58 protein-coding genes (2 of these 58 cut by a window edge) are annotated in these 55683 nt (G+C 67.8%); 38 read left to right on the forward strand and 20 right to left on the reverse strand.

What is annotated here, in order from left to right; translation table 11 throughout:
* From ABQE93_RS14555 to ABQE93_RS14575, 5 genes are all read right to left on the reverse strand, one after another.
* On the reverse strand, window positions 1–262 hold the 5' portion of the coding sequence (locus ABQE93_RS14555) for a carboxymuconolactone decarboxylase family protein (RefSeq protein ID WP_448408375.1). It extends 326 nt beyond the left edge of the window; the window shows 262 of its 588 coding nt (coding positions 1–262); its start codon is at window positions 260–262; its stop codon lies off the left edge, out of view.
* Window positions 259–1014 carry an SDR family NAD(P)-dependent oxidoreductase gene (locus tag ABQE93_RS14560; protein ID WP_448408373.1) on the reverse strand — a complete coding sequence of 252 codons (756 nt, stop codon included), beginning with the start codon at window positions 1012–1014 and terminating at the stop codon, window positions 259–261. The genes ABQE93_RS14555 and ABQE93_RS14560 overlap by 4 nt, the downstream gene beginning before the upstream one ends.
* A gap of 11 nt (window positions 1015–1025) precedes the next feature.
* Window positions 1026–2213, reverse strand: coding sequence for a cytochrome P450 (locus ABQE93_RS14565; RefSeq protein ID WP_448408705.1), 1188 nt, complete (start codon window positions 2211–2213; stop codon window positions 1026–1028).
* Between the two features lie 71 nt (window positions 2214–2284).
* Window positions 2285–2749, reverse strand: a complete 465-nt coding sequence (locus tag ABQE93_RS14570; protein ID WP_448408372.1) for a hypothetical protein — start codon at window positions 2747–2749, stop codon at window positions 2285–2287.
* A complete protein-coding gene (locus ABQE93_RS14575) occupies window positions 2746–4119 on the reverse strand; it encodes an aromatic ring-hydroxylating oxygenase subunit alpha (RefSeq protein WP_448408370.1) in 1374 nt (457 codons plus the stop codon). Before ABQE93_RS14575 ends, ABQE93_RS14570 begins: the two co-directional genes overlap by 4 nt.
* A gap of 172 nt (window positions 4120–4291) precedes the next feature.
* Between ABQE93_RS14575 and ABQE93_RS14580 the strand changes: the two genes are divergently transcribed.
* Complete coding sequence (locus ABQE93_RS14580; RefSeq protein WP_448408369.1) at window positions 4292–4702, forward strand: hypothetical protein; 411 nt, start codon at window positions 4292–4294, stop codon at window positions 4700–4702.
* Window positions 4703–4740: 38 nt separating this feature from the next.
* Window positions 4741–5343 carry a TetR/AcrR family transcriptional regulator gene (locus tag ABQE93_RS14585; RefSeq protein WP_448408704.1) on the forward strand — a complete coding sequence of 201 codons (603 nt, stop codon included), beginning with the start codon at window positions 4741–4743 and terminating at the stop codon, window positions 5341–5343.
* Window positions 5344–5479: 136 nt separating this feature from the next.
* Here the strand turns inward: ABQE93_RS14585 and ABQE93_RS14590 are convergent, their stop codons facing one another.
* From ABQE93_RS14590 to ABQE93_RS14605, 4 genes are all read right to left on the reverse strand, one after another.
* Window positions 5480–5899: a nuclear transport factor 2 family protein gene (locus tag ABQE93_RS14590; RefSeq protein ID WP_448408367.1), complete on the reverse strand. Its 420-nt coding sequence runs from the start codon at window positions 5897–5899 to the stop codon at window positions 5480–5482.
* Window positions 5900–5960: 61 nt separating this feature from the next.
* Window positions 5961–7445 (reverse strand): aldehyde dehydrogenase family protein, encoded by a 1485-nt coding sequence (locus tag ABQE93_RS14595; protein ID WP_448408365.1) that lies wholly within the window; start codon window positions 7443–7445, stop codon window positions 5961–5963.
* A gap of 54 nt (window positions 7446–7499) precedes the next feature.
* Window positions 7500–8048, reverse strand: a complete 549-nt coding sequence (locus ABQE93_RS14600) for a TetR/AcrR family transcriptional regulator (RefSeq protein ID WP_448408364.1) — start codon at window positions 8046–8048, stop codon at window positions 7500–7502.
* 47 nt (window positions 8049–8095) lie between these two features.
* Entirely contained in the window at window positions 8096–9199 is a 1104-nt protein-coding gene (locus ABQE93_RS14605; protein WP_448408363.1) for a phosphotransferase, read from the reverse strand.
* A gap of 53 nt (window positions 9200–9252) precedes the next feature.
* Here ABQE93_RS14605 and ABQE93_RS14610 point away from each other — a divergent pair, with 53 nt between their 5' ends.
* Complete coding sequence (locus ABQE93_RS14610) at window positions 9253–10428, forward strand: CaiB/BaiF CoA transferase family protein (RefSeq protein WP_448408361.1); 1176 nt, start codon at window positions 9253–9255, stop codon at window positions 10426–10428.
* Here ABQE93_RS14610 and ABQE93_RS14615 read toward each other — a convergent pair.
* Window positions 10409–10945: a TetR/AcrR family transcriptional regulator gene (locus tag ABQE93_RS14615; protein WP_448408360.1), complete on the reverse strand. Its 537-nt coding sequence runs from the start codon at window positions 10943–10945 to the stop codon at window positions 10409–10411. The genes ABQE93_RS14610 and ABQE93_RS14615 overlap by 20 nt on opposite strands.
* 44 nt (window positions 10946–10989) lie before the next feature.
* Here ABQE93_RS14615 and ABQE93_RS14620 point away from each other — a divergent pair, with 44 nt between their 5' ends.
* From ABQE93_RS14620 to ABQE93_RS14630, 3 genes are read left to right on the forward strand one after another with little or no spacing between them, the layout of a single operon-like run.
* On the forward strand, window positions 10990–12243 hold the full coding sequence (locus ABQE93_RS14620) for a cytochrome P450 (RefSeq protein WP_448408358.1): 1254 nt from the start codon (window positions 10990–10992) through the stop codon (window positions 12241–12243).
* Window positions 12244–12251: 8 nt separating this feature from the next.
* Window positions 12252–12443: a ferredoxin gene (locus ABQE93_RS14625; RefSeq protein WP_448408356.1), complete on the forward strand. Its 192-nt coding sequence runs from the start codon at window positions 12252–12254 to the stop codon at window positions 12441–12443.
* 43 nt (window positions 12444–12486) lie between these two features.
* Window positions 12487–13272 (forward strand): MarP family serine protease, encoded by a 786-nt coding sequence (locus ABQE93_RS14630; RefSeq protein ID WP_448408354.1) that lies wholly within the window; start codon window positions 12487–12489, stop codon window positions 13270–13272.
* Here ABQE93_RS14630 and ABQE93_RS14635 read toward each other — a convergent pair.
* Together ABQE93_RS14635 and ABQE93_RS14640 are read right to left on the reverse strand one after the other, a co-directional pair.
* A complete protein-coding gene (locus ABQE93_RS14635; protein ID WP_448408353.1) occupies window positions 13269–14084 on the reverse strand; it encodes a thioesterase family protein in 816 nt (271 codons plus the stop codon). The two genes, ABQE93_RS14630 and ABQE93_RS14635, sit on opposite strands and share 4 nt — an antisense overlap.
* The gene (locus ABQE93_RS14640) at window positions 14081–14917 is read right to left on the reverse strand and encodes an SMP-30/gluconolactonase/LRE family protein (RefSeq protein ID WP_448408351.1); all 837 of its coding nucleotides are present in this window, start codon (window positions 14915–14917) and stop codon (window positions 14081–14083) included. The genes ABQE93_RS14635 and ABQE93_RS14640 overlap by 4 nt, the downstream gene beginning before the upstream one ends.
* A 49-nt stretch (window positions 14918–14966) precedes the next feature.
* Between ABQE93_RS14640 and ABQE93_RS14645 the strand changes: the two genes are divergently transcribed.
* The 7 genes from ABQE93_RS14645 to ABQE93_RS14675 are packed head-to-tail and all read left to right on the forward strand — an operon-like array spanning window position 14967 to window position 21734.
* Window positions 14967–15671 carry an NIPSNAP family protein gene (locus ABQE93_RS14645; protein ID WP_448408349.1) on the forward strand — a complete coding sequence of 235 codons (705 nt, stop codon included), beginning with the start codon at window positions 14967–14969 and terminating at the stop codon, window positions 15669–15671.
* Window positions 15668–16897, forward strand: coding sequence for a cytochrome P450 (locus tag ABQE93_RS14650; RefSeq protein WP_448408347.1), 1230 nt, complete (start codon window positions 15668–15670; stop codon window positions 16895–16897). The genes ABQE93_RS14645 and ABQE93_RS14650 overlap by 4 nt, the downstream gene beginning before the upstream one ends.
* A 1-nt stretch (window position 16898) precedes the next feature.
* Window positions 16899–17867, forward strand: coding sequence for a zinc-binding dehydrogenase (locus ABQE93_RS14655; protein ID WP_448408345.1), 969 nt, complete (start codon window positions 16899–16901; stop codon window positions 17865–17867).
* A complete protein-coding gene (locus ABQE93_RS14660) occupies window positions 17864–18607 on the forward strand; it encodes an HpcH/HpaI aldolase family protein (protein ID WP_448408343.1) in 744 nt (247 codons plus the stop codon). The genes ABQE93_RS14655 and ABQE93_RS14660 overlap by 4 nt, the downstream gene beginning before the upstream one ends.
* A gap of 2 nt (window positions 18608–18609) precedes the next feature.
* A complete protein-coding gene (locus ABQE93_RS14665; RefSeq protein ID WP_448408702.1) occupies window positions 18610–19311 on the forward strand; it encodes an SDR family NAD(P)-dependent oxidoreductase in 702 nt (233 codons plus the stop codon).
* Complete coding sequence (locus ABQE93_RS14670) at window positions 19293–20810, forward strand: flavin-containing monooxygenase (RefSeq protein ID WP_448408342.1); 1518 nt, start codon at window positions 19293–19295, stop codon at window positions 20808–20810. The genes ABQE93_RS14665 and ABQE93_RS14670 overlap by 19 nt, the downstream gene beginning before the upstream one ends.
* A gap of 6 nt (window positions 20811–20816) precedes the next feature.
* Complete coding sequence (locus ABQE93_RS14675; protein WP_448408341.1) at window positions 20817–21734, forward strand: alpha/beta hydrolase; 918 nt, start codon at window positions 20817–20819, stop codon at window positions 21732–21734.
* Between the two features lie 45 nt (window positions 21735–21779).
* Here the strand turns inward: ABQE93_RS14675 and ABQE93_RS14680 are convergent, their stop codons facing one another.
* Window positions 21780–22247 (reverse strand): SRPBCC family protein, encoded by a 468-nt coding sequence (locus ABQE93_RS14680; RefSeq protein WP_448408340.1) that lies wholly within the window; start codon window positions 22245–22247, stop codon window positions 21780–21782.
* A gap of 43 nt (window positions 22248–22290) precedes the next feature.
* Here ABQE93_RS14680 and ABQE93_RS14685 point away from each other — a divergent pair, with 43 nt between their 5' ends.
* Window positions 22291–23454 carry an acyl-CoA dehydrogenase family protein gene (locus ABQE93_RS14685; RefSeq protein ID WP_448408339.1) on the forward strand — a complete coding sequence of 388 codons (1164 nt, stop codon included), beginning with the start codon at window positions 22291–22293 and terminating at the stop codon, window positions 23452–23454.
* Here ABQE93_RS14685 and ABQE93_RS14690 read toward each other — a convergent pair.
* Window positions 23451–24383, reverse strand: coding sequence for an LLM class flavin-dependent oxidoreductase (locus tag ABQE93_RS14690; protein ID WP_448408701.1), 933 nt, complete (start codon window positions 24381–24383; stop codon window positions 23451–23453). The two genes, ABQE93_RS14685 and ABQE93_RS14690, sit on opposite strands and share 4 nt — an antisense overlap.
* A 98-nt stretch (window positions 24384–24481) precedes the next feature.
* Here ABQE93_RS14690 and ABQE93_RS14695 point away from each other — a divergent pair, with 98 nt between their 5' ends.
* Window positions 24482–25399: an LLM class F420-dependent oxidoreductase gene (locus tag ABQE93_RS14695; protein ID WP_448408338.1), complete on the forward strand. Its 918-nt coding sequence runs from the start codon at window positions 24482–24484 to the stop codon at window positions 25397–25399.
* Between the two features lie 13 nt (window positions 25400–25412).
* On the opposite strand, the gene ABQE93_RS14700 is transcribed toward ABQE93_RS14695, so the two are convergent.
* Window positions 25413–26108 (reverse strand): DUF427 domain-containing protein, encoded by a 696-nt coding sequence (locus tag ABQE93_RS14700; protein ID WP_448408336.1) that lies wholly within the window; start codon window positions 26106–26108, stop codon window positions 25413–25415.
* Between the two features lie 171 nt (window positions 26109–26279).
* Between ABQE93_RS14700 and ABQE93_RS14705 the strand changes: the two genes are divergently transcribed.
* Window positions 26280–26807, forward strand: a complete 528-nt coding sequence (locus tag ABQE93_RS14705; RefSeq protein ID WP_448408334.1) for a hypothetical protein — start codon at window positions 26280–26282, stop codon at window positions 26805–26807.
* On the opposite strand, the gene ABQE93_RS14710 is transcribed toward ABQE93_RS14705, so the two are convergent.
* On the reverse strand, window positions 26804–27067 hold the full coding sequence (locus tag ABQE93_RS14710) for a DUF2631 domain-containing protein (protein ID WP_448408333.1): 264 nt from the start codon (window positions 27065–27067) through the stop codon (window positions 26804–26806). The two genes, ABQE93_RS14705 and ABQE93_RS14710, sit on opposite strands and share 4 nt — an antisense overlap.
* Window positions 27068–27149: 82 nt before the next feature.
* Between ABQE93_RS14710 and ABQE93_RS14715 the strand changes: the two genes are divergently transcribed.
* From ABQE93_RS14715 to ABQE93_RS14760, 10 genes are all read left to right on the forward strand, one after another.
* On the forward strand, window positions 27150–27983 hold the full coding sequence (locus ABQE93_RS14715; RefSeq protein WP_448408332.1) for a mycofactocin-coupled SDR family oxidoreductase: 834 nt from the start codon (window positions 27150–27152) through the stop codon (window positions 27981–27983).
* An 8-nt stretch (window positions 27984–27991) separates the two neighbouring features.
* Window positions 27992–28864, forward strand: coding sequence for a TIGR03619 family F420-dependent LLM class oxidoreductase (locus tag ABQE93_RS14720; protein WP_448408330.1), 873 nt, complete (start codon window positions 27992–27994; stop codon window positions 28862–28864).
* 31 nt (window positions 28865–28895) lie between these two features.
* Window positions 28896–29297, forward strand: coding sequence for an ester cyclase (locus ABQE93_RS14725; RefSeq protein WP_448408328.1), 402 nt, complete (start codon window positions 28896–28898; stop codon window positions 29295–29297).
* 41 nt (window positions 29298–29338) lie between these two features.
* The gene (gene dxr / locus ABQE93_RS14730) at window positions 29339–30499 is read left to right on the forward strand and encodes a 1-deoxy-D-xylulose-5-phosphate reductoisomerase (protein ID WP_448408326.1); all 1161 of its coding nucleotides are present in this window, start codon (window positions 29339–29341) and stop codon (window positions 30497–30499) included.
* A complete protein-coding gene (locus ABQE93_RS14735; RefSeq protein WP_448408324.1) occupies window positions 30496–31725 on the forward strand; it encodes a M50 family metallopeptidase in 1230 nt (409 codons plus the stop codon). The genes dxr and ABQE93_RS14735 overlap by 4 nt, the downstream gene beginning before the upstream one ends.
* A gap of 11 nt (window positions 31726–31736) precedes the next feature.
* Complete coding sequence (ispG, locus tag ABQE93_RS14740) at window positions 31737–32936, forward strand: flavodoxin-dependent (E)-4-hydroxy-3-methylbut-2-enyl-diphosphate synthase (protein WP_448408322.1); 1200 nt, start codon at window positions 31737–31739, stop codon at window positions 32934–32936.
* A 55-nt stretch (window positions 32937–32991) separates the two neighbouring features.
* A complete protein-coding gene (locus tag ABQE93_RS14745) occupies window positions 32992–33846 on the forward strand; it encodes a GNAT family N-acetyltransferase (protein ID WP_448408320.1) in 855 nt (284 codons plus the stop codon).
* A 24-nt stretch (window positions 33847–33870) separates the two neighbouring features.
* Window positions 33871–34530: a GNAT family N-acetyltransferase gene (locus ABQE93_RS14750; RefSeq protein ID WP_448408318.1), complete on the forward strand. Its 660-nt coding sequence runs from the start codon at window positions 33871–33873 to the stop codon at window positions 34528–34530.
* A 208-nt stretch (window positions 34531–34738) separates the two neighbouring features.
* A complete protein-coding gene (locus tag ABQE93_RS14755; RefSeq protein ID WP_448408316.1) occupies window positions 34739–36544 on the forward strand; it encodes a penicillin-binding transpeptidase domain-containing protein in 1806 nt (601 codons plus the stop codon).
* A gap of 19 nt (window positions 36545–36563) precedes the next feature.
* The gene (locus ABQE93_RS14760; protein WP_448390908.1) at window positions 36564–37148 is read left to right on the forward strand and encodes a DUF1707 SHOCT-like domain-containing protein; all 585 of its coding nucleotides are present in this window, start codon (window positions 36564–36566) and stop codon (window positions 37146–37148) included.
* On the opposite strand, the gene ABQE93_RS14765 is transcribed toward ABQE93_RS14760, so the two are convergent.
* Window positions 37145–37591, reverse strand: coding sequence for a nuclear transport factor 2 family protein (locus tag ABQE93_RS14765; protein ID WP_448408314.1), 447 nt, complete (start codon window positions 37589–37591; stop codon window positions 37145–37147). The genes ABQE93_RS14760 and ABQE93_RS14765 overlap by 4 nt on opposite strands.
* A gap of 41 nt (window positions 37592–37632) precedes the next feature.
* On the opposite strand from ABQE93_RS14765, the gene map reads away from it, so the two are divergent.
* From map to ABQE93_RS14785, 4 genes are all read left to right on the forward strand, one after another.
* A complete protein-coding gene (gene map / locus ABQE93_RS14770) occupies window positions 37633–38490 on the forward strand; it encodes a type I methionyl aminopeptidase (RefSeq protein ID WP_448408312.1) in 858 nt (285 codons plus the stop codon).
* A gap of 94 nt (window positions 38491–38584) precedes the next feature.
* On the forward strand, window positions 38585–40084 hold the full coding sequence (locus ABQE93_RS14775) for a cobyric acid synthase (protein WP_448408310.1): 1500 nt from the start codon (window positions 38585–38587) through the stop codon (window positions 40082–40084).
* Complete coding sequence (locus ABQE93_RS14780; RefSeq protein ID WP_448408308.1) at window positions 40081–40740, forward strand: hypothetical protein; 660 nt, start codon at window positions 40081–40083, stop codon at window positions 40738–40740. Before ABQE93_RS14775 ends, ABQE93_RS14780 begins: the two co-directional genes overlap by 4 nt.
* Window positions 40741–40814: 74 nt before the next feature.
* Window positions 40815–41366 (forward strand): alpha/beta fold hydrolase, encoded by a 552-nt coding sequence (locus tag ABQE93_RS14785; RefSeq protein ID WP_448408699.1) that lies wholly within the window; start codon window positions 40815–40817, stop codon window positions 41364–41366.
* A 3-nt stretch (window positions 41367–41369) separates the two neighbouring features.
* Here the strand turns inward: ABQE93_RS14785 and ngg are convergent, their stop codons facing one another.
* The 3 genes from ngg to ABQE93_RS14800 form a co-directional block, all read right to left on the reverse strand.
* A complete protein-coding gene (gene ngg, locus ABQE93_RS14790; RefSeq protein ID WP_448408306.1) occupies window positions 41370–43160 on the reverse strand; it encodes an N-acetylglutaminylglutamine synthetase in 1791 nt (596 codons plus the stop codon).
* The gene (locus ABQE93_RS14795) at window positions 43157–44962 is read right to left on the reverse strand and encodes an N-acetylglutaminylglutamine amidotransferase (RefSeq protein ID WP_448408305.1); all 1806 of its coding nucleotides are present in this window, start codon (window positions 44960–44962) and stop codon (window positions 43157–43159) included. Before ABQE93_RS14795 ends, ngg begins: the two co-directional genes overlap by 4 nt.
* 177 nt (window positions 44963–45139) lie before the next feature.
* The gene (locus tag ABQE93_RS14800; protein WP_448408303.1) at window positions 45140–46672 is read right to left on the reverse strand and encodes an amino acid permease; all 1533 of its coding nucleotides are present in this window, start codon (window positions 46670–46672) and stop codon (window positions 45140–45142) included.
* A 176-nt stretch (window positions 46673–46848) separates the two neighbouring features.
* On the opposite strand from ABQE93_RS14800, the gene ABQE93_RS14805 reads away from it, so the two are divergent.
* From ABQE93_RS14805 to ABQE93_RS14840, 8 genes are all read left to right on the forward strand, one after another.
* Window positions 46849–48216 carry a glutamine synthetase family protein gene (locus ABQE93_RS14805; protein WP_448408302.1) on the forward strand — a complete coding sequence of 456 codons (1368 nt, stop codon included), beginning with the start codon at window positions 46849–46851 and terminating at the stop codon, window positions 48214–48216.
* Complete coding sequence (locus ABQE93_RS14810) at window positions 48203–48958, forward strand: gamma-glutamyl-gamma-aminobutyrate hydrolase family protein (RefSeq protein ID WP_448408300.1); 756 nt, start codon at window positions 48203–48205, stop codon at window positions 48956–48958. The genes ABQE93_RS14805 and ABQE93_RS14810 overlap by 14 nt, the downstream gene beginning before the upstream one ends.
* Window positions 48955–50319: an aldehyde dehydrogenase family protein gene (locus tag ABQE93_RS14815; protein WP_448408298.1), complete on the forward strand. Its 1365-nt coding sequence runs from the start codon at window positions 48955–48957 to the stop codon at window positions 50317–50319. The genes ABQE93_RS14810 and ABQE93_RS14815 overlap by 4 nt, the downstream gene beginning before the upstream one ends.
* Window positions 50320–51093: a 3-oxoacyl-ACP reductase gene (locus ABQE93_RS14820; protein WP_448408296.1), complete on the forward strand. Its 774-nt coding sequence runs from the start codon at window positions 50320–50322 to the stop codon at window positions 51091–51093. It abuts the gene before it with no gap.
* Window positions 51094–51097: 4 nt separating this feature from the next.
* The gene (locus ABQE93_RS14825) at window positions 51098–51820 is read left to right on the forward strand and encodes a FadR/GntR family transcriptional regulator (RefSeq protein WP_448408294.1); all 723 of its coding nucleotides are present in this window, start codon (window positions 51098–51100) and stop codon (window positions 51818–51820) included.
* 54 nt (window positions 51821–51874) lie between these two features.
* Entirely contained in the window at window positions 51875–52204 is a 330-nt protein-coding gene (locus ABQE93_RS14830) for an ArsR/SmtB family transcription factor (RefSeq protein ID WP_448408292.1), read from the forward strand.
* A gap of 170 nt (window positions 52205–52374) precedes the next feature.
* On the forward strand, window positions 52375–53802 hold the full coding sequence (locus ABQE93_RS14835) for a PGRS repeat-containing protein (RefSeq protein ID WP_448408291.1): 1428 nt from the start codon (window positions 52375–52377) through the stop codon (window positions 53800–53802).
* Window positions 53803–53877: 75 nt separating this feature from the next.
* Window positions 53878–55683 carry the 5' portion of an AfsR/SARP family transcriptional regulator gene (locus tag ABQE93_RS14840; RefSeq protein ID WP_448408289.1) on the forward strand. 1050 nt of this gene lie beyond the right edge of the window, so 1806 of the gene's 2856 nt are visible here — the first part of the coding sequence; the start codon lies at window positions 53878–53880; the stop codon falls past the right edge of the window.

A 55683-nucleotide genomic window follows, 5' to 3' on the forward strand; every position in this document is an offset into this window, starting at 1 on the left:
TCTGGGCGACTCGAAGAATCGCCAGTTCCCGTAACCGCAGGGGCAATTCGCCGCGCTGCAACAGCCACCCGTTGAAGGCCAGGAAGCGGCGGGCCATTTTCGGGTGCCGAGCGAGCAGCCCGATGATGTCGAAGTTGAGCGGGTCGGCGGCGTGACCGGATCCGGCGCGTGGCACCTTGTCTCCCGGCAGACCCAGCAGCGCCCCGAACGCGGCGTACTCGTCGTCGCCCCATTCGTCGGCGCTCAGCGGCGCGAGGGTCATGTCCGGCGCCCTCCGTTGACGGGGATGACTTGACCGGTGATGTAGTCCGATTCGTCCTGACACAGAAAGATCGCCGCGTTGGCGATATCCTCGGGCCGACCCGCTCGGCGCACCGGTGTGATCTTCGCGAAATGCTCGAGGCTGGCGGTGAACCGTCCTTCTTCAATGGCCTTCTCCAGCATCGGGGTGACCACCATGCCGGGCGGAATCGTATTGACCGTGATGCCTTTCGGCCCGAGTTCCAACGCCAGGCTCTTGGTGAACCCGATGACACCCGCCTTGGAACTGACGTAGGCGGCCATCCGCGACTGTCCGCCTTGAGCGCTCGACGACGAGATGTTGACGATGCGGCCCCACTGCGCTTGAACCATGTCGGGAAGCACCACCTGTGTGCAGATGAACGGCCCCCGCAGGTTGACCGCCATTACGTGGTCCCACTGCTCGTCGGTGATCTCGTCGAACTTGCCGAACTGCTCGATGCCGGCGTTGTTGATCAAAATGAGCACCGGACCCAGGTCCGCCCGCACCTGCGCGACGGCGGCTTCGACCGCACTCCGGTTGGACACGTCCACGACGTAGCCCGCGACCTTCGCGCCTTCGCCCTGCAGTCGGTGGACCTGTGCTTCGATCTGCTCGGCGGCGATGTCGAAGATCGCGACGTTGGTACCCCGGGCCGTGAGTGCCTCGGTGATGGCCAGCCCCAGCCCGGCGGCGCCGCCCGTGACGATGGCCGTGGTGTTTTCGAAGGGCATCGTGGTGATTCCTAGGAGTACTCGATGTGCAGGCGGGTCAGGCCGCGCAGGATGAAGGTCGGGAGGTAGGAATAGCGACGGTTGTCGGCTGGGCCGTGTCTTCCTTCGTCGATCCTGATTTCGGTGGTGCGGTCGAAGAGTCGCTCCAAAGTGATGCGGCCTTCGGCTCGCGCCAGGGGCGCTCCCGGGCAGGCGTGGGGGCCACGACCGAACGCGACGTGGTTGCGCGCATTGGGGCGGCCGATGTCGAAAGTGTCGGGTTCGGGGAACCGGCGCGGGTCGCGGTTGAGTGCCGCGTTGACCAGCATGACGGTGGTTCCGGCTGCCAGGTCCACCCCTCCGACGGTGACCGGGCACTTGGAAAGCCGGAAGTCACCGCGGACCGGACTTTCGTAGCGCAGCGTCTCTTCGATGAAGTTGGGGATGAGGTCGCGGTTGGCGCGCAATTGGGCTTGCAGCGCGGCATCTTCGGCGATCAACATCACCGCGGCGCTGAGCAGGCGCACTGTGGTCTCCTGCCCCGCGGCGAAAAGGTTTGCCGCAACTCGGACCGCGTCGATGACCTCCGGTGTGCTGCCGTCCGGGAACGTCGCACTAGCGATGCCGTTGAGCACGTCGGCACGGGGCTCGCGGCGGCGATCCTCGATGTACTCGCTGAACTTGCTGTACAGGTATTCGAGCGGAGAGTGGTGCATCTGCTCGCCTTCGCTGCTGCCGATGGTCCCTGCTTCGGTCAGCAACGCGTCGCGAAATCCACTCTGATCCGACTCGGGAACCCCGAGCAGGTCGGCGATCACCAGCATCGCGAAAGGGGAGGCGAAATCCGCGATGAACTCACAGCGGCCGCCCGTGAGCGCCTGGTCGAGCTGGCGGTCGGCCAGCTCCCACATGAAGTCCTCATTCTCCTTGAGCCGCTTCGGAGTGAGCATTCGCGACAGCAGTGCCCGGTGCGCGGTGTGCACCGGCGGATCGAACGTCGGCAACTGATCGCTGAACGGCACTTCGTCGCGGTGGCGCGCGATGAGCTCGGAGATGTCGTCGCCTTCCAGCGGCACCGGGAAACCCGGGAAGGGGCCGGTGACCGAGATACACGACGAGAACCTCTCCGTGTCGTTATAGATCGCCACGCCCTCGTCATATCCGGTGACCATCACCACGTCGTGGTGCTTCTCCCGGCGCAACGGACACTCGTCACGCATCGCGGCCAAATAGGCGTACGGGTCGTGCAGCAAGTCGTTATCGGTGAAGAAGTCTCTGGTATCGAGATCTGTCACGGCGTGCCCTCGGCACCATCGAAACTCGGCACCGAGCCGGCGGCGGGCAGTTCCATCTGCAGGTAGACGGCGATGCGGCGAATCCTGTCGTCGGTGTTGAACTCAAACACCGAAACGGTGTTGACCACGCTGTTGAAATCGCCTACGCGGCTGTGTTCTTCGAGCTCGAGGAACACCACGTCCGGTGTCTCGGTGAGACGCTGGAATGTGCAGTCCCACTCCGCGGACTTCGCCCAGTTGGTCAGGAACTCCGTGTAGGAGGCCCAGTCCATCACTTCTTTGAATGGTCCGAGCCGGACGAAGTTGTCGACGTCGATCAATTCGGCCAGCGGTGCCCAGTTGGCAGCAGTGAAATCGGGAGCCTTGGCGGCCTCGACGAGACGCTTGGTGGTCTGGCTGTACTCGAGCACGGCCCGCGATCGGCCGGTCGCGGTCGCGAGGACGTCATTGAGGGTCGTCATGCCGTCACCTCGGTCGCCGCCATGTACCGGTCGACGACGGAGTGGAAGTGGCCGATGACGACTTCCTCCTTCACCAACGACAGGTGATCGAGCCGCTTATTGCGCAGCCCCTTCTGCTGACGCGGCATCTGGACGTAGTCCTGGTGCAGCGCTTCGAAATACTTGTAGCTGCCGGGTTCATCGACCTCGATCAGCTCCGCGCGGAAGGCATCTCGGTGCTCGGCGGGCAGGAACATGTAGCTGCTGACGTGCCAGATGCAGCGGTTCGGGTCACCGTCGGGGTGCGGCACCGCCGCGATGATGTGGCATTCGCCGGCCCGGACCGTCATGAAGAAGTTCGGGAACAGCACCCAACCCTGGTTGTCGCTCATCTGGTCGTCGGTGAGCCCGGTGACGTCGAGGCCCATGCCGGTCAGGGTGTCGCGGGTGGCCTGCTGCAGCAGCGCGCGTGCAGTCACGCCCTCGGGGAACTCCACCTCGCCGTCCGCGCCTTGGTATGGCGCGACGAGCTCCTGGAAGCGGGGGATCACCGCGGCGGTGCCGGGAAATGTCTCGGGCAGTGCCATGATGCCGTCGACCTGTTTCTGTGCGCCCGCGCCCTGCACCTCGAAAGGGGCAACGGCGACGCTGTGGTTCTCGAAGAACCGGTAGCGGGTGGTTGCCGGGTCGATGTTGAGAACGGCGAGCAACTGCGGGTGAATTCCGTTGATGTGGTAGCCCTCTTCGAAAGCGTCCATCACAACTTTCCAGTTGCAGTCGAGGGCCTCGCGGACGTCCATCACGGTGGTCATCTGATCGAGGTGGTAGGGCTCGAGCAGTTCGATCACCTCGTCGCCCAGGTACTGCCGTAGTGGTTGAGCATTGGGGTCCGGGTTGAGGAAAATGAACCCGCCGAAGGTGTCGACGGACACCGGTAACAGGGAGTTGTCGCTCTTGTCGACCTGCCCGGCGACCTCCTCCCTCAGCACACCGCGCAGTTTGCCTTCGAGGTCGTAGGCCCACAGGTGGTACTGACATAGAAAGCCCCGCTTGGCATTACCGGTGTTTGTCATGCACAGCATGTTTCCGCGGTGCCGGCATGCGTTGACGAAGCCGCGTAGCTTCTCGTCTTTGCCGCGGACGATGACGTACGACTGGTCGACTATCTGGTAGCGCTTCCAGTCACCGACCTTGGGCAGGTCGTCGACGCGCCCGGCGACCTGCCACACCCGCGCCCAGATGCGTTCGCGCTCGCGGGCGGCGTATTCGGGGGAGGTGTACCGGTCGGTCGGGATCCGCATATTGAACGTGCCCGGCGTGACCTCGTTCAGGCCGAGGCCAATTCCTGAGTCGGGATTCAGCCACTCACCGGGGCGCGCAATCTGAGTCATATCGAACCTCCTGGTCCATATCCGGGCGTTACCGAGCTGTGGGTGCGCCTGGTCACCCACCCGAACTGTGTGATGGCCATCACCATATACATCAGTGTATGAAATATACAATGATGTATTAAAGTGGTTTGAGTCACAGCTGCCCGCGTGTGACCGTGACGAAGGGATCGCGATGGAATGCCAACTCGAGCTCAGTGCGGCCAGAGTCCCGGAGTTGATCAGCGTCGCGGGCGGCTGGCTCTGCGACCGTGCACTGGCCGGTTGGACGGTGACGGTGTGGGTTCCGGATCGTGACCACGACCGATCTCTGTCAGTGCTTGGGGTGACGGCCCGCGACTCGGCCGCTCCGACCGATGTGCCTGCTTTGCACGGCCCGCCGCCGGGAGACGTCGCCTGTCTTCAGCCCGACGTTGTGCGCCATCGCGTCAGCGTCGCCGCGCGCGCGTTCAAAGCCCGGGCGTTGCTGCTGGCCGGTTTACCGGTGAGCACTGCAGAAGTCGAAACGTTCAAGCTGGGTGCGCCCTCAAACACGTTGCTGACAGGAAGATTCGTGCACACCTCTCTCGCAGCTCTGGTGCCGTGACGACTCGTGTGGCGGCGGCGCTGTGGGAGGATCGGCGCATGCCGGAGCGGTGGACCAGGGAGCGACGCCTCGAGCACACCCGTAACCTGCTGCTCGACGCCGCCGAAGAGGTGTTCGCGCGCAAAGGCCTGACCGGTGCGGCATTGGAAGACATCGCCGAGATAGCTGGCTACACGCGCGGGGCGATCTATTCGCACTTCGGCGCGAAGGAAGAGTTGTTCCTCGCGGTCGTCGACCGTCAGCGGCAGCGCTTCCTCGACGGCTTCAGCGACATCATCCAGTCGTTCGGTCGGCTCGACGAACTAAGCGTCGACGAACTCGCCGAGCGGTGGCGCGATGTGGGCAGTGACCCGAACCGGGCAGCCCTCAACTACGAACTCACGCTGTACCTGTTACGCAACGCGCAAGCGCGCGAACGACTCGAAAAGCAACGGCGCGAGACGATCCGATCGCTCGCCGAGTTCATCAGCAAGGACGTCGCACGGTTGGGCGCGACCCTCACGATGCCCGCCGATGCGTTGGCCCGGCTGATCCTCGCGGTCAACGACGGCGTCACACTCGGCAGTCACCTCGATGGCGCCGACCTCTACCGCCCCTATCTGCAGCTGATCGTGTCGAGCCTCGTTCCGGCCAGCGCTTGAGGTCGATGGGACTGCAGTGGGGTCACGACCCTTTCGTGAAATCGCGACGCTGAGCTCTTCTCGTCGAGACTGCGGTGAGATCGCGTTTCGGCGCGAGATCGCGATCTGTGCGCAGTCTCGATCCCTGGGCGTCTACTCAGCCCGGTGCGTTGACGAACCAGACGTTCTCCTCGCGCAGCCGGCGGCTGCGCCACCCGTCCGGTGTGCGCACGAGCTCATGGTGGTAATAGCCGCCGCAGCTGCTCACCTCGTCCATGCCGGGTAGTTGCATGGGGTTGTAGAACATCGCCCGCACCGTCGCGGTGTCGCCGTCGATCTCGCTTTCGATGTTGGTGATGTAGTGCATGCTCCACGGCAGCACCCCGAAGTTCGCGGCGAACCAGTCGACAACCTCGTCGCGGGTGCCGACGACCGCGCCGGCAGATGAGTAGTCGATGTGGGCGTCCTCGGTGAACACCGACCGGTACAGCTCCCAGTCCTTGCTGTCCACGGCGCGGGCGTAGCGGTGCAACAGCCGGGCTATCTCGAGCTCGTCGCGGACCCTGTCACTAGCCATGCGCAGAGCCCTCAGCCCGTCGGGGAGATCGACGAAATGGCGGATTCCTCTCGGGGTGGAGTCACTCGGGCATGCCGATTGTCTTGGCTTCCAGGTACTCCTTGTAACCTTCCTCGCCGTTGCGGTAGCCCAAACCGCTCTGCTTGGTCCCGCCGAACGGGCTGGTGATACCGAAGTGGCTCTTGCCGTTGATCGTCACGTTGCCCGTCCGCATCCGGCACGCCACCTCGAACGCGCGGTCCACATCACCGCCGGACACCTCACCGGAGAGCCCGTAGATGGTGTTGTTGGCAATCGCGACGGCCTCGTCGTCGCCGTCATACGGCGTCACGGTCAGCACCGGGCCGAAGATCTCCTCCTGGGCCACCTGTGAATCCGGGTCGACGTCGGCCAGCAGCGTGGCCTGCGTGTAATAGCCCGTCGGCAGGTTCTCCGGGATACCGCCGCCGGTGACCAGCCGCGCCCCGGAGTCGACGCCGGATTTGATCAGCCCCAGCACCTTTTGCCGCTGGGTTTCGCTGATCTGTGGGCCCTGCATGTTGCCCGGCGTCCACGGATCCCCGACCGGGAAACCCTCCATCATCGTCTTGAGGATCTCGATGCCCTCGTCATATCGGCTGCGCGGCAACAGGATCCGGCTGGGCAGGATGCAACTCTGTCCGGACATCACACACGCCATCATCGCCGCCATCGACAGCGCCGAGTTGAAGTCGGCGTCGTCGAGCACGATGTGCGCCGATTTACCGCCCAGCTCCAGCAGCGTCTTTTTCACCGTCGACGCGCCCGCGGCCAGGATCGCGCGGCCGGTCGCGGTCGAACCGGTGAAGGTGATCATGTCCACCCGCGGATCGGCCGAAAGCGCCGCGCCCACTTCGTTGGCGTTGGAGACCACGACGTTGAACACCCCGGCGGGGATGTCGGTCTCCTCGGCGACGATGCGGCCCAGTTCGCTGCCCGACCACGGGGTCAGCTGGGCGGGCTTGAGCACCACGGTGTTTCCGGCCATCAACGCCGGGATGGTCTCGGCGATGTTGAGGTAGAACGGCACGTTCCACGGCGTGATCGCGCCGACCACACCCACAGGCTCGTAGTGGATCTTGCGCCGCGCGGGCCCCAGCTGGGTGGGATGCACCCCGGTGTCGACCAGGTACTCGAAGGCCTTGCCGTGCTCGGCCCAGTGCTTGACTTCTTCGATCGGGCTTTCGATCTGGCTGCCCGACACCGTGACGGGACAACCCACCTCGGTGATCAGGATGCGCCGCAGCCGTTCCTTGTCCTTGTCCAACGCGGCGTGCAACTGGGTCAGGCAGTGATAGCGGAAATCCAGATCGCGCGACCAGGTGCTCTCGTCGAAGGCGCGCCGCGCGGCGCCGACCGCGCGTTCCATATCGGCCACGGTGCCGTCGGTGGCCTGACCGGCCACCTCCTCGCTGGCCGGATGGATGACGTCGAACGTCGCCCCGCTACTGGTGAACTGCAGCTCACCGTCGATCAACATCCGCTCTTCACCGGCCAGCACGCCGGTCTCAGTCTGCACCTCGGTCATGCAGGCAACTTTACAGTTTTTCCCGTAACTGTCACCGTTTCGGCACAGCCGAAGTCAGGTCGCCGGTTTGATGCCCGCGGCGTGGCGAAGTTGGGCGAGGAACTGGTCGTCGTCGTCGCTGCGCACGATGAAGTGCGAGATGGCGACCCGAATGACCGTGGCCGCCTTGATCGCTCGGTTCGAGCCGCTCATCAGCCGCTCCAGCCGCGCCCGCATCACCGGGATGACGGCCGTCAGTTGGGGGATGACCACCTCGGGTTCGATGTCGACCATCCGCACCCCCGAGTAGGAGTGCTGGTAATCGACGATGAACCGCAGCGCGGCGTCGAGTTTCTCGGTGCCGCGCAGGCCCGCGGTGGCCGCGCTGACACCGTTGTCGAACACCTCGCTCTCGTAGGATCCGAACGCGTCGAGCAGTTCGGGCTTGGAGGAAAACCATCGGTAGAGCGTCGGGCGCGACACACCGGCTTGCAGCGCGACCTCCGAGAGGCTCAGCTTGGTTTGGCCACTTCGGGCGAGCACCTCAGCGGTGGCGACCAGGATCCGGTTTCGCGTCGACGTGTCTTCGACAACGCCGGCGGCAGCGGATGTTGAATCGTTCACGGAGAAGTCTCTCAATCGTCTGGGTTCCGTCGATCGTAGGCCTTTTGTCACAGTGAACTTGTCAGTTGGGCGACCGTGTCCAGATCGTCGAGCGCGGCCACCGCGCGGCGCAACCCCTCTACGGCGATGTCTTCGGCCTGCATACCGCCCATTCCCGCGGTGATCAGCGCGGCGACGTAGGCGTACAGCGCGCCTTGCCGGTAGCGGCGCCACAGGTCGTCGTGATCGAGGTGCGGGCCGCCGTGCGCGGCCAGCGCCTGCCGGTAGACGTCGAGCAGTTCGCGCTGGTCAGCGCGGCGGTCGGCGGCCGTCATGCTGGTGACCAGGGTGTAGGCCAGTTCGCGCCCGGGGTGCCCGCGCCGGACGGCCTGCCAGTCCAGCAGCCCGGCCCGACCGTTGCGGAAGTAGACGTTGCCGGGGTGGGCGTCGCCGTGCATGACGGTGTGCGGCGGTCGGTCGATCAGGCGGGCGACCGCACGGTAGTTGTCGTCGATGAACCGGCCGCGCTCCACGGGGATGTCGGTGCGTTCGGCGATGCGCCGCGCCGACGTCTTCAGCAGGGCGCCGGTGAGCAGCGAGGTGCTGTCACCTGATGCGGTGTATGCCCACGACGGCACCCGCTCCCAGAACGTCGCGTGCAGCCGCGCCAATAGTTCGACGATCAGCGCGGCCTGATCGCGGTGCAGGGGATGCAACGTGTCGGGGAACTGGCATTCGTCGCCGGGCAGGTCCTCGAGCACCAGCACATAGCGCCCGGTCAGCGCGTCGAATGCCGAGCCGTAGGAGCGGGGCACGCCGGTCAGCCGGGCGGAAAGCTCTCGGTAGAAACGGGTTTCGGTCTCGGCGAGCCTGCCCAACTCACCCATCAGCCGGGTCGCGGCCGTTTCGGCGGACATCTTGACGAAGACCGAGGCCGGCACGTCCGTACCGGTCAGCGCCAGACGCGCCCGCGACGACGTCCCCGCGTCACCGCCGAGCACCGACACCGAGGTGACTGTGCGACCCATGATGCGGGTCAGCGTCGCGGCGTCGAGATCGTCGATCGTGCGCGGAACCGAACGGATCCGGCCGACGGCGGCGTCGGTGGCGATACGTTGTACACCGCGCCCCAGATGCGACGCCAAGCCGACTACCGGCGCAACCCGATTCACCACGACAGTTTACAAATTGCGCGCGGTTTGTAAATCACTTCGGAAGGATGTGCATGGCCGGACCGTTGGAGGGCACCAGGGTCGTCGAACTCGGGGTCTGGGTGGCGGGCCCGGCCGCAGGCGGCATCCTCGCCGACTGGGGCGCCGACGTCGTCAAGATCGAACCGCCGACCGGCGATCCGGCGCGCACGTTCGGGCGGATGCTGGGCATCGAGGACGGCCTCAGCCCGCCGTTCGAGATGGACAACCGCGGCAAGCGCAGCGTCGTGCTCGATCTGACCGCCGAGCCCGGTCGCCTCAGCGCACTCGAATTGCTTTGTGACGCCGACGTTTTCCTCACCAATGTGCGCCCAGGCGCGCTGCGGCGGATGGGGCTGGACTTCGCGACGGTCGCGGCGGGCAACCCCGCGCTGGTGTACGGGCTGATCACCGGTTACGGCGAGAACGGGCCCGACGGCGACCGGGCGGCCTACGACGTCGCGGCGTTCTGGGCCAGGGCCGGGCTGGCGCATCTGCTGACCCGGCCCGGCCAGACGCCGCCGTTTCAGCGCGGCGGCATGGGCGATCACGCGGCGGGGATGACGCTGGCCGCCGCGGTGTGCGCGGCGCTGGTGGCGCGCACCCGCACCGGCCAAGGCCAACTGGTGAGCACCTCGCTGTACCGGCAGGGCGCCTACACGGTCAGCTTCGACCTCAACACGTTCCTGCTGACCGGCCACACCATCGCCATCGGGCAGCGCGAAACGATGGGCAACCCGTGTATGAACAACTACACCGCCGGCGACGGGCGCCGATTCTGGATCGTCGGCCTGGAGGCGAATCGGCACTGGCCGCCGCTGTGCCGGGCGGTCGGACGGCCCGAGTGGTTGACCGATCCGCGCTACGAGACGGCGCGGTCGCGCGCTGTGCACGCGGTCGAGCTCATCGCTGAACTCGACGAGATCTTCGCGACCCGCACCCTCGACCAATGGTCGAAAACCTTTGCCGCTGAACCCGAATTGTTCTGGGCGCCGATCAACTCCGTCGAAGACGTGCTGGCCGACGACCAGTTCCACGCCGCAGGCGGCATCGTGGATGTGCCCGACGGCCCCGACGGCGAGGCCTCGGTACCGATGATCGCCTCGCCCGCCGATTTCTCGGCCACCCCGTGGGCGCCGCGCTCGGCGGCGCCGCGCCTCGGTGAGCACACCGAGGAGGTGCTCGCCGAACTCAGGGCACGTGATGCTTGATGCGGCCGGCGTGTCGCAGCTGGGTGAGAAACTCCTCGCCGTCGTCGCTGCGGACCAGGTAGTGCGAGACCGCCACGCGCACGGCGGTCGCCACCGCGAGCCCGGGGTCGGGCCCGGTGGCCAGCCGCTCGAGCCGATGGCGCAGCAGCGGTATCACCCGCGACAGCCGCTTGATGACCCGTTCCGGTTCGATGTCGACCATTCGCAGCCCGGGATAGGACTGCTGCAGTTCCACGATCACCCGCAACGCGGCGTCGAGTTGCTCACCCCGCGGCAGACCGGACGTCGCCTCGGTCACCGCGCGTTCGTAGAGTTGGCGCTCCCACACCACGAAGGCGTCGAGCAAGTCCCGTTTGGAGGGGAACCATCGGTACAGCGTGGGCCGCGACACGCCCGCCTCCTGCGCGACCTCCGACAGGGACAGCTTGGTCATGCCGTGACGGCCGAGCACCTCGGCGGTGGCGGCCAGCAGCCGCTCCCGCGTCGGGATATCGGGTTCAGCCCAAACATTCGGCATTGTTATAGCTTTACAAAAATTCGCTCAAGTGTCACGCTGAGCCGGTGACTGTCACCAGCCCGCAGTTTCGAAAGTACAGCCCGCACGACCTCTCGACGCGCAAATTCTGGAGCAAACCCTTCGACGTTCGGGACCAGACCTTCGCGAAATTGCGCGCCGGGGAAGGGCTCAGCTGGCATGAGCCGCTGCCGTCGCTGTTCGACATGGTCGAACCGGGCTTCTGGGCGGTGACGCGCCGCGCCGACATCGTTTATGTCAGCCAGCACCCCGAACTGTTCACGTCGGCGCAGGGCGTCGCGCTGGATCCGATGCCCGCCGAGGTGCAACAGATCGCCACGTTCTTCCTCGGGATGGATCCGCCGCAGCACACCGTCTACCGCAGGTTGGTCAGCGCGGCGTTCACACCGCGCAACGTGCGCCAGATCGAAGACCAGATCCACAAGAACGCGGTCAGCGTCGTCGACGACCTGGTCGGCGCGGGTGACGTCGACTTCGTGACGGCGTGCTCGGCCCGGCTTCCGATGCTCACCATTTCCGAAATGCTCGGCGTGGCACCGTCGGAACGCGAAGCGGTCGCCAAGGCCGCCGAGAAGCTGTTCTCGATGAGCGACGACGAGTACAGCTCGTTGGAAGAGCGGGCCGAAAACACCATGAGCGAGATGATGTTGTTGGTCAACACCGGTATCGAGCTAGCCAAGTTCCGGCGCAAACACCCCGGCGATGACCTGATGACCAGCATGGTCGAAGCGGAGGTCGACGGCCACCGGCTCACCGATGAGGAAGTCGGCGCGTTTCTGCTGCTGCTCGCCTCGGCGGGCAACGACACCACCAAGCAGACGACGTCTCACGCGATGCTGGCGCTGGTGAACCATCCGGCGCAGCGGGACTGGCTGATGGAGGACTTCGACGGGCGAATCACCTGGGCGATCGAGGAATTCGTGCGGTGGTCCACTCCGGTGCTGCAGTTCGCCCGGTTTGCCACCGAGGACACCGAGGTGGCCGGCCAGCAGATCAGCGCCGGGGAGAAGCTGGGGCTGTTCTACTGTTCGGCCAACCGCGACGAAACCGTCTTCGACGACCCGCACACGTTCAACCTGCAACGCTCACCGAACCCGCACCTGGGCTTCGGCGGTGGCGGGCCGCACTTCTGCCTCGGAAACCAGCTGGCCAAGACGGAGCTGCGAAACCTGTTCCGCGAGTTGCTGACCCGGCTCACGACGATCGAGTTCGGCGAACCGGATCTGTTGCTCAGCAACTTCGTGCACGGGATCAAGCGTCTGCCGGCGCACCTTCGCTAGGAGAGCTGATGCGCGTCGAAGTGGACCTCGACAAGTGCACCGGACACGGTATCTGCGAAGCGATCGCCGAAGACGTGTTCGAGGTGACCGACGAGGGCGTCGTGGAGATCCACGGCAACCAACGGCCCGAATCCGACCGGGAGCGGATGCAGCAGGCCGTCACGCAGTGCCCGGCGGCGGCGCTGCGCCTGATCGGCTGAACCGCCGAATAGCGGGCCGCGGCTTACATCTATCGTTTTCGCAATGAGACCGATTCGACGGGCGGTGGCGGTGGTCGCCGCCGTCTTGACCGGGGCCGTCCTGGGGGCTGTAGTGGCCGGGTGCTCGGGCCCGTGGCCGGCGGCCGAGGTCACGCTGCCACCGGCCGAGACGGCGACGGTCGCCACAGTGGAACCACCGGATGCGGCGTTGGCGAACAGCCCGGTGGTCGCCGAGGCGCAGCGCAGCGTCGCCAAGATCCACAGCATGGCGCCGTCCTGCCAGAAGATCCTGGACGGCAGCGGGGTGGTCTTCGCGCCGAACCGGGTGATGTCCAGCGCCCACGGCGTCGCAGGCGCCACCGACATCACCGTGTCCGTCGACGGCGGGGACTATCCGGCCACGGTCGTGTTCTACGACCCCGACGCCGACATCGCGATCCTCGACGTGCCCGGGTTGCAGGCGCCGCCGCTGGCCTTCGCCGAGGAGGTGGCCCCGTCCGGCATGGACGCGTTGATCCTGGGCTACCCGGGCGGCGGGCCGTTCGTGGCCACCCCGGCGCGCATCCGCGACGTCATCGAGCTCAGCGGGCCCGACATCTACCGCACCAAAACCGTGCACCGCGAGGTGTACATCGTGCGCGGCGGGGTGCGCCAAGGCGGATCGGGCGGCCCGCTCATCGATCTGAACAGCCGCATCCTCGGCGTCGCGTTCGGCGCAGCCGTCGAGGACCCCGACTCCAGCTTCGTGCTCACCGCAAAACAGCTCTTCGGCATGGCGGTCAGCGCGAACGGTTCGGCGCCTGTGCCCACCGGCGAGTGCGTGAGCTAGCGACCGGGCATCGGCCGCACCAGCACCGACTGCTGAATGCCTGCGACGGCGCCGGTTTCGTCGAACAGCGAGCCGATCGTCGTGCCGATGCCGTCGGGCCCGTAGTTGGTGTCGGCGCGGATGCCGATCCACTCGCCGTCGGGCACCCGGTGGATGTGGACGACGAGGTCGGTGTTCATGAACGTCCACTTGGTGGGGTCGAGTTTGGTGCCGATGCCGTTGGCGTCGTCGGCGACGGCGAACAACCGCTCGAGCTGGGTCATGGTCTCGCCGTTGACCAGATCGACTTCCGGTTTGATCCAGGATTCGCCGGGTTCCTCGCTGAGCGGCTTCGTCAGCCATCGCCAGTCGAGGCTGTGCACGTAGTTGCGGTCCCAGTCCTTTTTCATATCGCGGCTGCGCGCCTCGCTGACCGGGCGCAGCGGCGGCGCGGACGCCTGCAAAAGGGTCGCCGTGTCGATGGTCTTCAGCCGCCATCCGCTGGCCTTGGCGACCGGGCGCGGCTCGCCGTCGGGGCCGCGTGCAAGCATCTCGGCGCCCACCAACTCGATCTGCCTGCCGGCGCGTTCGATTCGCGACCGCACCCACAGGTCGCCTTCGGCGGGAACACCGCCGAGCAGATCGACCATCACCCGGCTCAGCCGCGTGTCGGGGCGAGGCTGGCACCGGTGCAGACCGCGTACCAGCAAGGCGGACACCGGCGCGGCGTGCTGGATGCTCGCCGACCAGGTGCTGCGCACCAGATCGGTTGCGGCGAACCGCTCGCCGAGCGGATCGGTGCCGTCGATCAGTTCGTAGTACGAGTCGCTCATGGCAGGCCGGCTCCGGGGATCTCGACGGTCGTCGTGTCGACGCGGGAATGTTTGGTGCCGGCCAACCGCTTCGGGTAGGCGTCGGCGGCCGACACCAGGAACAGGGTGCGCCGCTGCGGGCCGCCGAGCATGCAGGCGATCGCGGCCCGGTCGCCGATGTCGATGCGGTCGGAGACGTTGCCGCCCTCGGTGATCCGCTCGAACTGGTGCGCCAGGGTCATCGCCGCCCAGACCCCGCCGTCGGCGTCGAGGCAGATCCCGTCGGGTGGGCCGTCGAGTCCGTCGGCGAAAATCCGTCGATCGCTCAACGACCCGTCCGGTGCGACGGTGAACGCCGTAAACCGTCGCCCGACAGACTCCGCGACGATCAGGGTGGCCCGGTCCGGGGTGAGCGCCATCCCGTTGGGGAAGGCGAGGTCCTCGGCGACGACGGTCGAGGTGCCGTCGGGGTCGACCCGCATGATCACGCCGCCTTCGAAGGCTTGTGATCCGACGTAGGCGCGGCCGACGTCGTCGATCACCATGTCGCCGAGGTCAGCGGGTGCGGTCGCGGACAGATCGGCGACGGTCGTCACGGTGTCGCCGTCGTAGCGCAGCACCGCGCGCTTCGCGGTCGAGACGATCAGCAGCGAACCGTCGGGGGAGAAGCCCAAACCCGAAGGGGCGTGACCGGGTAACGTCAACGTGGTCATCGCGCCCTGCAGGGTCACCGTGTGCACGGCCTCGCCGAGCATGTCGGAGAACCACAGCAGCCCTTCGAACCAGCGTGGGCCTTCGCCGAAGCAGAACCCGTTCGCCAGCGGGCTCAACACCTCGACACCTTTACAAATCACGCGCTAAGTGTCACGCTCGCAGGGTGTTACTGTCAAATGGGCGCAGGTCATGAAGCGATACCACGGCCACACCCTCCTCTACCTCCACGAGACGATCGACCTCGGCTCCGGTCCTGCCGAGCGCTTCACCGAGGTGTTCAGCGACGTGTATCACCCGATGATGGCCGAACTGGGGGCGCGGCTGTTCGCGATCTGGGAGACCACCCCGTACAACGGCCACTGGCCCCAGGTGACGATCATCTGGGAGATCGACCAGTTCGCCGACTACGCGCGCATTGGCAGCGCGCAGGCCCGCGGCGGCAGCCACGAAGCGGCCGCGGCGAAATGGTCGCAGTTCCTCGCCGAGACCGGTGCCCGCGGTGAGGGCCGGATCATGTACGCCGGCAGGAGCAACAGGACGCTGGCGCAGCTGCAAGAGGCCGACTTCACTGCCGGACTGGTGATCCAGGAGATCATGCAGACCAAACCCGGTCGCCAGGACGACTACATCCGCGAGCTCGAGCGCCTCTACGTACCGTGGTCGGAGCGCACCGGTAAGCGCTGGCTCGGTTCGTTCATCACGACGTTCCGGTTCAACGAGGTCATCCACTACTGGGCGCTGGAGGGCGACTGGGACTGCTTCGCCAACCACTACCCGTCCTGGAAAGACAACCCGCCCGCGGAGATCGTCACCTGGATGAGCGTCGCACCCGCCCTGCGCGACGGCTGGGAGGACTCCATCCTGGCGGCCCTGCCCCCATCGCCACTGCAATGACAACCACTGCGCTGAAAACGTTTTCCTACGATCCGTTCGACCCGGCTGTGATGGCCGATCCGCTGCCGTACTACCGGGTGCTGCGCGAGAAGTACCCGGTGTACTACGTCGAGAAGTGGGACACCTACGCGCTGTCGCGGTTCGACGACATCTGGCGGGTGCTGGAGGTCAACGACGGCACCTTCGTCGCCTCGGAGGGAACCTTGCCCGCCGCAACGGTTCTGGCGCACCACAACGACGGTCCGGTGCCCGACCCGCCGCTGCATCCGATGCCGTTTCACGCCAACTTCGACAGCCCGATCTATGAGGGTGTGCGCCGCTGCACCGCCGGACAGTTCCGGCCCAAGTCCGTTGCGGCGCTGGCCGACCGGATCCGCACCCTGGCCAACGAGCGTCTCGACGAACTGCTGCCGCGCGGATCCTTCGATCTCACCCAGGATTACGGCGGTATCGTCGCCGCGTCGGTGGTGTGCGACCTGTTGCGAATGCCGGTCGAATTGGCACCCGAGGTGCTGGCCACTGTCAATGCGGGCAGCCTCGCCCAGCCGGGCAGCGGCGTGGAGGTGGCCAACGCCCGGCCCGGTTACCTGGAATACCTCATTCCGCTGGTGCAGCGCAGCCGCGCTGAGGCCGGCCACAATCCGATCGCCGACAACCTTCTGGACTACCGACTGCCCGACGGGTCGGCGTTCAACGACGTCGAAGCCGCCACCCAGATGCTGGCCGTGTTCATCGGCGGCACCGAGACCGTGCCGAAGATCGTCGCGCACGGATTGTGGGAACTCACTGAACATCCCGACCAGCTGGCGGCCGTGCGGGCCGACGCCACGGCCAACGTGCCCGTCGCGCGCGAGGAGATGATCCGCTACTGCGCGCCTGCGCAGTGGTTCGCCCGCACCGTACGCAAACCGTTCACGATCGCCGACACCACGCTGGCCCCCGGTGCCAGGATCATCACCCTGCTCGCCTCGGCCAACCGCGACGAACGCGAATACCATGACCCCGACGCGTTCGTCTGGAACCGGCCGATCGAACGGCTGCTGGCGTTCGGCCGCGGTCAACACTTCTGTCTCGGTGTGCATCTCGCGCGTCTGGAGATCGCGGTCCTGGTGTCGGAGTGGCTGCGCCGTGTACCCGAATGGCGCATCGACGGCGAATCCGCGTCGCGGCCGCCGTCGAGTTTCCAATGGGGTTGGAGCAGTGTTCCCGTCCAGGTGGAGGTCTGACGTGTGGTCCTACCGGCTGGTGGCGCCCTACAGCTTCGAACGCCACGACGTCGCCGAGATTTCACCCGAGTCACTGGGTGACCGCCAGGTGCTGCTGCGGTTCCGCGCCGCGGGGGTGTGCGGCAGCGACCTGCCGCCGTTTCGCGGTGTGCGCGGCAAGATCGCCGGCGATGCGGGCCAAAGCGCCGCGGAGAAACCGGGATTCCCGATTCACGAGGTGGTCGGTGAGGTCATCGCAAGCCGGCACCGCAGCCACGGCGTCGGTGATCCGGTGGTGGGCTGGGCGTCGGGTTTCGACGGCCTGATGCAGCATGTCGTCGCCGATGGCGACGGGTTGGCGCCCTACGATCCGGCGCTGAGCCACCAGCATGCGGTGGCCCTGCAACCGCTGGCCTGCGTGCTGTACGCGATGGAGCAGATCGGCAGCGTCAAGGGCCGCCACGTCGGCGTTATCGGGCAGGGCTCGATCGGGCTGCTGTTCTCCTATGTCGCAAAGGCTTTCGGGGCTCGCCGGGTGACGGGTGTGGATCCCGTCGACCGCGACGGCATCGGACAGCGCTTCGGTGTCGACACCATCGTGCGCGCCACCAGCGACCGGTGGATCAGCCACCTGAGCCCCGACGACCGTCCGGATGTCGTGATCGAGGCTGTCGGCCATCAGGTCGCCACCCTCGGCCACGCCATCGAGGCGACCGCACCCGGCGGCACCGTGCTCTACTTCGGGGTGCCCGACGACGACAGCTATCCGATCAGCATGCGGACCATGCTGCGCAACAACCTGACGCTCAAATCGGGGGTGACCCTCGAGCGGCGCCGAATGCTTTCTGCCGCCGACGACTTCGCCCGCCAACACCCCGACCTGCTTCCGGCCTACGTCACCCACACGTTCGGTGTCGACGATGTCCAGGCGGCTTTCGAGCTGGCGTGCCGGCCGGTACCCGAACGCGTCAAGATCGCGATCGTCGAGTGACCAGCAGACTGCAGCAGGCACTGGCCGCCAAAGCGCAGGTGTGGGGCGGCTGGGTGGTGGGCCCGACCATCATCGGCCCGGAGGAGTTCGCCCACGCCGGCTACGACTACGTCGGGTTCGACCTTCAGCACGGATATCTCGATGACGCCGACGTCGCCCTGCTGTTGCGCCGCCTGGAGCACGTGCCGATCGGCACGGCAGTGCGGTTGGCGTCGGCGGATCCCGCACCGATCGGCCGGGTCCTCGACGCCGGCGCCGACGCGGTGATCGTGGCGATGGTCGAATCGGCCGAACAGGCCGCTGCCGCCGTCGCCGCCACCCGGTATGCGCCCGCCGGGGTGCGCAGCTACGGTCCGCTGCGGGCCGGCCTGGGCCGCGAACCCGCCGAGCACGAGGCGCGGGCGACGGTGCTGGCGATGATCGAGTCCGCGCAAGGGCTTTCGGCGCTCGACGAGATCTGCGGCGTACCCGGTCTTTCGGGAATCTACGTAGGTCCCGCCGACCTGGCCATCAGCCTCGGACACAGCCCCGCGCAGGCCTGGACCGCGCCGGCCGTGCAGGACGCGATCACCCGCGCCCACGCCGCCGCAACAGCGGCCGGGCTGATCGCGGGTATCCACGCCGGCGCCGGCCCGCAGGCAAAGGCGATGGCGCAGCATGGGTTTCAGATGATCACGCTGGCCTCGGAGTCGCAGGCGTTGCGCCGGGGGGCCGCCGACTACCTGCGGGAGGCGCAGTGACGGTGCGCGACCGGGTCGCGCTGGTGACCGGCGCCGCGCGGGGGCAGGGCGCGGCGATTGTGGCGCGGCTACGCACGGACGGGTTCCTGGTCGCCGCATGCGACGTGCTGCCCATCGACAGTCCGGACGAAGGTGTTCTCACGGTCGCGCTCGACGTCACCTCCGAAGACGAGTGGCGCGCTGCGGTCGAGGCCACCGTCGACCGGTTCGGCACGCTGACCACGCTGGTGAACAACGCCGGGGTGCTGCACCGCGCCGCGCTGGCCGACGAGACCCCGCAGGGCTTCACCACCAGTTGGCGGGTCAACTGCCTCGGCCCGTTTCTGGGCATCCAGGCCGCGCTCGAGCACCTTCGGGCCGCCGACGGCGCGGCGATCGTCAACACCTGCAGCACCGGCGCCATGCGTCCGTTTCCCCACCACGCCGCCTACGGCTCGTCGAAATGGGCGCTGCGCGGGCTCACCCAGATCGCGGCCGCCGAACTGGCGCGCGACGACATCCGGGTGAACGCGGTGTTTCCCGGGCCGATCGCGACACCGATGCTCGACGACGCGACCCAGAGCCGGCTCACCGCGTCGTTCGGCCCGCTCGGCCAACCCGTCGAGGTCGCCGACGCCGTCGCGTTCCTGGTCTCCGATCAGGCGTCGTTCATCACCGGTAGCGAGCTTGTCGTGGACGGAGGGCAATGCCTGCGCATCGGATGAGCCCGTCGGTCGGCATCATCGGCGCCGGACCGGGCGGGCTGGCGCTCGGAATCTTCCTGCGCAAAGCGGGGTTCGAGAACTTCACGATCTTCGATCGCGAAGACGGCGTCGGCGGCACCTGGCGCATCAACACCTATCCGGGGCTGGCGTGCGACGTCAAGTCGCACCTGTACTCGTACTCCTTTGACCTGAACGCGAACTGGTCGCGGTTGTGGTCGGCGCAGCCCGAGATCCTCGAGTACTTCGAAAACTGTGCGCGGCGCTACGCATTGGAGCCGCACCTGCGGCTGCACACCGAGATCGTCGCGGCGCACTGGGACGGCGAGCAGAACAACTGGCGGCTGACCACCGCCGACGGCCAGACGTACCGGTTCGACGTCGTGGTCTCGGCGGTCGGGTTGTTCACCCGGCCGGTGATGCCCGAACTGACCGAAGAGGAGCCGTTCACCGGAACGCTGATGCACACCGCGCGCTGGGACCACTCGGTGGATCTGGCCGACGCGCGGGTGGCGGTCCTTGGCACCGGATCCACGGCGGCACAGCTGGTTCCCGAGGTGGCCAAGGTCGCCAAGAGGGTGTACTCGGTGCAGCGTTCACCGACATGGGTGCTGCCCAAACCCGATCGCGCCTATTCCGAGCGCGAGAAGCGGGTCTTTCGCTACGTCCCGTTGGCGAAGAAGGTCTATCGCACCCGGCTGTGGCTGCGCAGCGAGGCCAACATCTCGGTGATCGAGCACGGCAGCGACAAGACCCGGCAGTTCCGCGATATCGCGCTGCGGGTCCTGGAAGCTACCGTGCCCGACGCCGAACTGCGGGCCAAGCTGACCCCCGACCACCCGCTGGGCTGCAAACGGTTGGTGTTCGCCACCGACTACCTGCAGGCGTTGACCCAGCCGCACGTCGAGGTGGTCGCCAGCCCCGCGCGGGCGGTGCGCGCCCGCAGCTTGATCACCGAGGACGGCAGCGAACTCGACGTCGACGTGGTGCTGTGCGCGACCGGCTACGCCGCCGCCGACTATTTGGGTCAGCTCGACGTCGTCGGTGAGCGCGGGAGGACGCTGCGGCACACGTGGCGTGACGGCGCGCACGCCTACCTGGGCATGACCGTGCCGGGCTTCCCGAACTTCTTCATGCTCTACGGTCCGAACACCAATGTCGGCTCCAACAGCGTCATCTTCGTTCTCGAAGCCCAGGCGCATTACGTGGTGCGCGCGCTGAAGTACCTGCGCCGCAAGAACAAGCCCTACATCGCGGTTCGGCCGTCGACCACCGCGGCGTTTCTCGCCAAGATCGACGAGTGGATGAAGGGCACCGTGTGGCTGACCCGGTGCAGCAGCTATTTTCGCGCCCCCAACGGCAGGGTGGTCACCCAGTGGCCGCGCAGCGCCCGCGCGTTCTGGGCGATGACGCGCCGCTTCCGGCCCGCCGACTACACGTTCGAAGCGCCGGCACCCTCGAAGCCGGCTGGTGCCGAAGCGCATACGGCCGCCAACCGGTAGCCGGCCGTGGACATCGTCGAGCGTCTCGATCCCGCGCTGCGCCACCTCGCCGAGGCCCGCACCGATCTGACACCGAGCGTGCTCGGGGTCGTACGGGATTCGCTGAACCAGCGCCGCGCCGAAGCTGCCCGCGGTATCGACACCATTGGAGTCGAGGTCGAGAACCGCACGGTGGCGTCGATCCCGGTGCGGATCTACCGCGGCACATCGTCGCCGGCGCCCGCGGTGATCTACTGCCACTCAGGGGCGTTCGTGCTGGGAAACCTCGACACCGATCACCGGCAGTGCGTCGAGTTCGCCCGACGGGGCCGCTGCACCGTGATCTCCGTCGACTACCGGTTGGCGCCCGAGCATCCGTACCCGGCCGCGTTCGACGACGCGTCGGCCGTGCTCGACGGTGTGGTGGCCGGCGCGTCGGCGCTCGGCATCGACACCGCCCGACTGGCGGTCGCGGGCAGCAGCGCCGGCGGTGCGCTGGCGGCGCGGCTGGCCCAGCGGGCGGCAGCCGGATCGGCGCCGCCCGTGAGGTTTCAGCTACTGCACCAACCGGTGCTCGACGACCGCGCGACGCCGTCCAAAAAGGAGTTCGGCACCACCCCCGGTTTCGACGGCCCGGCCACGGAGGCGATGTGGCGCCACTACCTGGCCGGCCAGCCGGTGACCGCCGACGCCGCTGCTGCCCGCAGCGGCGAGCTATCTGGTGTGCCAACGGCTTTCATCAGCTGCTCAGAGCTGGACCCGCTGCGCGACGAGGCCATCGACTACGCCACCCGGCTGCTGCGGGCCGGGGTGGCCACCGAACTGCACGTGTTCGCGGGCACCTGCCACGGCTTCGATTCGCTGTTGCCGGACTGGGAGATCAGCGAGCAGTTGTTCGCCCTGCAGGGCGCCGCGCTGCGTCGAGCGCTGCACGGCCCCTCGTGACTTGTGTGCGTTTTGTTGCGCGTGGCGCGCCTAAACGCACACAAATCACGTCAGTTCCCGAGCGACCGCGGCGTGGTAGGCGTCGATGTGGGCCGGGTTGACCGTGCGGAAGAACCCGTCGGGCAGCGGAGCGTGCTTGTAGGCCTCGATCGTCATCGTCCTGGTGAACAACGTGACGTGCTGCCCGGGGCGGGTGAAGTGGTACTGCACCGTGATGCGGCCTTCCATGCCGCCGTTGCCGTCGGCGTCGTGGCCGAGGCGCCCGACCGAGTTGAAGACCCACATGCTCGGGCGCATGGCGATCGCCAGATGCCAGGTGAAGATGCGGGCGCCGTCGGGTCCCGACTCGGTCCAGGTGTCGCCGACCTTCAGCGGCAGACCCTCAGGTAGACCACCGATGTGGGCGCTGCCCGGATAGGTCTTCGTCCAATTGGCGGGGTTGGTGACGAAGTCATAGATCACCTCCGGCGGCTGGTCGAAGGTGGTTTCCGACGTCGTGGTCACGATACCCATGCGGACACTTTACAAAGAAGCATCGAAATGTCACGGTGTCTCGGTGGACTTCTCGCACGTGCAACTGTCCGACGAGGACCGGGCGTTCCGCGACGAACTGCGAAGTTTCCTGGGCACCATCGTGACCGACGACGTCATCCGCCGGGACCGCGAGACCGGCGAGAACTTCGACGAGGGCGTACATCTGGCGCTGGGCGCGCGGGGCTATCTGGCCGCCGACTTCAGACCCGAGTCCGAGGGCGGCTTTTCCGCCGTGCGCCGCCGCATCTGGGAACTGGAGATCGGCCGCGCGCACACCCCGTGGTTTCACTGGCCCACCACGGCCATGGTCGCGCACACCCTCGAACAGTTCGGGTCACCGCAACTGCGCGACGAAGTGCTGCCCAAGGTGCTCTCGGGGCACTACCGGCTGTGCCTGGGCTACACCGAGCCCGAGGGCGGTTCGGACGTCGCCACCTGCAAGACACGTGCGGTGCGCGACGGTGAGAGCTGGGTTGTCAACGGCTCCAAGATGTTCACCTCCAACGCCCACAACGCCCACTACGTCTTCCTGATCACCAACACCGACCCCGATGCGCCCAAACACCAGAGCCTGACCATGTTCCTGGTGCCGCTGGACAGCCCGGGTGTGGAGATCCAGCCGTTGCGCACCGTCGACGGTGACCGCACCAACATCACCTACTACAGCGACGTGCGCGTCGACGACCGATTCCGCGTCGGCGAGGTGAACGGCGGTTGGGCGGTCTTGCGCGAAGCGCTCAACGCCGAACACGGCACCGTCGAACGCGACGCCGAGGGTCTGCAGAAGCTGGCGACCATGACCGAGCATCTGCTGCTGCTGGGCGAGGCCGTCGACCGGGTCGCGGCGGTGGCAAGCGACGACGACGCGGTGCGATACCGGCTGGGCCGCGCCATCGCCCGGATGGAGGCCGCGGCCAGCGCCCCCGAGATGTTCGGCCGGGTCGCGATCGCGCAGACGATGCGCGACGTCACACCGGATCTGATGGACATCCTCGGCACCGCGGCGGCCCTGCCCGTCGACACCGACGGCGCCGCCGACGACGGGGCAGTCGAGTACCTGTTCCGGTTGGCCGTACCGACCGGTATCTACGGCGGCACCCTTGAGGTGTTCCGCAACATGATCGCCCAACGCGCGCTCGGCCTCGGCAGGCCCAACTACTCACCGCCGGCCAAGCGGCCCGCCTAGAGTTCGGCGATCACCTCGGCGGCCAGCAGCTCCAGCGTCTCATCGGATCCGCGGTCGTGGGTGAACAGCACGATCTGGCCGAAGCCGAGCTCCTGCAGCTCGCGCAGCCGGTCGACGATCGCCGGCGGTGTGCCGACCAGCCCGCCTTCTTTGAGCCCGAACGCCGGTAGGCCGAAACGCTTTTCGGCCAGCTGCTGCACCGCGGGCAGCGACGAGTCGTCGGGCGCCAGCGCCATCACCGCCTCGACCGACAGCACGATCGTCGACGGATCTCGGCCGATGTCGTCGCAGAGCGAACGCAACACCGACGTCTTGTGCGCGAGTTCACCGAGCGCATAGGTGGGCACGTTCCACACATCGGCATAGCGCGCCACCAACGGCAGCGTGAACTTCTCGCCGACCCCGCCGACGACGATCGGCGGGCGCGGTCTGCGGGCCGGCCCCGGTTTGATCGGCATGTCCGACACGGTGAAATGCTTGCCGGTGAAGTCGATCACCTCGTCGGTGAACGCCTGGTGCAGGATCTCGAGCGTTTCACCCAGCCGCTCGGCGCGTTCCCGAAACGTTCCCCACGCCAACCCGGCCCGGTTGTGCTCGTCTTCGATCGACCCGCTGCCCAGGCCCAACTGCAGCCGGCCCGCCGAGATCTGATCGAGCGTCGTTGCCATCTTGGCCAGCACCGCCGGGTGGCGAAACTGGTTGCACAGCACCATATGTCCGATCTCGATGCGTTCGGTGTGGCTGAGCAGCGCCGTCGCCAGCGTCCATGCCTCCAGCGAGGGGTAGTCGGGCACACCGGGGCCGTAGAGGTGGTCATAGAGCCACACCGAGTCGATGCCGAGCCGCTCGCAGCGCCGGGTGCGGTGCAGGATCTGGTCGTAGGTGAAGCCCATCTGCGGTAGGTAGACGCCGATCTCCGGCTTGGTCATCGACACCGTTCCCATCGTCAGATCCTGTACTTTCGGCTGCCCGCATGGTAACGACATTCTCAGAAATCAAGAAGACGGTTCTAGAACGGAGCACCTTTATGCGGTTCGCGTTCACGCATCCGATGCACAGCCATCCGTACAACCCGGAGTTGGTGACCGGTTCGGGCATCGCGGCGGTGGCCGCTGCGGCCGAGAGGGCCGGCTTCGACGGGTTCGGGTTCACCGACCATCCGGCGCCCACCGAGCGGTGGTTGCAGGCCGGCGGGCACGATGCCGTCGACCCGTTCGTGGCGATGGGGTACGCCGCGGCCACGACGACGACGTTGCGGCTGATCCCCAACATCGTGGTGCTGCCGTACCGCAACCCGTTCGTGGTGGCCAAAGCGGGCGCCACGCTGGATCTGCTGTCGGAAGGCCGGTTCACGCTCGCGGTCGGGGTCGGGTATCTCAAGCGGGAGTTCACGGCGCTGGGTGTGGAGTTCGACGAACGCGCCGCGCTGTTCGAGGAGGCGCTGGAGGTCATCCGCGGGATCTGGACTACCGACGACTTCTCCTACGAGGGCCGGCATTTCACCGCCAGCGGCATAACGGCGCATCCGCGCCCGGTCAGCGACCCGCACCCACCCATCTGGATCGGAGGCAACACCGCCGCGGCCCGCAGGCGCGTCGTCGCGTTCGGCGACGGTTGGTGTCCGTTCGCCGCGCCGGCCATGCTGGCGCGGACTGCACGCACCGCGGAGTTGGACGCGGACGGCCTGGCCGCGGGCATCGATGATCTGCGCAGACGGTTCGATGAGGCGGGCCGGGACTTCTCGCGCGTCGACGTCACGTTCACCAACGCCGACGGCGGCACTCCCGGCAGCGACGGCTTCAACGCCGACGCCTACCTTTCCGGGCTGGAAAAGCTTGCCGCCCTGGGGGTTACCTGGGTACAGGTCGGTCTGCCCGGCGACAGCCTCGCTCATGTTCTCGACACCATCGAGGAGTTCGGGAAATCGGTGATCGCCGCCGCGTGAGCCGTCGCGTCGATCAGGTTCCTGTGGGGCGCGCCGCGGGCTCAGGCAGTTCGGCGAGCACGTCGGCGCGCGCGTCGTCGAAGCTGAAAAAGCCCTTGATGGGCAGGGTCTCGGGCAGCGGGTCGTCATAGCTGAAGGCCACGTCGTCGACAACCTCGTCGCCGATCACCGCCGACCAGTAGGTGGCGTAGCCCTTGTAGTTGCAGTAGCTGGTGGTGTCGGAGCGCCGCAGAAGATCGGTGCGCACATGGGCCGGATCGACGTAAAGACGGGTCTGCACCGCGGTCTCGAACACGATCACGGTGTCGGTGGTGTCGACGAGGGTGGTGTCGGCGACCGTGACGCGCAGGCGGCGGTTGCTTGGGCGGCAGTCGACGCGGTGATACGGGTTGGGCGGGTAGTGCACGAGCCGGCGCCCTTCCTCCAGCCAGGTGTCCACGGCGTCCCACGGCACCCGCACGAACCCGGGCGCCTCCGAAACCGGCTCGCGCGGAAGGTCGCCGACCTCGTCGGCCGGGAAGGCGTAGCTCAGCGGATGACCGCGTCGGTGTACCAGCAGCACGTGTTCGGTGTCGATGACCGCGCGACCGTCGCGCATCGCCTGCACGCGTCGGGGATGCGGCTCGATGTAGACCACCTCGGGCAGCGCGGGGAAGAACCATCCGGCGGGATCCGTGCTCAACGGACCGCGCCCGGCGACCAGACTCATAGACACCACCCTGACAAACTTTCCCAGCCGCCGAAACCGGTATCCCCGCAGGCGCTTACTCGGTTTCGACACGAGATTCCGGCGAACCTCGTAACCTTTACAGATAGGTGTAAAAATGTCACGCTTTAGGTGTGCCGCCCGCACGCGATGGACTGATCGGATAGGACTGACATGGCGACCCGACCCATCACCGCGCCCGACAAGGTCGACGAGGAAGCAAAGGAAGCCGAACGCCACCAGCTCACCGTGGTGGCCGCCAGCGTCGCCGATCTGGTTGCGGCGTCGGGCGGCTGGATCTATGACCGGGCCAGCGCTGGCTGGACCGTCAACGTGCTGGTCGATACCGACGACGTGCGGGCGCTGACGATCCTTGGGGCCACCCCGATTTCGGCGCTGGACCCCTCGGCGGCCGGCGCGTTGGCGGTCAGCGCCGACCTGCTGCGCAGCGACGCGGAACTACGCGACAAGGTGCTGACGCTGTGGAAGTCCGCAGCCACCGAGGTGACGGTGTGGGGGCAGTCCTGGCCTGATGAACTGGGCCGTCGCATCGATCCGCAGCAGCACCGACTCAGCGTCGCCGCGCGGGCGTTCAAGGCGCACGCGTTGGCTGCCGCGCGGGTGCCGCAGCGCAGTCTCGGCGCCACCGAAACCCTGTATGACCTCGGGGCCGAAGCGTTTCGGCCGGTGTATCCGGTCTAGCGGATCCAGCCGCGGCGGCGCAGCCACCAGTCACGCGCGACGAACGCGACGATGAGCGCAGCGAAGCCGATGAGGAACACGTCCTCGACGTGACCGATGTGGTTGCCGTGCATCAAGACCAGCAGAAACGCGGCCGCCAACAGCCCACCGATGTGAATGGCCTTGGGGTTCTCCTTCGACCAGCCCCATTCGGCCGACGGCACATCTTCGACGTCAACATTGTTGGCGCCGGTACGTCGCTCAAGCTCGGTGCTGGGCACGGCTGCTCCTTAAACGGTGATCTTCGGTGCTAGCCCACATTCTGGCACAGGCCTACTACACGCCGCCGTAGGGTGATGCCTCATGACAGCGCAGTTCGACGGCAAGGTCGCGTTCATCACCGGTGCGGCGCGGGGTCAGGGCCGTGCGCACGCCGTCCGGTTCGCCGAGGAAGGCGCCGACATCATCGCGGTTGACCTGTGCGAGCAACTCGACAGCGTCGAATATCCGATGCCGACCCCGGAGGATCTCGACGAGACCGTCAACCTCGTGGAGAAGACGGGGCGGCGCATCGTGGCCGAACACGGTGACGTCCGCGACTTCGCGCGGTTGAAGGAGATCGTCGACCGTGGCGTTGCCGAATTGGGGCGCATCGACTTCGTGCTCGCGAACGCGGGGATCTTCCCGGCGATCGGGGACCGGCGCAACGAGATGGCCTCGTTCGTCGATGCCGTCGACATCATGCTCAAGGGCGTGTACTACACGGTCGAGGCGGCGCTGCCGGCCCTGCTGGGCCACGGTGACGGCGGCGCCGTGGTCATCACCAGTTCCGCGGCCGGGCTCAAATCCGTCAGCTCGGGCTACGACACCATGAGCCACGGCGCGGCCGGCTACACCGCGGCCAAACACGGTGTCGTCGGTCTGATGCGCCACTATGCGAACTCGTTGGCGGCCAAGAACATCCGCGTCAACTCCGTGCATCCCGGCGGCGTGGCGACACCGATGATCCTCAACGAGGCCGCCGGTCGCTTCGTCGAGGAGCACGCCGGTTTCGGCGTCGCGCAGCAACCGCTGCTGCCGGTTCCGCCGGTGGAACCGGAGGCGATCAGCGATGCGATGGTCTACCTGTGCGGGGACTCCGGCCGGTACCTGACCGGGGTGACGTTGCCCGTCGACGGCGGCCTGACCGCCAAATAGGAGTAGCGATGGAGTTCTGGTCCGGCACCGCCTTCATGAAGACGTCCGAGACCGTCGCGGTGGCGCAAATGTTCGACGAGGCCGGCTACGACGGCATCGTGTGTTCCGATCACCTCATCTATCCGCGTGAGCTGTCGTCGCCGTATCCCGACTCGCCGACCGGCAAGCCGATGTGGGCTCCGGAGACGGCGTGGCCGGACTGCTGGGTGCTGATCGGCGCGATGGCGGCGGTGACCCGGCGGCTGCGGTTCTCCAACGCCGTCTACATCGCCCCGGCACGCCCGCTGCTGGAAGTGGCCAAGCAGGTCGCCACCGCGTCGGTGCTCTCCGATGGCCGGGTGTCGCTGGCGGTCGGCGTGGGCTGGATGCGCGAGGAGTACGAGCTGCTGGGCCAGGACTTCAGCACCCGCGGCGCACGGCTCAACGAAATGATCCCGGCGTTGCGCGAACTGTGGCGCGGCGGCTGGGTGTCGTTCTCCGGCAAGCACTATCAGGTGCCCGAGATGATGATCGAACCGCATCCGGAGCGCCCGGTGCCGATCCTGTGCGGCGGGGAGTCGGAGGCGGCGCTGCGCCGGGCTGCGCGGTTGTGCGACGGCTGGGTCGGCTACGCCTATCTATTGGACGACGCGATGGCCTACGTCAACAGGCTCAACGAGCTGCGCCGCGAGTACGGCCGGCAAGACGAGCCGTTCGAGATCATCCTCGCGCTGCTCGACCCGCCGTCACCGGATCTGTACAAGCGTGCCGAGGATCTGGGCATCACCGCGGTGATGTGCAGTCCGTGGGCAGGGCTGGACCTGCCTCCGGGAGACGTCGAGCGGTTCCGCGCACCGATCGAACGGTTCGCCGAGAAGGTCATCCAGAAAGTGCGCACATGAGGGCAAGCGAGGCGCCGGAGGCGGATCGCGCATGACTTTTGAGGCCGGCGAAGTCCGCGAACTGGTGGAGGGTCTGTACGGCGCGATCGACCGGCGGGACTGGTCGACGCTCGAGGAGCTCGTGTCACCGCGGGTGGTCGTCGAAGTCGGCAGCGCCGGGCCGATCGGATGGGACGCGTGGCTGACGCAGCTGCGGGAGTTCAGCGAGGCGTTTCCCGACGGCCGCCACGTCATCGAGGAGGTGCTCGTCGACGGATCCCACGGGGTGTCGCGCTGCCGCTTCGAGGCGACGCACCGCGGCGATTTCCGCGGTATCGCGCCGACGGGCAACCAGGTGTCGGTCGCGGGAATTCACATCGACCGCTTCCAGGGTGATGCGCTGGTGGCCCATCGCGGGCAGCTCGACATGCACGGGCTGCTGCAGCAGCTCTAGTCGCGGCAAGAAGCGCGGGGAAGACAGGGCACAATGGATCGGTGAGCAACAGACAGCGGGTGCTGCTGCTGGGCAGTACCGGCTCGATCGGCACCCAGGCGCTGGAGGTCATCGCCGCCAACCCGGACCGGTTCGAGGTCGTCGGGCTGGCCGCAGGCGGCGGCAACCCGGACCTGCTGGCCCGCCAGCGCGCCCAGACCGGCGTGACCAATATCGCCGTCGCCGACGCCGCCGCCGCCGAGCGCGTCGGCGACGTCACCTACGCCGGACCGGACGCGGCGACCCAGCTGGTCGAGAGCACCGAAGCCGACGTCGTGCTCAACGCGCTCGTCGGCGCGCTGGGGCTCAAGCCCACCCTCGCGGCGTTGGCCACCGGCGCCCGGCTGGCGCTGGCCAACAAGGAATCCCTGGTCGCCGGCGGCCCGTTGGTGCTCAAGGCCGCCGAACCCGGACAGATCGTGCCGGTGGACTCCGAGCACTCCGCGATGGCCCAGTGCCTGCGCGGCGGCACCCCCGACGAAGTCGCGAAAATCGTGCTCACCGCGTCGGGCGGCCCGTTTCGCGGCTGGACCGCCGAGCAGCTCGAAACCGTCACCCCCGAACAGGCCGGCGCCCACCCCACCTGGTCGATGGGCCCGATGAACACCCTGAACTCGGCGTCGCTGGTCAACAAGGGCCTGGAACTGATCGAAACGCACCTGCTGTTCGGCGTGCCCTACGACCGCATCGAGGTGGTCGTACACCCGCAGTCGATCGTGCACTCGATGGTGACGTTCACCGACGGCTCCACGCTGGCCCAAGCCAGCCCACCCGATATGAAGCTGCCGATCGCGCTGGCGCTGGGCTGGCCGTCGCGGGTGCCCGGCGCGGCGCTGGCCTGCGATTTCGCCACCGCATCGAGGTGGGACTTCGAACCGCTGGACGACGCGGTGTTTCCGGCCGTCGACCTGGCCCGCCGAGCCGGTGCCAAAGGTGGCTGCCTGACCGCGGTGTACAACGCCGCCAACGAAGAAGCCGCCGCGGCGTTTCTGGACGGGCGGATCGCGTTCCCGGGCATCGTGCGCACCATCGACGACGTGCTGCGCGGTGCCGACGAATGGTCGGCCGAACCCGCTACCGTGGATGAGGTACTTGACGCCCAGCGGTGGGCACGGGACCGGGCACGCAGCGCGGTCGAACGAGAGGTTGTCGCCACCAGATGATGTTCGTAGTCGGTGTCGTGCTGTTCGCGTTGGCCATCCTGGTGTCGGTGGCCTTGCACGAGTGCGGGCACATGTGGGTGGCGCGCGCCACCGGGATGAAGGTGCGCCGCTACTTCGTCGGGTTCGGCCCCACGTTGTGGTCGACGCGGCGGCCCAACAGGCTCGGGCAGACCGAGTACGGCGTCAAGGCGGTCCCGCTCGGCGGCTTCTGCGACATCGCGGGGATGACCGCGGTCGAGGAACTGGAGCCCGACGAGCACGAGCGCGCCATGTACAAGCAGAAGACGTGGAAACGCACCGCGGTGCTGGCCGCCGGGCCTGGGATGAACTTCGTCATCGGCCTGGTCCTGATCTACGCCATCGCGGTCATATGGGGGCTGCCGAACCTGCACCCGCCCACCGCCGCCGTCGTCGGCGAAACCGGTTGTGTGGCATCGGAAGTGGTCAGAGGCGAGCTCGGGGAGTGCACCGGCCCCGGCCCGGCCGCGCTCGCGGGCATCCAGGGTGGCGACACGATCGTCGCGGTCGGTGACACCCCGGTGGCCGACTTCACCGAGATGGCCGCCGCGGTGCGCGAACAGACCGGGCCGACACAGTTGACCGTGCAGCGTGACCAGGACGGCCAGACCCGCGAGTTCACCACCGTCGTCGACGTCACCCAGACCCAGCGCTGGACCGCCGAAGGCGAGGGCGGGCCGGCGACGGTCGGGGCGATCGGGGTCAGCGCCGCGCGGTTCGGCCCGACCCAGCACAACGTGCTCTCCGCGGTGCCGGCGACGTTTGCCTTCACGGGCGATCTGGCCGTCGAACTCGGCAAGGCGCTGGCGAAGATCCCGACCAAGGTCGGCGCGCTGATGCATTCGATCAGCGGGGGCGAACGCGATCCGGAAACCCCGATCAGCGTCGTCGGCGCCAGCATCATCGGCGGTGACACCGTCGACGCGGGCCTGTGGGTGGCGTTCTGGTTCTTCCTGGCGCAGTTGAACTTCGTGCTCGGTGCGATCAACCTCGTTCCGCTGCTGCCGTTTGACGGAGGTCACATCGCGATCGCGGTCTACGAGAAGATCCGCAACATGATCCGTTCCGCGCGCGGCATGGTGGCCGGGGCGCCGGTGAACTATCTGCGGCTCATGCCCGCGACTTACGTAGTCTTGGTGGTGGTGGTCGGCTACATGCTGCTGACCGTGACCGCTGACCTGGTCAATCCGATCAGGCTCTTCCAGTAGGAGAGATACACATGACTTCCGCCGTCGGCGTCGGTCTCGGAATGCCGGGACTGCCCGCCCCGACGTTGGCACCGCGGCGCAAGACCCGCCAGTTGATGGTGGGCGACGTCGGGATCGGCAGCGACCATCCGATCGCTGTGCAGTCGATGACCACGACCAAGACCCACGACGTCAATGCGACGCTGCAACAGATCGCCGAGCTGACCGCGACCGGCTGCGACATCGTCCGGGTCGCGTGCCCGCGTCAGGAAGACGCCGACGCGCTGGCCCAGATTGCCAAGCACAGCCAGCTCCCGGTGATCGCCGATATCCACTTCCAGCCCAAGTACATCTTCGCCGCGATCGACGCCGGATGCGCGGCCGTGCGGGTAAACCCCGGCAACATCAAGGAATTCGACGGCCGGGTCGGTGAGGTCGCCAAGGCCGCGGGCGCGGCGGGGATTCCGATCCGCATCGGCGTCAACGCCGGATCGCTGGACAAGCGCTTCATGGAGAAGTACGGCAAAGCCACCCCGGAGGCGCTGGTCGAGTCCGCGCTGTGGGAGGCGTCGCTGTTCGAGGAACACGGCTTCGGCGACATCAAGATCAGCGTCAAGCACAACGATCCGGTCGTCATGGTCGCCGCCTATGAGCAGCTGGCCGCCCAGTGCGACTACCCGCTGCACCTCGGGGTGACCGAAGCGGGCCCGGCGTTTCAGGGCACCATCAAGTCCGCGGTGGCCTTCGGGGCGCTGCTGTCGCGCGGGATCGGCGACACGATCCGGGTCTCGCTGTCCGCGCCGCCCGCCGAAGAGGTCAAGGTCGGCAACCAGATCCTGGAATCGCTGAACCTGCGGCCGCGCTCACTGGAGATCGTGTCGTGCCCGTCGTGCGGGCGCGCGCAGGTCGACGTCTACAAGCTGGCCAACGAGGTGACGGCCGGGCTCGACGGGCTCGATGTGCCGCTGCGCGTCGCGGTGATGGGCTGCGTCGTCAACGGTCCGGGTGAAGCCCGCGAGGCCGACCTGGGCGTCGCCTCCGGCAACGGCAAGGGGCAGATCTTCGTCAAGGGCGAGGTGATCAAGACGGTGCCCGAGGCACAGATCGTCGAAACCCTGATCGAGGAGGCGATGCGGTTGGCCTCGGAACTGGGCGAGGCAGCCGGGGACGCCGGTGGCGGCGACGGCGGTGAAACAACCGGGAGCGGTTCGCCGATTGTCACCGTAAGCTGAACGTGGCTTCGCCAGCGCAGCCACCCACCGCCGGGATTGGTTAGAAAGAGTCTCCATGTCGGCTCCGCCGCTGTTTCGTCTCGCAGAGGATCGACGGGTGTCGGTGGTGCGCGACGTCGGCGCGGTGATGCGGGTGCTCGACGAGGATCCGGTCGGATCCTGCATGGTCACCTCGCGGGTCGCCGAACACGGTGTGGAGCCCTCGGCGATCGGCGGTGAACTTTGGACGCGGCGACGGGTGAACGAATCCCTGTGTTTCGCCGGCGCCAACCTCATTCCGTTGCGCGGTCAGACAACCGATCTGGAGGCGTTCGCCGACAAGGCGACCAGCACGGCGCGGCGCTGTTCGTCGTTGGTGGGTCGCGCCGAGTTGGTGCTGCCGATGTGGCAACGCCTGGAGCGCACCTGGGGTACGGCCCGTGATGTGCGTGAACACCAGCCGTTGATGGCGTTGAGCGCGTCGCCGCAGTGCGCCACCGATCCGGGTGTGCGGCCGGTGCGCGCCGACGAACTCGACGCGTACCTGGTGGCCGCCATCGACATGTTCATCGGCGAGGTCGGTATCGACCCGCGGATCGGCGACGGCGGACGCGGCTACCGGCGTCGGGTCGCCGGGTTGATCGCCGCGGGCCGGGCATGGGCGCGTTTCGACCGCGGCCAGGTGGTGTTCAAGGCCGAAGTCGGTTCGCAGTCGCCGTCGGTGGGACAGATCCAGGGCGTGTGGGTGCACCCCGACTACCGCGGCCGCGGGCTGGGCACGGCGGGCACCGCGACGCTGGCGTCGGCGATCGTGCGCAGCGGCCGGATCGCCAGCCTGTACGTCAACAGCTTCAACACCGTCGCCCGCGCGACATACGCGCGCATCGGCTTCGCCGAGGTCGGTACGTTCGCCACGGTGCTGCTCGACTGAGAACGTTCTCGTTACGCTCAGAGAATGACCGACGTGGACCCGAGGGTGGCGCGCAGAGAGATCGCCGATGCGCTGATGCGTGCGCTCGAACACCGTCACGAGCTGCTCGACGTCATCGTCGAGGCCGACGACTACGACGCGGCCATCGAGGCGATCGCCGCGCACCTCGGCACGTCGGCCATGGCCGCCGAAGCGGTGTTGCGGCTGTCGTTCGACCGCCTCACCAAGGTGGCGCGGCGCCGGATCATCGCCGAACTCGAGGATCTCAACAACCAACTCAGCTTCACCATGGGCGAGCCGGTCCCTCCCGTCGACACCATGGTGCTGCGGCCGTTCAACCCCGATGAGGACCGCGACGTGTTCGCGGCGCGCACCGCCGACGTGCGGGAGGCGGGGGACGGGTCGCGTGCACCCGCCGGTGACCTCGACGAGGAGATCCGGGCCGGGCTGCGCCGCGTCAACGCCGAAGAGGCCGCGTGGCTGGTAGCCGTGCACGGGTCGCGCAAGATCGGCATGGTGTTCGGCGACCTGGTGTCCGGTGAGGTCAACGTGCGGATCTGGATTCACCCCGAGCACCGCAAACAGGGCTACGGCACCGCCGCACTGCGCAAGTCGCGGACCGAGATGGCCGCGTATTTCCCGGCGGTGCCGCTGGTGGTGCGCGCACCGGCCGCCGGGTCCTGAGGCCGCGAACGTTCCTTACCACGCGAGTTTTCGCCGAATTTTCGAGCGGTAAGGAACGTTCGGCCGCCGAGCGAAGTACCCCGGCTTGCGCCGAGATCGACGCTTTGGTCGATTTCACCCGCGTTTTCCCGCCAAAGCGTCGGTCTCGGCGAAAGACTGGAGCGCGCCTACCCGAAGTTTGGGTCTCAGCTTCGTAACATCTGCCCCAATGGCAACTTCAGTATCACGAGTAGCGGGTCTGCTTGCGGCCGTGGCGTTGGGCGTGGGCCTCGTGGGGTGTACACCCCGGCCGAGCGGGCCCGAGTCGACCGCCGAAAAATTCTTCGCCGCGCTGGCCACCGGCGACACCACCGCTGCAGCGGAGTTCGCCGACCATCCCGCCCAGGCGCGCCAAGCGCTCAACCAAGGCTGGGCTGGACTGCAGGCCACGCACCTGGACACCCAGATCCTGGGCTCCAAGTACACCGAGGACACCGGCGCCATCACCTACCGCTACACCTGGCACCTGCCCAAAGACCGGACCTGGACCTACGACGGCCAGCTCAACATGGTCCGCGACGAAGGCCGCTGGAAGGTGCGCTGGAGCGCGACCGGGCTGCACCCGTCACTCGGGGAGAACCAGAGCTTCACGCTGCGCGCCGACCAACCACCGCGCGCGTCGGTCATCGAACGCAGCGGCACCGAAGTACTGGTGCCCGGCTACCGCTACAGCTACGCGCTGGACGCCAAGGCGGCAGGGGAGGCGTTGATGCCGACCGCCCACGCCGTCGCCGAGGCGCTGCACCCCTTCGACCACACCATGGACCCGCAGCGGCTCGCCGAGTTGGCCAGCTCGTCGAAAGAGCCGCTGCAGCTGATGATCCTGGCGCAGGCCGACCACGACCGGGTCAAAGGCGCCATCGCGGCGCGCCCGGGGGTGGTGATCACCCCGCAGGCCGCGTTGCTGCCCACCGACGAAAAGTTTGCGCCGGCCATCATCAACCAAGTCCGAAACGCGGTGCAGGGCGAACTCGACGGGCAGGCGGGCTGGCGGGTGGTCACCGTCAACCAGAACGGGGTCGACGTCGACGTGCTGCACGAGGTGCCCGGCGAACCGGCGCCGTCGATCAGGATCAGCCTCGACCGGGTCGTGCAGGACGCCGCGCAGCAGGCCGTCAACACCACCGGCAAGCAGGCCATGATCGTGGCGCTGCAACCGTCCACCGGTGAGATTCTGGCGGTGGCGCAGAACGCCGCGGCCGACGCCGAGGGCTTGATCGCCACGATGGGCCTGTATCCGCCCGGTTCGACGTTCAAGATGGTCACCGCGGGCGCGGCCATCGAACGCGATATGGCCACGCCGAACACGCTGCTGCCGTGCCCGGGGACCATCGACATCGGGCATCGCTCTGTTCCCAACTACGGCGGCTTCGACCTGGGCACCGTGCCGATGTCGCGGGCGTTCGCGAGTTCGTGCAACACCACGTTCGCCGAACTGGCCAGCCGGATGCCGCCGCGCGGGTTGACCAAAGCGGCCGCCAAATACGGCATCGGCACCGACTTCGACATCGAGGGGCTGACCACCGTGACCGGTTCGGTGCCGCCGACGGTGAACCTGGCCGAACGCACCGAGGACGGCTTCGGCCAGGGCAAGGTGTTGGCCAGCCCGTTCGGCATGGCGCTGGCCGCAGCGACGGTCGCGGCCGGCAAAACCCCTGTGCCGCAGCTGATCCAGGGCCGCCCGACCGAGGTCAACGGAGACCTGGAGCCGATCGGCGACAAGATCCTCGAGGGGCTGCGGCCGATGATGCGGCTAGTGGTGACCAACGGCACCGCCGAAGGTCTGCAGGGCGCCGGTGACGTGCGCGGCAAGACCGGTGAGGCGGAGTTCGCCGGCGGATCGCATTCGTGGTTCGCCGGCTACCGCGGCGACCTGGCGTTCGCGGCGCTGATCGTCGGCGGCGGATCCTCGGAGTACGCGGTGCGGATGCTCAAGGGCATGCTCGACGGACTGCCCGCGCACTATCAAGCCTGAGTAGCCTGTCGGAAGGGCTATGACAGGGATCGACGACCACGCCTTCATGCGGGTATCCGACGCCGACCGCAGCGGCACGTTGCGGCGGCTGCACAACGCCGTCGCGCTGGGGCTCATCGACATCGACGAGTTCGAAGAGCGCTCGGCGGCCGTCGCGCAGGCCCGGCTGCACTCCGACCTCGAAGCGCTGGTCGACGACCTGCCCGGACCCGGTGCGATCGTCACCTCGGCCACCGACCGAGTGGAACTGCGCGGGGTGCTGGGCTCGCTGAAGCGCCACGGCGAGTGGACGGTGCCGACCCGGCTGGCGCTGCGCCGCCGGATGGGGTCGATCGATCTGGACCTGACCCGGGCACGGTTCGCCGGCCCGATGGTCGTCGTCGAGCTCGATCTCAGGTTCGGCGGGCTGGACCTGCGGCTGCCCGACGGCGCCAGCGCGTCGATCGACGACGTCGAGGTGCTCGTCGGCAGCGCACGCGACCACCGCAGGGACGCACCCGCCGAGGGCAGACCGCATGTCGTGCTCACCGGCAAGGTGGTGTGCGGATCGGTCGACATCCGCGGGCCGCGGCGACCGTGGCGGTTCGGCCCGTTCGACCGTTAGCGCCGAAACAGCTGGGAACCGATGCGCGCCAACCGGTCCCAGCCGGCGGGGCGGGCGACCAGCTTACCGATCAGCGGGGTGGAGTCGAAGTACGACACCCGTTCGGCGATCAGGCCGCCGGTGAACGTGAACCGGTCGACGGCGTCCCAGGAGATCGGCTTGCCGCCGTAGGTTCCGCTGAGCGTGAACTCGATGAACACCGCGTGGTGGCCGTGTGCGACCCGGCGGACGTCGGCGTGCAGATCCGGCATCAGGGCGAACAGCCGCTGAAACGCCTCCAGGCAGGCCTGCTTACCGCGCAGCGTCCCCATCATCGGCTGGCTCAACACGATGTCCTCGCGCCACATCGCCTCGTGTTTGGCCAGGTCGGGGCTGCGCCAGGCGTCGGCGAAGCGCTCGGCGAACCTGGCGGCGAACTGGGCGTCCACCTCATCGATCGTCATCGCCACCGAATCTAACCCGACGCTCCGACTATTCTGGCGTCATGCCTGTTCGCACCGCTCTTCGCCCCGGCGAGGTGTCACCGACCCTGCCGGTGCCCAAGCACATCGCCCGCCCGGAGTACGTGGGCAAGCAGACGGCGCGCGAGGGCAGCGAACCGTGGGTGCAGACCCCGGAGGTGATCGAGAACATGCGCATCGCCGGCCGCATCGCCGCCGGTGCGCTGGCCGAGGCCGGCAAGGCCGTCGCCCCGGGTGTGACCACCGACGAACTGGACCGTATCGCCCACGAGTACATGGTCGACCACGACGCCTACCCGTCCACCCTGGGCTACAAGGGCTACCCGAAGTCCTGCTGTACGTCGCTGAACGAGATCATCTGCCACGGCATCCCGGACTCGACGGTCATCGAGGACGGCGACATCGTCAACATCGACGTCACCGCCTACATCCACGGGGTACACGGGGACACCAACGCCACCTTTTTGGCCGGCGACGTCGCCGAGGAGCACCGCCTGCTGGTCGAACGCACCCGCGAGGCCACCATGCGCGCGATCAAGGCCGTCAAACCGGGCCGGCAGCTGTCGGTGGTCGGCCGGGTTATCGAATCGTATGCAAACCGGTTCGGCTACAACGTGGTTCGTGATTTCACCGGCCACGGCATCGGCACCACCTTCCACAACGGTCTGGTGGTGTTGCACTACGACCAGCCCGCCGTGGAGACCGTGCTGGAACCCGGGATGACGTTCACCATCGAGCCGATGATCAACCTCGGCGGGCTGGACTACGAGATCTGGGACGACGGCTGGACCGTGGCGACCAAGGACAAGAAGTGGACCGCGCAGTTCGAGCACACGCTGGTGGTCACCGACGACGGCGCCGAGATCCTGACGTTGCTGTGACCGCCTTCCCGCGAGCCGCCTTCCCGCGAGCAGCCATAGAAGGCCCCATTTCGGCCTCGAGAAAGGGCCTTCTGCGACTGCTCGCCATCAGAACATGAGCGGCGCGCTGCTGGTGGCCGGCACCACATCGGATGCCGGCAAGTCGATGGTCGTCGCGGGGCTGTGCCGGCTGTTGTACCGCAAGGGCATCCGCGTCGCGCCGTTCAAGGCGCAGAACATGTCCAACAACTCGGCGGTCACCGTCGACGGCGGCGAGATCGGGCGCGCGCAGGCCGTGCAGGCCCGCGCCGCAGGGCTGGCCCCGCACACCCGGTTCAACCCGATCCTGCTCAAACCGGGCAGCGACCGCACCTCACAGCTGGTGGTGCGCGGCCAGGTGACCGACACCGTCAGCGCCAGGGACTATTTCAGCCATCGCGAGCGGCTCGCAGGCGTGGTGGTCGACGAATTGCAGCAGCTACAAAGCGAATTCGACGCGGTGATCTGCGAAGGCGCCGGTTCACCGGCCGAGATCAACTTGCGGGCAACCGATCTGGCCAACATGGGGCTGGCCCGGGCGGCGAACCTGCCGGTCGTCGTGGTCGGCGACATCGACCGCGGGGGTCTGCTGGCCCACCTCTACGGCACGGTCGCGGTGCTCGACGGCGCCGACCAACGCCTGATCGCCGGGTTCGTCGTCAACAAGTTCCGCGGCGATCCGGCGTTGCTGGCGCCGGGCCTGGATCAGTTGCAGCAGTTGACCGGTCGGCCGACCTACGGCGTCATCCCGTATGCCGACGGGCTGTGGCTGGACACCGAGGACTCCGTCTCGGTGCTGGCGCATCAGGTGCTCGGGGATCCGCAACCGCCGCGCGGCACGCAGTGGCTGCGGGTCGGCGTGATCCGGTTACCGCGCATCTCCAACTCAACCGACGTCGAGGCGCTGGCGTGTGAGCCCGGCGTGCTGGTGCGCTGGGTCGCCGATCCCGCCGACCTGGCCGACACCGACGTGATCGTCATCCCCGGCAGCAAGGCCACCGTCGCCGATCTGGACTGGCTGCGCCGACGCGGGCTGGCCGGGCCCATCAGCGCGCACGCCGAAGCCGGTAAGCCGGTGCTGGGGGTGTGCGGTGGCTTTCAGATGCTGTGCCGACGCATCGACGATCCCGTGGAGTCGGGGACCGGCGCGACCCGCGGTTTGGGCCTGCTCGACGCCGACGTCGTGTTCGCACCCGACAAGACCCTGCGCCACCACGACGCTCCGCTGCACGGCTACGAGATCCACCACGGCCGGCTCACCCGCTGCGCCGCCGAGGACTGGCTGGGCGGTACGAACGCTGTGGGCGTGCGGCGCGACATGGTGTTCGGCACCCACTGGCACGGGCTGCTCGACAACAACGACGTTCGGCGGCAATGGCTTTCGGAGGTGGCGGTGGCCGCGGGCCGGACGGGGTTCGTGGTCGCCGACGACGTCGACGTCCGTGCGCGCCGCGATGCCCAACTCGATGTGATGGCCGACCTGCTGGCCGCCCACCTCGACGTCAACGCCGTGCTGGATCTGCTCGACGGTGACCCGCCGCCCCGCCCGACGATCACCGCGAAGCTGGCACCGTGACACTGCGCGTCGTCGCAGCAGCCGTCGTCGCCGCGACGCTGGCCGGGTGCGCACACCACATCGCAGGCACCCCGACGTGGCCCGGTGCCCGGCTGGACAAGGTGCTGCTGAGCGCCGCCGACTTTCCGCCCGGTGTGCAGTACGAGCGCATCACCGAGGGCGCCGGTGAGCCCGAGGGCGGGCTCACCGCGCCGTCCATGGTGTCCAAACCGGCGGGCTGCTCGGACGGTCTGACCCGGGTGATCGCCGACTCCGGTGAGCGCGGCCCGGGCAGCGCCGCCGAGTACCTCGTCGGCTATGACGGCGCCCGGATGGTGATCACGGTGCTGACCTGGCCGCTGGATCTGGACCGGCTGGCCGCCACCGCCGAGCGCTGCGCCCGGTTCGAGACGTTCTTCGACCCGTCGGAGCCGGGCATACCGATCACCACCACCAAGGTGGTGACGCCGCGTGCGCAGGCGTTGGTGTACCAGCAGACGATGCGCCTCGGCGACGTGGACAACAGCGTCTACTTCTCGTTCGAGAACGTCGGCCCGATGGCGGTTTTCGGTGTCGCCTTTCCCACCCCCAACCCGACGGTGCCGGTCAAAGCTTCGCTGCCCCAGACTTTTCTGGATCTGACAGCCAAACAGGCGCAGCGCATCGAGGCGGTATGACCCCGCTGTTCGTCCAAAGCAAAACCCGCCCGTGGCCGGGCTACCCGCGCTAGCGTGGCCCAGTGCCGTCCTCCATGGTCACCGTCGACGGATTCAGCGTGCCCGTCCTGGTCTCCGGCCCCGACAAGGGGTCGGTGGTGCTGCTGTTGTGCGCGGCCCATCACTCGCCCACGGCGTACGAGGCGGTGTGTCAACGGCTGCACACCGCGTCGCTGCGGACCATCGTCGTCGGCGCCGATCCGCGGCTGACGGCCAAATCGGTGATCGGCATCCTCGACGCGCTCGCGGTGAAGTGGGCGCTGCTGGTGGGGGACCGCGTCGGCGGCGAGTTGGCCTGGGAGCTTGCTGCCACCCGGCTGGACCGGTTCATCGGGCTGGTGGTGATCGACCGCGGCCACCCGTGTGTGGCCGACGTGTCCGGGGTGGTGCGCGACGAGCACTGCCCGCCGGTGGAACTCAACACCACCGCGCTGGTCAGCTCGGCGGCCTCGCGGTCGGTGACCCGGGCCAGCCAGCGCTACGTGTACGGCGACTTTCGGATCGTCGACCTGCTGGGCCGGCGCAACGCCGAGGACTCGACCGCGCAGTTGGCCGCCGAGATCGTGATGCGCTCCAGCACCTGGTAACCCTCAGGGGGTCGGTGACTCCTCCGGCATCCACGCCGACGGCAGCGCGGGGCTGCCCGGGAACAGGAAGTCGACGAAAGCCTTTGCGGTGGGCTGAGGCTCATGGTTGGCCAGCCCGGGACGCTCGTTGGCCTCGATGAACAGGTAGTCCGGTTTGGTCACGTCGGGCACCAGCAGGTCGATGCCGGTCACCGGGATGCCGATGGCGTCGGCGGCCTTGACCGCCACCTCGCCCAGGTGCGGGTGCACCTTGGCCGTCACGTCGTGGATCGTGCCGCCCTGGTGCAGGTTCGCGGTGCGGCGCACCCGCAGCCGGTGGCCCTCGGGCAAGACGTCGTCAAACGACCAACCGGCTTCGCGCACGGTGGCTACGGTGACGTCGTCGACGGGGATGCGGGATTCGCCGCCGGTGGCCGCGGCCCGGCGCCGGCTCTGGGCCTCGATCAGTTCTTGGATGGTGTGGTGGCCGGTGCCGAGGATCTCGGCGGGCATCCGCAGCGCGGCGGCCACGACCTTGCCGTCGATGACGACCAGCCGCAGATCGTCGCCCGCCCCGCGCTGTTCGATCAGCACCTCCGGATGCTGTTCGCGGGCGCGTGCCAGCGCGGCTTCCAGTTCTTCGGGGGTTTCGATGCCGACGGTGATGCCTTTGCCCTGCTCGCCGCGGGTCGGCTTGACCACCACGTCGCCGACCTCCTCGAGGAAGGCGTGGTCGCGTTCGTCGTAGGTCGCCAGGCGGCCGCGGGCCACGACGATGCCGGCGTCGGACACGATGCGCCGGGTCAGCCGCTTGTCGTCGCAGCGCGCCATCGCCACCGCGGATGTGAATTCCGACAAGGATTCTCGCGTGATCACGGTGCGTCCGCCGTGCGACAGCCGCATCTCACCGGATTCGGCGTCGAGCACCTCCACCCAGATTCCGCGGCGCATGGCCTCGTCGGCGATGATCCGCGCGTACGGGTTGAGGTCGTCGACGGTCTCGGGCGGATGGGTGAACAACGGCTCGTTGATGGCGTTCTTGCGTTTGACCGCCATCACGGGCACGCGTTCGAACCCCAGCTTCTCGTACAGCGAGATCGCGGCGTCGTTGTCGTGCGCAACCGACAGGTCCATGTAGGCGCGGCCGCGGTCGCGGTACAGCGCGGCCAGCGCGCCGGTCAGCGCGGCGCCGACGCCGGGAAGGCTGGATGTGGGGTCGACGGCCAGGGTCCACAGGCTCGAGCCGTCCTCCGGATCGGAGAACAATCGCTTGTGGTCGACGCCGGTGACCGTGCCCACCACCGCTCCGTCGTCGTCGCGCACCGCGAGCAGGTAGTCGACGGCCGGTTGCTGCTGGTGGTTGCTCCAGATGACGTCGACGCGCGCGGGCACCATGCCGCACTGCGCGTAGACGCGGTTCATCTCGTCGGCGTCTTCGACACTTTCCAGCCTGCGCAGCCTGAACCCGTTGGCGGCGACGGTGGGCGCGTCGACCTCGGTGAAACGCAACCGGTAGGTGTGGCTCGGGTCGATGAACAACTCGGCGGGCGCCTTGGCGATCAGCACGTGCGGTTCACGGGCGTAGATGCAGATGTCGCGCCGGCCGGGGCCTTCCTGGCGCAACACCTCGGCGAGCTTTTCGGGCTCGGCGAACGTCTGACCGAACACCAGTCGGCCCCAACCCATTTCGACCACGACATCGCTGGCCATGGCGTCGACCAGGTGTTGCGGGGAGGCGTCGTGCAGGCCGAGCGTGATGGCTTCGGTGTGGTCCTCGCTCTGCGGGCGCGCGGCGTTGCCGTCGAGCCCGGTCACGCCGCGGCCCCGTTGATACCGTGCTTCTGCAGCCACAGCTCCAGCAGCGCGATCTGCCACAGCTCGTTGCCACGCAGCGGGGTCAGTCGTCCGTTCGGGTCGGCCAGCAACCGGTCCACGGACTCGGGCCGGAACAGCCCGCGCTCCTTGGCCGCGGGCGCGTAGAGGGCGTCGCGGATCAGGTCCAGATACGGGCCCTCCAGATGCGTCAGCGCCGGCACCGGGAAATACCCCTTCGGACGGTCGATGACGTCGGCGGGGATCACCCGCCGGGCCGCCTGCTTGAGCACACCCTTGCCGCCGTGGGCGATCTTGAGCTCCGGCGGGCAGCTGGCGGCGAGCTCGACGAGCTCGTGGTCCAAGAACGGCACGCGGCCTTCCAGCCCCCAGGCCATCGTCATGTTGTCGACGCGTTTGACCGGGTCGTCGACCAGCATCACCGTGGTATCGAGCCGCAGTGCCCTGTCGATGCCGGTCTCGGCGCCGTCGTGCCCGAAGTGTTCGGCGACGAAGGCGCCGCTCGGGTCGCCGTCGGCGAAAAAGGCCTGGGTCACCAGCGCGGCGATGCCGCCGGGCTCGCGGTCGAAGAACGCTTGGCGGTAGCGGTCCACCGAACCCTGCAGCGGCCCGGCTTCGGGCTCTCCCATCGGCGGATACCAGTGGTAGCCGGCGAACACCTCGTCGGCGCCCTGCCCGGACTGCACCACCTTGACGTGCTTGGCGACTTCCTGGCTGAGAAGGTAGAACGCCACGCAGTCGTGGCTGATCATCGGTTCGCTCATGGCGCCGATCGCGCCGTCGAGCGCGGGCAGCATCCGTGCGGTGTCGATGTGGATCTGGTGATGGTCGGTGTCGAAGCGTTCGGCGACGATGTCGGAGTAGCGGAACTCGTCACCTTTGACCCCGCCCACCGATTCGAACCCGATGGAGAACGTCGCCAGCCCGTGTTGGCCGGCTTCGGCCAGCAGGCCGACGATGAGGCTGGAGTCCACGCCGCCCGACAGCAGACACCCCACCGGCACGTCGGCGACCAGGCGGCGGTCGACGGCGACGCGCAGCGACTCCAGAACCGCGTCCTCCCAGTCGCGTTCGGACCAGTCGGCGCGGTCGGCCCGCCGGGTGAAGTCCGGTGTCCAGTACGTCGTCATCTTCGTGGCGCCGTCGGGCTCGATCGCCACCAGGGTCGCGGGCGGCACCTTCGTCACGCCGCGCAGGATCGTGCGCGGCGGCGGCACCACGGAATGGAAGCTCAGGTAATGGTGCAGGGCGACGGGGTCGATGCGGGTGTCGACATCGCCGCCGGCCAGCAGCGCGGGCAGCGACGACGCGAACCGGACGCGCGCCGAGTTCTCGGTCAAATACAGCGGTTTGATGCCGAGGCGGTCGCGGCCGAGCAGCACCCGGCCGCTGTCGCGTTCGGCGATCGCGAACGCGAACATGCCGTGCAGGCGCTCGACGAACCGGTCACCCCAACGGTGGTAGCCCTTGAGCAGCACCTCGGTGTCGCTGTGGGAGAAGAAGCGATAGCCGTGCTCGCTGAGTTCGCGGCGCAGCTGCTTGTAGTTGTAGATGCAGCCGTTCCAGGCGATCGAGAGCCCCAGCTCGCCGTCGACCATGGGCTGACCGCCTGCTGCCGAAAGGTCGATGATCTTCAGGCGTCGGTGGCCGAACGCCACTCTTCCCTGGGACCACGCCCCCGCAGCGTCGGGACCCCGCGGTGCCATCGCCTGGGCCATGGCCGAGACGGCGGCAATGTCGGGTGTCTGGCCGTCGAGACGTACCTCGCCGGTGGCTCCGCACACGTATTCGACCCTACCCGTTGCGCGCCGGTGCGTGCTGCCGGTGGGGGTGCCCTCGATCCAGCCGCAGCCGTCGAGCCGCCACCTTGTGGCGCCGAGATCGACGTAATGGCGGGATTTACTCGTACGTGCCCGCCCGTTTGTCCCTTTCGGCGGAGATGGCGGAGGGGCGGCGGGGGGCTAGTCGGTGCGGCCCTTGAGGATCTCGTCTTCGATGGTGCCGCCGAGGCCCTCGGCCTCCGGGTCGAAGCCGTGCAGCCCGCCGGTGACCGCGTACTCCTCCTCGGGGGAGAGCACCAGTCGGTGTCGGGTGTACAAGCCGAACACCAGCAGCCCGATCGCGTAGAACACGACGATGGCGATGATCGCCGGGCGGTACGTCGGGTTCAGCAGCACGCCGACGAACGTGACCGCCGCGATGACCAGCGCGACCACGGCGCCCCAGATGCCCGTCGGACTGACCCACGGCCGCCGCGCGGTCGGGAACTTGCGGCGCAACAGCACGAAGGACACCATCTGCAGCCCGTAGGCGAGCACCGCGCCCCACACCGCGATGTTGAGCACCACGTCACCGGCGCCTTCGTTGTAGTTCACGATGACCAGCGCGATGAACCCGATCACCGCTCCCGCGACCAGCGCCACATAGGGGGTTTGCCGAACTCCGGTGAGCGACAACGCTTTCGGATAATACCCGGCGCGACTCAGCGAGTACATGTTGCGGGCGTAGGCGTACATGATGCCCTGCAGGCTGGCCAGCAGCCCGATCAGCGCGAAGCCCGACAGGACCGCGGCCCAGCTGGCCGGCAGGAACGCGCGGAAGCCGTCGAGCAGCGGTTCGTCGGATCCACCCAGTGCCGCCGAGCCCGTCACCGCCGGGTTCAGGAAGAACACGATCGAGCCGGTGCCGATCAGCGTGATCAGACCCCAGATGCCCGCCCTCGGAATGTCCCTGCTCGGGTTGTGCGACTCTTCGGCAGCCAGCGGCAGCTCTTCGATGCCCAGGAAGAACCAGATCGCGAACGGCAACGCGTAGAGGATGCCGACGACGCCGAAGGGCAGGAATGAGCTGGAGCCGGCCGCAGCCGCATCGGCCGGGATGTCAAGCAGCTTGGTGAAGTCGACGGCGCCGTTGGCGATGGCCAGGATGCCGAACAGCACCAGGATGCCGATCGAGATCACCGCGACGACGATGGCGAACTTGAAGGAGACCTCCGCGCCCACCGCGTTCAGCCCGACGAACAGCGCGTAGAGAATGATCCACCACACCCAGCCGGGCATGGTCAGGCCGAACAACTCCGTGGTCACCGCGTCGGCGTAGGTCGAGGAGAAGTACACGATCACCGCGGTGGTGAAGACGTACTCGATGGTCTCGGCGAAACCGGTGACGAAGCCGCCCCACGGGCCCATCGCAGCGCGGGCGAACGAGTAGGCGCCGCCGGTGTGCGGCATCGCCGCGGCCATCTCGCCGATGGAGAACAGCATCCCGAAGTACATGACGATGATGACGACGGAGGCGATCGCCAAACCGCCCCAGCCGGCTTCCCCGATGCCGAAGTTCCAGCCGGAGAAGTTGCCGGAGATGACCGCCGCCACGCCGATACCCCACAGCCCCCAGAATCCCGCGGTGCGCACCAGCTTGCGTTTCTCGAAGTAGTCGGCACCGGCCTGCTGGTAGGAGACGCCTCCTGAGGACTTGCGCTTCTCGTCGGCCATGCGTTCTCCCGTTGTCGGCGATGTGGGCCATCCGGAGAATAAACTCGATAAAGGTCTGATGTCCTACCTTTGGAGTGACAAACCCGTTAACTGGTCGAAGTGAAAACCAGGCTGGCAAGCTTCAATGGTTGACTGGTCGTCATCTCTCGTCATAGTGGAGGCCGAGGAGGCTGCGGATGAGCACTACTGCAGGGATGTTGTCGCGCGCCGACCTCGAGCGGCTGGTCGCCGCCGGCGACATCGACACGGTCATCGTCGGGTTCTGCGATATGCAGGGCCGGCTGACCGGTAAGCGGGTGTCGGGCCGGCTGTTCGTCGAAGAGGTCGGCGAGCACGGCGCGGAATGCTGCAACTACCTGATGGCCGTCGACGTCGACATGAACACCGTCGATGGCTACGCCACCTCGAGCTGGGACACCGGCTACGGCGACATGGTGATGACGCCGGACTTCTCGACGCTGCGGCACATCCCGTGGCTGCCGGGCACCGCGCTGGTGATCGCCGACCTGTGCTGGCACGACGGCAACCCGGTGACCGCGGCGCCGCGCAGCGTGCTCAACCGCCAGATCGACCGGCTCGCCGAGAAGAACCTGGTGCCCTACGTCGGCACCGAACTCGAGTTCATGGTGTTCGACGACGGTTTCCGCCAGGCGTGGGCGAAGGGGTACCGCGAGCTGACGCCGGCCTCGGACTACAACGTCGACTACGCGATGATGGCCTCGACGCGGATGGAGCCGCTGCTGCGCGACATCCGGCTGGGCATGACCGGCGCGGGCATGTACTGCGAGGGCGTCAAGGGCGAATGTAACCGCGGCCAGCAGGAGATCGCGTTCCGCTACGACCACGCGCGGGTCACCTGTGACAACCACACGATCTACCGCAACGGCGCCAAGGAGATCGCCGATCAGCACGGCAAGAGCCTGACGTTCATGGCGAAGTTCGACAAGCAGGAGGGCAACAGCTGCCACATCCACATCTCGCTGCGCGATCAGCAGGGCACGCCGGTGTTCGCCGACCCCGATCAACCGCTCGGAATGTCGGCGATGTTCCGCAGCTTCATCGCAGGCCAGCTGGCGACGATGCGGGAGATGACGCTGATGTTCGCGCCGAACATCAACTCCTACAAGCGTTTTGTCGACGGCAGCTTCGCGCCGACGGCGATCGCCTGGGGCATCGACAACCGCACGTGCGCGCTGCGAGTGGTCGGTCATGGCCACGGCATGCGGATGGAGAACCGCACGCCCGGCGGTGATGTGAACCAGTATCTGGCGGTGGCCGCGCTGATTGCCGGCGGCATGTACGGCGTGGAGCGTGAACTGGAACTGCCGGATCCGATGCAGGGCAACGCCTATACCAGCGGCGCGGAGCGGCTGCCGACGACGCTCGCCGAGGCCGCCGAGCTGTTCGGCAAGTCCGAGGTGGCGCGCGCGGCGTTCGGCGACGACGTCGTCGAGCACTACCTCAACAACGCCCGGGTGGAGTTGGAGGCGTTCAACTCCGCGGTGACCGACTGGGAAAGGGTGCGCGGTTTTGAGCGGCTCTGATTCCGTCCGCCCCGTCCTCGGGTTGACCACCTACCTTCAGCAGGCCCAGACCGGTGTCTGGGATGTGCGGGCCAGCTTTCTTCCGGCGATCTACCTCGAAGGGGTCACCCGGGCCGGCGGTATCGCGGCGCTGCTGCCGCCCCAACCCGTCGACGACGACATCGCCGATCGGCTCCTCGACGGCCTCGACGGGCTGATCATCACCGGCGGGCGAGATGTCATGCCCGCCAGCTACGGCCAGCAACCGCATCTCACCACCGACGCCGACTCCGCCGACAACCGCATCCGCGATACGTTGGAATTCGCGCTGGTCCGCGGCGCGCTGCGGCGCGGTATGCCGCTGCTGGGGATCTGCCGCGGCGCCCAGGTGCTCAACGTCGCGCTGGGCGGCACCCTGCATCAGCATCTGCCCGACGTGGTGGGCCACACCCACCATCAGCAGGGCAACGCGGTGTTCTCCACGTCGGCGATACGCACCGTGCCCGGCACCCGGCTGGCCGCGTTGATCGGCGAATCCTCCGATGCCCAGTGCTACCACCACCAGGCCATCGACCGGCTCGGGGACGGGTTGGTCATCAGCGCCCAGGACGCCGACGGTGTCATTGAGGCCGTCGAAATCCCCGGGGAGAACTTCGCTTTGGCGGTGCAGTGGCATCCCGAGGAGCGGCTCGACGATCTGCGGCTGTTCGCCGCTGTGGTACAGGCCGCCGCCGGGTTCGCGACCGAAAGGGTGAACGCATGACGACGTCGCAGATCATCAACCCGGCCACCGAAGAGGTGCTGACCACCGTCGAGCAGACCGACGTCGCAGGCGTCGACGACGCGGTCGCCCGCGCCAAGGCCGCCCAACGGGGGTGGGCGCGGCTGGCCCCCGCCGAGCGGGCAGATGCGCTGCGGGCGTTCGCCGACGAGGTGGACGCGCACATCGACGAGCTGGCCGCGTTGGAGGTGGCCAACTCCGGACACCCGATCGGCAACGCCGAATGGGAGGCCGGACACGTGCGCGACGTGCTGCGCTTCTACGCCGGCAGCCCGGAACGTCTGTCGGGCAAGCAGATTCCGGTGGGCGGCGGCCTCGATGTCACGTTCCACGAACCGCTGGGGGTAGTCGCGGTCATCACCCCGTGGAACTTTCCGATGACGATCGCGTCGTGGGGGTTCGCCCCGGCGCTGGCCGCAGGCAACGCGGTCCTGGTCAAACCCGCCGAATGGACCCCGCTGACCACGATCCGGCTGGGGGAGTTGGCGGTGCAGGCCGGGTTGCCTGCCGACCTGCTCTGCGTGCTGCCCGGCAAGGGTTCGGTGGTGGGGGAGCGGTTCGTCACCCATCCCGATGTGCGCAAGATCGTGTTCACCGGTTCGACCGAAGTCGGCACCGGCGTGATGGCCGGCGCCGCAGCACAAGTCAAACGCGTCACCCTCGAAATGGGCGGCAAGAGCGCCAACATCGTGTTCGACGACTGCGATCTCGAGAAGGCGGCTGCTACCGCACCGTACGGCGTGTTCGACAATGCCGGTCAGGACTGCTGTGCGCGTAGCCGGATCCTGGTACAGCGCAACGTCTATGACCGCTTCATGGAGTTGCTGGAGCCCGCCGTCAAGGGTGTGGTGGTGGGCGACCCACGCGCAGAAAAGACCGAGATGGGGCCGCTGGTGTCCAAGACGCACTTCGACACCGTCGCGTCGTTCGTTCCCGACGAGGCGCCCGTCGCGTTTCGCGGTCACGCCCCGTCAGGACCCGGCTACTGGTTCCCGCCGACCGTGTTGACGCCGCAGCGCACCGACCGCACCGTGCGTGAGGAGATCTTCGGCCCGGTGGTCACCGTGTTGGCGTTCGACGACGAAGCCGACGCGATCGCGCTGGCCAACGACACCCCGTACGGGCTGTCCGGATCGATCTGGACCGACAACCTGTCGCGGGCGGTGCGGGTGTCGCGGGCGGTGGACGCCGGCAACCTGTCGGTCAATTCGCATTCGTCGGTGCGCTACCACACCCCGTTCGGCGGGTTCAAGCAGTCCGGTCTCGGCCGCGAACTCGGACCGGACGCGCCGCTGTCGTTCACCGAAACCAAGAACGTCTTCTTCGCAGTCGAGGAGAGCTGAATGGATTTGTCTCAGCGGCTCAAGGACAAGGTCGCTGTCGTCACCGGCGGGGCGAGCGGTATCGGGTTGGCGGCCGTCAAGCGGATGCGCAACGAAGGCGCGATCGTCGTCATCGGCGACGTCGATGCAACGGTCGGCCAATCCGTCGCCAACGATCTCAATGTGACCTTCGTACAGGTCGATGTCGCCGATCAGGTGGCAGTGGATCGGTTGTTCGACACCGCTTTTGAGGTTCACGGCGCGGTCGATATCGCGTTCAACAACGCTGGTATCAGCCCGCCCGAAGACGACCTCATCGAGAACACCAGCGCCGACGCCTGGGACCACGTGCAGGACGTCAACCTCAAGTCGGTGTTCTTCTGCAGCAAGGCGGCCCTGCGTCACATGGTGCCCAACCAACGCGGGTCGATCATCAACACCGCGTCGTTCGTCGCGGTGATGGGTTCGGCGACCTCACAGATCTCCTACACCGCATCCAAGGGCGGCGTGCTGGCCATGTCGCGTGAACTCGGGGTGCAGTATGCGCGCCAAGGCATCCGGGTCAATGCGCTGTGCCCGGGCCCGGTGAACACCCCGCTGCTACAGGAATTGTTCGCCAAGGACCCGGAGCGCGCGGCCCGACGCCTGGTTCACGTGCCGGTCGGCCGGTTCGCTGAGCCCGACGAAATCGCCGCCGCGGTAGCGTTTTTGGCCAGTGACGATGCGTCGTTCATCACCGCCTCGACGTTTCTGGTCGACGGCGGCATCAGCGGCCACTACGTGACCCCGCTCTGAGCCCATGACCGCGGATCCAGATGCTCCATTGGTCAGCGAGGCGCTTCTGCGGCCGGTGCGGCTCGGCAACGCATTCGAAGACACCGTCGCTCGGTTGCTGCAGACCATCAAGCTGGGGGTGCTGCAGCCGGGCGAATCGCTGCCGCCCGAACGGGAACTCGCCGCGCGGCTGGGTGTCAGCCGCGACACCGTGCGCGAGGCGATCAGATCCTTGGCCGACGCCGGCTACTTGGTGTCGCGGCGCGGTCGCTACGGTGGCACGTTCCTTGCCGAAGAGTTGCCCCGGCACCGCGATGACGCCGACGAGGTGACCCGCGCCCAGATCGACGATGCCGTGCGGCTGCGCGAGATTCTCGAAGTCGGCGCGGCCCGGATGGCCGCGAGCCGCACGCTGGCTGCCACGGAACGTGAAGTGCTGTGGGCACGTCTGACCGATGTCCGCGCCGCCGCCCCGGACGATTACCGGCGGCTGGACTCCCGCCTGCATTTGGCCATCGCCGAAGCCGCGGGGTCGCCGTCGCTGGTACCGGTGCTGGCCGAGAACAGAATGCGCCTCAACGCGCTGTTGGACCAGATTCCGTTGCTGCCCCGCAACATCGCCCACTCCGACGAACAGCACGAGGCGGTCGTGATAGCGATCCTGGCGGGAGACGCCGAAGGCGCCGCGGCTGCGATGCGCGCGCACGTCGAGGGATCGGCCGCCCTGCTGCACGGCTTCCTGGACTAGGGCTGACGCCGCCGTAACGTGGTTTTCGGTCCCGACTGGATTAGATTGTGGGTAGTGGAAACGCAGAGCGATCAGTCAAAGGTGGAACGGGCGGCGTCGGCGCTGGCCGATGTCGACGCCGCGGTGTGGACTCAGCGTTTCGACCTGCTGTCCGACACGCACCGGCTGGAGATTTTGCTCTGCCTGCACCGGGCGCCGGGCATCTTCGTGGGCGACCTGGCCGCCGCGCTGGGCAGGTCGGAAAACGCCGTGTCCCAAGCCCTGCGCGTGCTGCGCCAGCAGGGTTGGGTCAGCTCGACACGGGTCGGGCGCTCGGTCAGCTACCGACTCGAAGACGAGATCGTGCACGACCTGCTGCACTGGATCGGCGCCCGGCACGGCTGAGAGCCGTTCCACGCCTCCTCGGCGCGTAAACCCCGCATTGGCGACTGTCACCTGCGCATTTCATCGCCGCTTCAGCGTCGTTGAACGTACGCGGACCACCGTTGAGCCATCAGATGGCAACGCTGGGCTGCGGCCGGCATGACGTTTTGGAGATGGCGATGGTCAAACGCATGGGACTCCTCACGAAGTCCGATATCCGTCACGGCGTCTACGTCGGGCGCGTCGGGGTGCTCGCGGTCGCGCTCGGCGTGTTCGCGCTTGCACCGGCGTCCGGAGGGACGCCAGAACTGCGATCGACGACAACGGCGAACCCGGCTGCGGCGGCGTCTACGCCGTCGGTAACACGGGTGCCGGTGCCCGCACCCGTGGTCGCACGAATACCGTTGCGATCGATCACGCCTGTGCCGTCGGCCCCGGTATCTCCGGAACCGGGCGGCGGGGGTGCTCTCGCTTCGATCCGCGCCGACGACGACGCTTCACCGCGGGCTCAAGTTGCCGGCCATACGGCGCTCGTGTTCGCCACCGCGGCGCGCACTCCCGCGCGAACCGTCGTACACACTCGAAAGTCCGCGACGGCCCTACCCGCGGCCAGCGGCCTCGCGCCCGGTCGCGATCCGATCAGCGCGATGATCGGTGTGTTCATCAGCAACGGCGACGAACCAGGTGAGAACGGTGGCCTGTTGATTGGCAACGGTGCCGATGGCGGGCCGGGGCAGAACGGCGGTCGCGGCGGGTTGCTGATGGGCAACGGCGGCAACGGTGGAAACGGCGTGTACGGCCAGCGCGGCGGTGACGGCGGACAGGCCGGGTTGTTCGGCAACGGCGGCAACGGTGGTCTCGGCGGAGCGGGTGCACGCGGTGGTGACGGCGGTAACGCGGTGCTGTTCGGCAGTGGTGGCGACGGCGGGCACGGCGGTGCCGCGGTCGGTTCGAACGTCGCCAGCGCCATCGGCGGCCACGGCGGAAACGGCGGAAACGGCGGCAACGGCGGCGTCATCAGAGGCAATGGCGGTCGAGGTGGAAACGGCGCGTTCGCGCAAACCGACAAGGGCGTCGCGACCGCCGGAACCGGTGGCAACGGAGGCGCACCCGGGACGGTCGGCAACGGCGGTGCCGGTGGCAACGGCGGCAATGCGGTAACCATCAGCGGCACCGCCAATCCAGGAGCGGGCGGCAACGGCGGCGACGCCAAGGCGCTCGGCGACGGCGGCAGCGGGGGTGACGGCGGCGATGGGACCGCTGCCGGGACCGGCGGACTCGCCGGCGGTAACGCCGGAGGAAACGGCGGCGACGGCGGCACGCTTTCCGGTGCAGGGGGCAACGGCGGCGCGGGAGGCGATGCAACGAGCGTCTCAACGCGGGCCGCAGGCGGCACCGGCGGCGAAGGGGGGCACGGTGGTCCGAGGTTCCCGGGTGGTCGCGGCGGCGACGGCGGCGGGGCCAAGTCCACCACAGGCCAGGCCGTCGGGGGTGACGGCGGCGACGGCGGTGACGGCGGTGCGGGGGCTGCAGGCGGAACGGGCGGCACCGGAGGCACCGGAAACGGAAATCCGACGAGCAAGAACGGTGCCAACGGCAGCAACGGCGCCGCGGGCTAGCGCCGCAGGCCAGCGGCCCGGTTACCCCCCGAAACCGGCCCCGGGGCGTCGGCAACTGAGGGACGCTGTATCCCGATGGCGGTGGAGTTCCGGATACTCGGCGAAGTCGAGGCGTACAGCGACGGGCGGCGCCTCGACATCGGCCATGCGCGCCAACGCTGTGTGCTCGTCTGCCTGCTCGTCGACGTCAACCGGCCCATCTCGACAGATCAGCTGATCGACCGGATATGGGCCGATGACCCCCCGTACAAGGCTCGTAACGCATTGGCAGCCTACATATCCCGGTTGCGGCAGCCGTTGGCGACCGATGACGTCGAGATCGTCCACGGGCCCGCCGGTTACGTGCTGAGGGCCGATCCGATGTCGATCGACCTGCATCGGTTCCGACACCTGACTTCCGCGGCGCGAGCATGTGCGAATCCTGGTGAGGCGACAGTTCTTTTCAACGAGGCCCTGGGCCTCTGGCGGGGTAAACCGTTCGAGCTCATCGATGCGCCGTGGGCGAACGGCGTGCGCGAAGCCCTCGAACTGGATCGTCTTTCAGTGATGTTGGACCGCAACGATGTCGCGTTGGATGCCGGCAGGCACTCCGATGTGCTTGCGGAACTGACCACGGCACTGGACCGGCATTCTCTTGACGAACGGATGGCCGGCCAGCTGATGCTCGCCCAGTACCGCAGCGGACGACAGGCCGATGCGTTGGACACCTACCGCGCCATGCGTGAGCGGCTCGTCGAGCAGCTCGGTGTGGACCCGAGCCCGTCGCTGCAAGCGGTGCACCGACAGATTCTCGATGGCGACCCGACGTATCCGATCGCACAACCCACCACCGCATCGCGCGATGCGCCTTCGCGCGGAGTGCTGCCCCGGCGGACCGCCCGACTCATCGGCCGCGACGACGACACGGTTCGCGTCGGAGCCGCCCTGACAGACGGCTCGCTGGTCACGCTCACCGGGGTGGGAGGGGTCGGCAAGACCGTCCTCGCCCTCGAGGTGGCCGAACGGAATCAGAGCCGCTTCGCCGACGGCGCCTGGTTCTGCGAACTCGCGCCCATCGACGACGGCGCGGCGGTGGGCCACGCCATCGTGGCGAGCCTACGGTTACAGGAGAAGGCGGGGGTGGGAATCGAGGGGACGGTGATCGAATTCCTGCGCGCGCGCCAGGTCTTGTTGGTGGTCGACAATTGCGAGCACGTTCTCGACGCATGCGCACACCTGGTCGGTCGGATCACGCGCGAGTGCCCGCAGGTCTGCGTGCTGGCCACCAGCAGAAGACCGCTCGCCCTCGCAGGTGAACAGGTCATTCCCGTCGACACCCTCCCGGCCGGGCCAGCCGCCGAACTGTTCGCCGAGCGGGCGAAGGCCAGCCGGCCGGATTTCGACCTCGACAAGGAGCCGGTCGGTGCGGTCGCCGAAATCTGCCGACGCGTCGATGGGCTGCCACTCGCGATCGAGTTGGCCGCCGCCCGAATGCGAGTGATGAACAGCCTGGAAGTGGCCCGCCGCCTGGACCGGCTCCGGCTACTCAGTGGGGGTGCACGTAGCGCGCACCCCAGACAGCAGAGCCTGGCCGCGACGATCGACTGGTCATACCGGCTTCTCGACGAGGACGAACAGTCGTTGTTCGCGCGGCTGTCGATCTTCGCCGGCGGGTTCGATCTGGCTGCAGCGCACGGGGTTTGCGGAGCGGACGGCGCGGCCGAGGACGACACACTCGAGCTGCTTATCGGGCTGGTCGACAAGTCGATGGTGACGGTACGCAGCGGCGCCGACAGGACCCGCTACGGGATTCTGGAAACGCTGCGCGAATACGGCCGCCAACGGCTGCGCGAATCTGAACGCGACACCGAATACGCGCTGCGGCACGCAGAGTACTTCGCT

Source organism: Mycolicibacterium sp. XJ662 (assembly GCF_053484035.1).

What these genes read in the sequence shown, in the direction of transcription:
- ABQE93_RS14725 (WP_448408328.1), top strand. Translation starts at nt 28,896, where the DNA reads ATGACTTTTGAGGCCGGCGAAGTCCGCGAACTGGTGGAGGGTCTGTAC.
- ABQE93_RS14650 (WP_448408347.1), top strand. Translation starts at nt 15,668, where the DNA reads ATGACAACCACTGCGCTGAAAACGTTTTCCTACGATCCGTTCGACCCG.
- ABQE93_RS14625 (WP_448408356.1), top strand. Translation starts at nt 12,252, where the DNA reads ATGCGCGTCGAAGTGGACCTCGACAAGTGCACCGGACACGGTATCTGC.
- ABQE93_RS14765 (WP_448408314.1), bottom strand. Translation starts at nt 37,591, where the DNA reads ATGACGATCGATGAGGTGGACGCCCAGTTCGCCGCCAGGTTCGCCGAG.
- ABQE93_RS14705 (WP_448408334.1), top strand. Translation starts at nt 26,280, where the DNA reads ATGGCGACCCGACCCATCACCGCGCCCGACAAGGTCGACGAGGAAGCA.
- ABQE93_RS14835 (WP_448408291.1), top strand. Translation starts at nt 52,375, where the DNA reads ATGGGACTCCTCACGAAGTCCGATATCCGTCACGGCGTCTACGTCGGG.
- ispG (WP_448408322.1), top strand. Translation starts at nt 31,737, where the DNA reads ATGACTTCCGCCGTCGGCGTCGGTCTCGGAATGCCGGGACTGCCCGCC.
- ABQE93_RS14615 (WP_448408360.1), bottom strand. Translation starts at nt 10,945, where the DNA reads ATGCCGAATGTTTGGGCTGAACCCGATATCCCGACGCGGGAGCGGCTG.
- ABQE93_RS14690 (WP_448408701.1), bottom strand. Translation starts at nt 24,383, where the DNA reads ATGACCAAGCCGGAGATCGGCGTCTACCTACCGCAGATGGGCTTCACC.
- ABQE93_RS14695 (WP_448408338.1), top strand. Translation starts at nt 24,482, where the DNA reads ATGCGGTTCGCGTTCACGCATCCGATGCACAGCCATCCGTACAACCCG.
- ABQE93_RS14570 (WP_448408372.1), bottom strand. Translation starts at nt 2,749, where the DNA reads ATGACGACCCTCAATGACGTCCTCGCGACCGCGACCGGCCGATCGCGG.
- ABQE93_RS14820 (WP_448408296.1), top strand. Translation starts at nt 50,320, where the DNA reads ATGGATTTGTCTCAGCGGCTCAAGGACAAGGTCGCTGTCGTCACCGGC.
- ABQE93_RS14580 (WP_448408369.1), top strand. Translation starts at nt 4,292, where the DNA reads ATGGAATGCCAACTCGAGCTCAGTGCGGCCAGAGTCCCGGAGTTGATC.
- ABQE93_RS14630 (WP_448408354.1), top strand. Translation starts at nt 12,487, where the DNA reads ATGAGACCGATTCGACGGGCGGTGGCGGTGGTCGCCGCCGTCTTGACC.
- ABQE93_RS14750 (WP_448408318.1), top strand. Translation starts at nt 33,871, where the DNA reads ATGACCGACGTGGACCCGAGGGTGGCGCGCAGAGAGATCGCCGATGCG.
- map (WP_448408312.1), top strand. Translation starts at nt 37,633, where the DNA reads ATGCCTGTTCGCACCGCTCTTCGCCCCGGCGAGGTGTCACCGACCCTG.
- ABQE93_RS14585 (WP_448408704.1), top strand. Translation starts at nt 4,741, where the DNA reads ATGCCGGAGCGGTGGACCAGGGAGCGACGCCTCGAGCACACCCGTAAC.
- ABQE93_RS14590 (WP_448408367.1), bottom strand. Translation starts at nt 5,899, where the DNA reads ATGGCTAGTGACAGGGTCCGCGACGAGCTCGAGATAGCCCGGCTGTTG.
- ABQE93_RS14565 (WP_448408705.1), bottom strand. Translation starts at nt 2,213, where the DNA reads ATGCGTGACGAGTGTCCGTTGCGCCGGGAGAAGCACCACGACGTGGTG.
- ABQE93_RS14670 (WP_448408342.1), top strand. Translation starts at nt 19,293, where the DNA reads ATGCCTGCGCATCGGATGAGCCCGTCGGTCGGCATCATCGGCGCCGGA.
- ABQE93_RS14785 (WP_448408699.1), top strand. Translation starts at nt 40,815, where the DNA reads ATGGTCACCGTCGACGGATTCAGCGTGCCCGTCCTGGTCTCCGGCCCC.
- ABQE93_RS14680 (WP_448408340.1), bottom strand. Translation starts at nt 22,247, where the DNA reads ATGGGTATCGTGACCACGACGTCGGAAACCACCTTCGACCAGCCGCCG.
- ABQE93_RS14815 (WP_448408298.1), top strand. Translation starts at nt 48,955, where the DNA reads ATGACGACGTCGCAGATCATCAACCCGGCCACCGAAGAGGTGCTGACC.
- ABQE93_RS14560 (WP_448408373.1), bottom strand. Translation starts at nt 1,014, where the DNA reads ATGCCCTTCGAAAACACCACGGCCATCGTCACGGGCGGCGCCGCCGGG.
- ABQE93_RS14595 (WP_448408365.1), bottom strand. Translation starts at nt 7,445, where the DNA reads ATGACCGAGGTGCAGACTGAGACCGGCGTGCTGGCCGGTGAAGAGCGG.
- ABQE93_RS14825 (WP_448408294.1), top strand. Translation starts at nt 51,098, where the DNA reads ATGACCGCGGATCCAGATGCTCCATTGGTCAGCGAGGCGCTTCTGCGG.
- ABQE93_RS14760 (WP_448390908.1), top strand. Translation starts at nt 36,564, where the DNA reads ATGACAGGGATCGACGACCACGCCTTCATGCGGGTATCCGACGCCGAC.
- ABQE93_RS14745 (WP_448408320.1), top strand. Translation starts at nt 32,992, where the DNA reads ATGTCGGCTCCGCCGCTGTTTCGTCTCGCAGAGGATCGACGGGTGTCG.
- ABQE93_RS14755 (WP_448408316.1), top strand. Translation starts at nt 34,739, where the DNA reads ATGGCAACTTCAGTATCACGAGTAGCGGGTCTGCTTGCGGCCGTGGCG.
- ABQE93_RS14610 (WP_448408361.1), top strand. Translation starts at nt 9,253, where the DNA reads ATGGCCGGACCGTTGGAGGGCACCAGGGTCGTCGAACTCGGGGTCTGG.
- ABQE93_RS14715 (WP_448408332.1), top strand. Translation starts at nt 27,150, where the DNA reads ATGACAGCGCAGTTCGACGGCAAGGTCGCGTTCATCACCGGTGCGGCG.
- ABQE93_RS14645 (WP_448408349.1), top strand. Translation starts at nt 14,967, where the DNA reads ATGAAGCGATACCACGGCCACACCCTCCTCTACCTCCACGAGACGATC.
- ABQE93_RS14800 (WP_448408303.1), bottom strand. Translation starts at nt 46,672, where the DNA reads ATGGCCGACGAGAAGCGCAAGTCCTCAGGAGGCGTCTCCTACCAGCAG.
- ABQE93_RS14700 (WP_448408336.1), bottom strand. Translation starts at nt 26,108, where the DNA reads ATGAGTCTGGTCGCCGGGCGCGGTCCGTTGAGCACGGATCCCGCCGGA.
- ABQE93_RS14575 (WP_448408370.1), bottom strand. Translation starts at nt 4,119, where the DNA reads ATGACTCAGATTGCGCGCCCCGGTGAGTGGCTGAATCCCGACTCAGGA.
- ABQE93_RS14635 (WP_448408353.1), bottom strand. Translation starts at nt 14,084, where the DNA reads ATGAGCGACTCGTACTACGAACTGATCGACGGCACCGATCCGCTCGGC.
- ABQE93_RS14735 (WP_448408324.1), top strand. Translation starts at nt 30,496, where the DNA reads ATGATGTTCGTAGTCGGTGTCGTGCTGTTCGCGTTGGCCATCCTGGTG.
- ABQE93_RS14720 (WP_448408330.1), top strand. Translation starts at nt 27,992, where the DNA reads ATGGAGTTCTGGTCCGGCACCGCCTTCATGAAGACGTCCGAGACCGTC.
- ABQE93_RS14805 (WP_448408302.1), top strand. Translation starts at nt 46,849, where the DNA reads ATGAGCACTACTGCAGGGATGTTGTCGCGCGCCGACCTCGAGCGGCTG.
- ABQE93_RS14775 (WP_448408310.1), top strand. Translation starts at nt 38,585, where the DNA reads ATGAGCGGCGCGCTGCTGGTGGCCGGCACCACATCGGATGCCGGCAAG.